We start from the raw sequence: 56,638 nt of genomic DNA on the forward strand, positions 1-56,638 counted from the left end.
CAATCGATTGCAGAATAATCAAATTTTGAGTAATTGTCATATACTTACCTCTATCCCCTTAAAGCATAAAAAGTTGGAATTATTTTGATTATTATTATTTTATTCTGTTTACTATTGTTTTATTAAATAATTATATGTAAAAATTTTGCAAAATTGATTAAATGGACTTTTGATTTTCTCACTAGCCTTGCTGGTTGAATCGTTTTTACATTAATTTATAATCAATATACATAGTAGGGGAAGCACAAGATTGGGTTTGGTCAACAATAATCTTAAATTGCTACAGACAATCAATTACAGCCATCAACCGATGGCAAGTATTATTTTTCAACAAAAAATGTAGCATCATGACCAAAAAACTAAAATGGGGGGTATTGGGCGTAGCCAAAATAGCCAGGGAAAAAGTAATTCCCGCCATGAAAAACAGTGATTTACACGAAGTATACGGACTGGCTTCCAGAGATTTGGAAAAAGCCAGATCCGCCGCAGACGAATTGGGTATTCCAAAAGCTTATGGATCGTATGAGGAATTGATTGCCGATCCGGAGATCGATGTGGTTTACAATCCCCTGCCCAATGACCTTCATGTTCCCTATACCCTGGAATGCATCAATGCCGGCAAACACGTGCTTTGCGAAAAACCACTCGCTTTAAATGCAGAAGAAATAGACGAACTGATCAAGGCCAGAGACAAGCACCGGGTAAAGGTTGGAGAGGCATTTATGGTGGCCTCTAACCCCCAATGGATCAAAGCCAGGGAATTGGTTCGGAAAAACTACCTGGGGAAGGTGAAGGCAGTACATGGTTTTTTCAGCTATTTCAATGTCAATGAACAAAATATCCGGAATATTCCCGAAATGGGCGGTGGTGGTATCTGGGACATTGGCTGCTATCCGGTCTTTACTTCCCGCTTTGTGCTGGAAAAAGAACCCGGAAGGGTAGTATCCATGCTGGAATTTGATCCCAGATTTAGAACCGACAAACTAGGATCTGTATTGATCGATTTTCATGAGATCCAGATGACTTTTACGGTGAGCACCCAGCTGACCCCCTATCAGCGCATGTTGTTTTATGGAGAGGAAAAAATAATGGAAATCAGGATTCCTTTTAACGCTCCTTCAGATCAAAACAATGAAATCCTGATCCATGATGGCAATTTTCTCCAACCAGACCCGGAAAAAATTGTATTGCCTTTAAGCAACCAATACACGGAACAGGCCATTGATTTCTCCAAGGCAATTCTGGAAGATAAAGAGGTACCTGTTTCGCTTGAAAATGCCAAAGCAAATGCGACAGTCCTTCAGGCAATTTTCGAATCCGACAGGAATGAAAGGTGGGTAAACATTGAATAAATTTTATCAGGCAGCACCGTGGACAATTTTACCCTTAACCATGGTAAAGCTTACCTGAATATCCCTGTCAAATAGTACCAGATCGGCGTCCATTCCTTTAAGGATGGCGCCTTTTTTATTTTGAAAACCCATGATCCTGGCAGGTGTACGGCTCATCATGTTAACTGCCTCCAACAGCGGTACATCTGCCATTTTCACCATATTGCGCACCAGGCGGTCGGCAGTAGCCACGCTCCCGGCAAAGGAGCTGCGGTCGGGAAGTTTGGCCACATCATCCTCTATGATTACCTTCAAGCCATCGTCCTTATGGCCAAGAATGCTTTCTCCCTCAGGCATGCCGGCTCCCCTCATCGCATCTGTGATCAGGGCTATTTTTTCCGGACCTTTTATCTTGTAAATCAATTTCAAAAGTGGAGCGGGCAAATGCACTCCATCAGCGATGATTTCCACATCAATTTCGTCCAGCAGCAAGCTGCTTTCTATGACACCTGCAAAACGAAAAGCATTTTTTCTGCTTACCCCGGACATGCCCGAATATAGGTGGGTAGACAAAGTATAGCCGGCTTCAACTGCGGCTAGCACCTCTTCGTACACGGCATCGGTATGGGCCATGGCAGCCAGGACGCCTTTATCCCGCAGCCTTCTTCCAAAATCCAAAGCCCCTTTTCTTTCTGGAGCGGCACTCCATCTGGCAATAAGGTGTGCATATTCCAAAATTTCCCCATATTCCACAGGGTCCGGATCCCGGATGTACCTGGGATCCTGGGCACCACGCTGGTTCATGGCGAAATAAGGCCCTTCCAGATGTAAGCCCAAAAAGGCTGCTCCATCTGAATTGGACTGAACAGCAGCTTCATATACCTTCAATAGGCCAATCAATTGGTCCTTTTCGCTGGTAAGAGAGGTGGGCACCATGGCCGTAGTGCCGTGCCGGGCATGAAGCCGGGAGATTTCATGAAACCCTTCCAGCTCTGCATCCATAAAATCATGTCCTGCTCCACCATGCACATGGATATCAATAAAACCCGGAGACAGAAATTGCCCCCGGGCATCTATGATCTTTGCCTGTTCAATGGTTTTGTTATCCCTGCATATTTCTTCAATGCGTCCATCCTTGATCAGGACGGCTGCATTGAATACTATTTCATGAGGTGTAATGACATTTCCATTGACAATTTGGGTCAGGCCCGTATTCATGTTTTCTTTAGGTCTAATGTATTATTCTTTTGTTTTTGGTCGGATGAGCTGGCGTTTGGTACCTGTAAGATGACTGATTACAGCTGCTATCCCTAAAGTGATGAACAAGATCAGATCCAACCTTATATCAAAATACATGTCAGGAATCCAGCCTCCCAGAGAAAGTAGAAATATGATCAGTCCAGTCAGGGAGAGGTAGATAATCGCAGGAGAAACCTTTCTGTTACTCAATATACCCAAAATAATCATGGGACCCATTATGCCTGTACCGGCAAAACTCACCCTGGCCAATAAAACCAGTTGGTCTATCACAATAATGGAAAAGAAAAAGGCTATCACCGAAAAAACAAAAATACCGATTTTGGTTTTGGTCATGATGCTGTTTTCATTTCCTCTCAGCAATCCCCTCAACTCAGAACCCAGCGCAAAAATCTGGGCATTGGTAGTAGACAAACCAGCAGCAATCAAGCCAATGATGGCGAGCGCCGCCACGGCATCTGGCTGATCATAGAGAAATGCATTGGCAAAAAACTCATCCCTTCCATACTCACTGTATAGATCTGCCCCATACATCCCAATAAAAATGGTAGGTAAAATCACCAGAATCGCGAAGGCTCCTAGCGATACCGCCATCAATTGCATGGTCTTCATGCTCTTCATCACCACTATCCGGGTGGTAAACTGTGGTTGGGTCACCGGAATCATCAATATGGCGATCAGGGAAGCAAACAAAAACTGAGGCGTGAGAAGCCCTTGGGGACCTGGGCTTGAAAGCAAATCTTCCTGTACCGTTCCGATTTTATCAAACATGGGTCCGATCCCACCAAAATGACTTAAACATGCCCAACCGATGATCCAGATAACACCCAACAAGAGCAAACCCTGAATGGCATCGCTAAAAATAATGGCTTTTAACCCACCGATTTCGCTGTAGATCAGCATGATCAGCACAATACCTGCGGACCATCCCCAGGCCGGAAAGGAACCAGGGAAGGCGGCATCCATAAATATGGCAATTCCCTGTATTTGTATTCCCACGTAAGGAATCAAAAACAAAAAGGAACTCAAGAAAAAAACATACCCTGCCAATCTGTTTTCATAGCATCTGGAGATCAATCCGGCCACTCCTCTGAATTCCATTCCTTTTACCTTCATCCGGATATGGTAACCAAACCACAGCAGCAAAAACACCATTGCTCCATCTGATACGGCCAAAAATATCCAGGCCGCTACCCCATTTATCCGGAAAAAATCCGGCATCCCCAGAAAGGTAAAGGTACTGAACAGGGCTGCGGCAAAAGTCAATACCCCCAGGGTAAGACCAATGTTTGATCCAGCCATCATAAACTCTTCCGAAGACCTGTTTTTCTTATAGGACCTCAGGGAAGCAAAAACCAAAAGACCTGCATAGATCAGGCCAAAAACCCATACCCAGAAAATCATAAGTCCTCCTCCTCATTTTGCATACCCGGATGCACCCTTGTACCAATATAGGTAAGGATGACCAAAAGTACGGTGATTACAAAACTCGTCCATAAGCTGTAGGGAACACCTCCCAATTCAGGCTTGGAAACACCCTGAGGGATGACCAAAGGGGTGAATGTAATGATGCTGAGGATGATGGCCGCTACACAGCAAATCCTCCAGTAAAGTCTCTTTTTTTCCATTAGTATTGGGTTTAAACGCTTTGAATTGACAATATACAATTGTTGTTGGAATATAAACAAAGATAGATGCATAAGCTCAAATGGCCGGGAAAAGTACCGGCCATTTGAATGTATGCCAAAATTAAAGTCTGGGAATGGTCAATCCCCCATCCACCATGATTACCTGGCCAGTAGAATAGGGGAAATCACCTTTGGCCAATGCCGCCACTGCCAGTCCAACGTCCTCGGGTAATCCCCATCTTCGCTGCACACAAAGCCCGGAACCGATCAGCTTATCATATTTATCCTTTACTCCTGAGGTCATATCAGTGGCAATAACACCTGGCCTTACCTCAAAAACAGGAATATCGTACTCTCCCAAGCGGACAGCAAAAAGCTGGGTAGCCATACTCATTCCGGCTTTTGCCACACAATATTCCCCTCTGTTGACTGAGGCTACAGTGGCAGAAATAGAAGATACATTGATAATGGATCCTTTGAATTCAGCCGCATCGTTTTTTTGTGCAATCATCCAATTGGCTGCCAGTTGAGAAAGGAAATATGCCGAATTCAGATTGGTTTTCAACACATATTCAAAGCTCTCTTCCGTAGCTTCAAGAATGTCTTTCCTTTCTTTTGGGGCTACCCCGGCGTTATTAACCAATACGTGCAGACGGTTGAAATGGGATTTTATCCGGTCCATGATGCCCTGCCGGTCCTTCGCACTGCCTACATCCCCCCGGCAATACAAAACATCAGCCCCTAAAGCCTTCAACTCCTCCAGACTCTCAGCAGTATCCGCTTCCTCGCGCATGCCATTGATGGCCAGGTCAAATCCCTCTTTGGCCAGGCACTTGGCAATTCCAAGACCTATTCCCCTCGATCCACCGGTAACTAAAGCTACATTTTTCATCATCAATTGAAATTAAAGGTCAGGAATGTCCACCCATGCTCTTTTCTCCCAGCTTTCCAGGCCTTTTTCGGCAAGCTGAACTCCTTTCGCGCCTGCTTTCATGTCCCAGGGAAAAGGTTCATCTGCAACCACGTGTTTCAAGAACAACTCCCACTGCACTTTAAAGGCATTATCCATTGGCTCTTGTTCCGGAACCCTGGCCCAACCTTCATAGAAGTCGATAGGCTGTACGATATCCGGATTCCAAACCGGTTTGGGCGTATTCCCATAATGTTGGATGTGACATTCTCTCAGGCCGGCCACGGCAGAACCCTTTGTTCCATCTACCTGAACCGTGAGCAGATCATCCCTGCGCACCCTAACCGTCCAGGAAGAGTTGAAATGAGCAATGATATCCCCTTCCAGTTCAAAGGTGGCATATGCTGCATCATCAGCGGTGCATTTATACGGCTTGCCCTGCTCGTTTACACGTTCTTTGATATGCGTGGCACCTGTACAGGAAACTGCCTTAACTTTGCCAAAAATATTATCCAGTACATACCTCCAATGGCAAAGCATATCCACGATAATACCGCCATCATCCTCTTTTCTGTAATTCCATGAGGGTCGTTGTGCCGGAACCGTATGTCCTTCAAATACCCAATACCCAAACTCTCCCCTTACGGAAAGAATTTCTCCGAAAAAACCATTTTCAATCAAACGTTTTAACTTTCTCAATCCGGGAAGCCAAAGTTTGTCCTGTACTACTCCGTTTTTCACGCCTGCCTTTTGACATATCTCGTGCAATTCCAATGCGGTGGCAGTGTCCACCGCTACCGGTTTTTCGCAATAAACATGTTTGCCTGCTTTGACAGCCTGCTTGACAGCATCTGCCCTCCGACCAGTGGTCTGGGCATCAAAATAAATGCTATATTGATCATCATTCATGACCGTATCCAGATCGGTGGTATATTTCGGCACACCAGAACGCTCACTGAGGGCTTTCAATTTGGCCTCATTTCTACCCACCAAAACCGGATCAGGCATGATGGTATCTCCATTTGAAAGTTGTACACCACCTTGCTTGATGATTTCAACAATACTTCTCATCAGGTGTTGGTTGGTGCCCATTCTGCCGGTGACACCATTCATGATTATTCCTATTTTATGTTCCATAAGTTAATTGGTTTTACTAGCAATGGTAATAACTCTCTACAATTTTATCCAAAAATTCCTTTTGGTCTCCCGCCCAATGGCGGTCTGAAAAAATCTCAACTTCGTTATAGCCCGAAAAACCGGCCTCTTCAGCCCATCCCCTTATCTTAGGAATGTCTATGCATCCTTCCCCCATCAATCCCCGGTCATTCAAAAAATCCACCGTAGGACTGAGCCAGTCACAGATGTGGAAAGCAAAAAGATTTCCTTTTTGCCCACACCTCAACAATTCAGTTTTGAGGTCAGGATCCCACCAAAGGTGATAGACATCGGCTGCAATGCCCACATGATCAGAATCAATGCTTTCAGCCATTTCATTGGCTTGTCTCAGGGTACTGACAGCTGATCGTGTATCGGCATACATGGGGTGCAGGGGTTCTATGGCCAATTTTACCCCATTTGCCATGGCATGAGGCAAGACTTTTTCAATGCCTTCCTGGATTTGCTCTCTGGATGTTTCCAGTGACTGATCCGGGTCAGCCCCACATACCAATACGATCATGGGAGCGCCAAGAGCCGCTGCCTCATCTACCGCTTTGAGATTATCCTGAATGGCCAAATCCCTGTTTTTAGCTGAAATCGAAGGAAAAAAGCCCCCTCTCACCAGGGAAACTATATCCAGACCATGGCTTCGTAGCCGATCACCTGCGGCAGAAATATCCCTGCCTCCCAGGTATTGCCGCCATACCGAAACCCCTTTGACTCCCGCCTTTTCATAATTTTCAGCGGCTTCTTCCAGGCTCCAGGGTTTAGTGGTAATGGTATGGACACAAAGTTTACTCAGGTCTTTTATGGGTGGTGCATTCATGACAAACAATTATAGAAGGTGTAATAAGGATCTTTATCGATAATGCGCTGAACGTACAGGGCCAGTTCACGGGCATGGTAATCTCCCCACATACTGGACTCGTTACAGGCAATTTTTTGGCCCTTCGGCACATTATCCCAACCATTTGGCTGGTGATAGATGGAATGGAGCAATATTCCCTGATGGGTTTTGTCTGTGCTCAGATAAGGCTCCTCAAGCAGGGTTTTGAGTACGGTCAGGCCAGCCTGCCAGTATTTGTTGCCTTTTTCGGTTTGTCCCTTTCTTTGCAGGTAATGCCCCAGACGCAACAATCCCTGAGCCCCAATGGCTGCAGCCGTACTATCCACCGGCTCATGCTCATTGAAAGGATCTGCAGGACGAGATAGGTAATCACCTAATTTATGTAATGCAGGAGCTCCTGTATCCCAGTAAGGCACCCCATCAGTAGGGGTATGCGCCAAATAAAAATCACAGCTGGCAGTAGCAGCCTTTAACATAAATGCTTCTATTTCCACGGGGGAACCATAGGCCTTCAAGGCATCGTCAGAGAGATTATCCAGGTATTCCAATTCTTCAGCAAAGCCACACATGGCCCAGGCCAGTCCCCGTGTCCAGGTAGAAAAACCGGTATAGCCCTGTTGAGAATTTGGGCAGCGGTAATTGCCGTCATTGGTATTGAAGACACTTTCATGGGCAGTCCTTCCCCAGGTATCGAAGCGATCCCTGCCCTCCCCGTAATAGACGGAGTAATCTGCAGTGGCTTTGGCATGTTGCAGCCCCCTGACCAACAAATTTACTTTTTTGTCATTCTCTTCCTGTAACACATGACCCAAACTGTGGCTGAGCATCAAAATCCTTACGGTCCTGATGGTGTCGACAAATAAAGAATGAGGACCGTTAAAAGAATACATGAAGCCCCCGTCCTTGATGTTTGTCCACCTGCTTGCCTGGACAGCCCCTGAAATCTTCAGGGCCAATTCATAAAAGTTTTTCTCCCACTCCACGTATGGAATCTTTTCCTCTACCATCAGGCGTAACAAATTGCCATAGGTGCTGACATTGTTAAAGCCATGGTCGTGAACACCTGAGTGGCTGATGTGTGGGGCCATCAATTGCAGGGTTTTCATTTTTCCTTTGTCAAGGAAACCCTTTTCACCGGTAGCGTCAAACTGAAGAATAGAAGATCCAAACTGAAATCCCTGGGTCCATTCGGTCCATCCTCTGGTGGTATACTTTCCATTTACCGTAAAGACCGGTGAGCCCTGGTTTTGGGGATACTCCTTATCTATAGATGTGATTTTTTCAGCCGAAAGCTGCCAAAATCTTTCCAGTCCCTTTTTCAGGTCTATGGGTTTAATTTCAGAATCTATTGCTATCATTTTTTTAAAGGGTTTACATTTGTTTGGAATAATCAACTTCAGAAAATAATTTCAGAATTTTAGTCTGAACACATGCCATTAAATCATGTACTTTTTATTTATGAGGTTAAAGGTATCTTTAAACAGAGTCATTAAAAAAGTGTTTTTCGATTTAATGCTGGTACTTTTCGTTTTCTATTCTTCTAAAATCAGAAGGTGAAAAACCGGTTTTCCTCTTAAAAATCCTACTGAAATAAGAAGGGTCCTGATAATTCAATTGATAGGCAATTTGCTTATTCGACAAGTCGGTATAAATCAAGTATCTTTTTGCCTGAAGCATCAAGCGGTCAAGAATGATCTCGCCTGCCGTAAAACCGGTAATGTTCCTCACATATTTATTCAAGTTGGCCGGTGACAGACCCATCAGGTTTGCGTAATCCTGAACCTGATGAACTTGTTTGTATCGCTGTTCTAGCAGTGCATTAAACTGTTGAACCAATGAAAAATGAGGATCCATGGTTTTATTTTGCTCCGCGAAATAGCTCATATAATACTGCTTACATTTGATCAGGAATATCTGCAGGTAATTGCGCAATATATCCGAGGTGAAACCATTCCATTGCAGGTATTCTTTGCGTATTTGAAGGATCAAAACCAAAAGCTCATTAAAATCTGCGGGATCCAGATTTAAAATCGGAATCAAAGTAGGATTGTTGAAAAAGGGCATTTGAAACAAGGGGTCCTCATGGTAGGCTTCCAGAGCAAAAAAATCTCTGGAAAAAACCATCAGATAACCATGATAATCATTTTCCCTGCTGATGAGGTGAACCTGTCCGGGTGAAAGAAAATGCACACTATTGGAATGGATGACATGAGATTCAAAATCTATATCATGCCTGCCGGCCCCGTTAACAAAAACACACACTTCATAGTATCTGTGTCGATGAGGGCGGGTTGTTTCATGGGGGTAGGTTTTGCTTTGAATGGTCTTCCCCTGAACTTCATAAATCTGAAATGCCCGCTGATTGGTAATCTCGGGCATCTCATAGGTTTTAATTGGCTCTCCCATCAGGCATTGTTACTTTTTACGGCAAGTTAAGGAAAAATTGAAAAGCAACCTTTTTTAAATTCCTTAAAGGAGCGTGAATTTAAATATACAAAATTTCCTTTTTTAAATTTTTATACCGCTTTAATTAAAAATATGGTATTTTTTTTAATTATTCTTTAATATATTTTCAAATTTAATCCAATTGTATTACCTTTGAAATATCAAATAAAGACAAAAGGTCTTCAATTTTGTTGAACAAAGGAAACCGGCATCACCGCCATCCGCCCTAATTCTTGCAAAATTGTTTCATACTGTAGGATGATGAAATTGGCAGACATGCCCTCCTGTCTCGGGGGTGGGGAAACCAGGAAAAAGCAAGTAGCGAGCTCGTATTTTGCCTAACTGCTCCGTGGAGGTTCGACTCCTTCTCCTACAGCAGGTTATTTTGGGTTTATTGTTAATTGACTAAAGCTATGAGACAATGTTTCATAGCTTTTTGTGTTTTCAGGCAGGGTCAGTATCAAGGAATTCAAAAAAAGAAATATACTAAGTGCGGAAAAAAGCTCCCTTAAAACCCCTTATTTGATAATAAGTGCAATCGAATCCGCTTTGGTTCTTACCCTGAGCCAATCTTTCAAACGTTTTTCCTCTCTTTCATCGGGCAAACTTTTGAATGTTGCAATGGCAATCATTATGGTATCCTGCCTGTTCTCTGATAAATTTGCCACTACTGATCTGTTTATGGAGAAAGCGGTCAAACCCGCATGATTTACCCTGGCCTCCCGGGCCAAATCATTGACCATTCCTGTTGAAGCAACATATTGGGCTACTTCCCTCTCCAAAAAGGCAATTTTTTGATCCTTGTCCTGAATCATGGCCTCATTTCTTTCATACAAATCCTTCAGCACATCAGAACGCAACATGTTCATATCCATACCCGTATCACCACTTTGTTTTACTACCAGATAAGTGCGGGTTAATTTAAAAGCTGCAGTCTTTTTCTGAATGATGGAAATTTCTTCATCGTCTATGCGCTGCCCTACCAATGCCACTTCGATCACACTGCTGTCCGGTTCATAAAAATAGTTACTGTTGATGATTTGGGTACTTGGAAAATCAAATTCTGTCTGCACAAATTCTTTGGCAGATTTTTCCCAAATGGTTCTTCTCACAATATTATATGCCAGATAGATACTTGGGACTACGGTAAGCAGAATAAAAATGCTGATGTAATTTCTAACCCTTTTTTCCCTCCGCTCATCTACAAACTCCTTTTTGGGAAATCCCATAAAGCGGACAATCAGGTAAGTTGACAGACTTATAAATACGGAATTGATAAAAAACAGGTAAAAAGCTCCTAAAAAATAATACAGGTTCCAGGTGGCCAGGCCATACCCGGCAGTGCAAAGAGGGGGCATCAGTGCGGTGGCAATGGCCACTCCGGGAATGGCGTTGCTTTTTTCCTTTCTCGAACCTGCAATAATCCCCGCCAGTCCGCCAAAAAGTGCGATCAAAACGTCCCATATGGTAGGTTCGGTCCTGGCAAGTAGCTCTGATTGTGCTTCATTCAACGGTGTAAAAGAAAAATAAAGCGTGGAAGTCATGATACTAATCAATACTGCAATTCCCAGGTTTTTCAGGGATTTCTTTATCAATTCAAAATCATTGATCCCGGCTCCCAAACCAATACCCATTATAGGACCCATCAAAGGCGATATCAACATGGCTCCAATGATGACGGCAGTAGAATTTACATTAAGCCCAACAGAGGCCACCAGGATGGCAAATATCAGGATCCAAAGGTTGGCACCTCGGAATTCCACATTCTTCTTGATGTATACGATGGTCTCAATTTCATCTTCCTTACCTTCATGAAGGTCAAATCTGTCTCTGATAAAGGTCAGTAAACCTGCGATTTTGTTGGATAAGACAGATAGTTTTTGTTTTTCGGGATTCATCAAAATACTTTCAAACATTAATGTAGGAACGAAAATAACCAGAAAAACAATTATCCGAGGTAAATTCCTGAAATCCTTAAAAAGAAAACCTTTCCTTTCGGTATTATTTATTTGTTTTTAACGAGCCGTTGTTTGGTTCTACATTGCCCCAAAAGGATGGTGGATGCTAATTTAAATGCAAAAAAGCAGGAGAACTTCTCCTGCTTTTTATTTTGAAAACTAAACCAACTATTATTTAACTACCATAATACAAACAAAATTAACAAAAGCTGTTGAATTACCAAATTTACCAGCCAAAAAGTAAACAAAAGTCTATTTTTTGTTACCTACCTTGTAGAGAATACCTAATGCCAGTGCCTGGCTGTATTGGATTCCAGGATCCTGGTCCTTATCATAAAGGCCGATTCCGGTGAAGGTTACGTTGATAATATTGGTGATTTTGGCTGTCAAAGTCACATCCAGCCGATGATCTATGTTTTCAAAAGACAATGTTTGGTAGTTGGCATACATGGCGTACCTGGATTTAAGGTTGAGGTTTTCGCTCAGGTCTTTATCCAGACCGGCAAAAACCTGCATGGCCAGCCATTCAACCCTCACCATGTCTCCGGCTGGAACCCCATAATTGGATGGCACATTGTTGATGATCTCGGTATCATTTACAAAAGTAAACCGGGGAGAAAAAGGCCCAATTCGTAGAAAAAAAGTATTATTAGGCTTGTACTCAAAGCCCAATGAGGAAGTCAGAAAACCAGGGGCCATGAATTTAGAAATCAATGTTCTGCTTCCGTCATCATTAAAGTTATACCCGGCTGCAAATTGGGTCAGGTAATTTACTGAGAAGTAACTGGACCATTTTTCGGTCAACTGGTACCCTAATTTGGAATCCAGAAATATCCTGTCATTGGATTTTCTGGTTTGCTCCCCCTCATTTCTTACAATTCCAAATAACAGTTCAAGCTCATTGTCCCAGGAAACTTTATCTTTCCTGTATAATGCCTTCCCCGCTATGATGCTTCCAAAAGCCACAGAATTGACTCCCCCTGCCTTCCAGTTATTACTGAAACCTGCCTGATTAAAGTTCAATCCAGCACTAAATTCAGATTGCCAATAGCTGGTATCCTTGGGAGTCTGATCCGGTGCTGTGTTTTGCCCCTGAGCCTTTGAAAAGCCAAAAGAGAGAAAAGTTGCCGTGAGGACCAATAATATTTTTTTCATACCCTGATTTTATTAATTTTAAATTAATGTGATAAAACCCACTTTTGTTTGAAAATTTAAGCTTTAATTTTGAAGTAAAGCGTTAATAAATTAAAGTTTTTGGGTTTAAATAAAATTCAAAATCTCTAACTAAAACAAATTTATGGAAAATCAAACAGAAGATTTACTGATTGTAAGAGATTTTTTGGCCAGGCAAAGGACCAAGTTAGCCAATGACAGGACACTTTTATCCTACATCCGTACCAGCCTTTACTTTATCGTCAGTGGAACGGCATTGATAAAAGTAGAAGATCTGGAAAACGTCAAGGAACTCGGTTACTTCTCTTTTATGATTAGCATAGCATTATTGGTACTTGGATTTATAAATTTCTTTAGGCTGAAAAGGAAGTTAAAAAAAGGGAAATACGAAAAAATGTAAATTTTTATTTTGATTTATCAACCAATCATAACAATTGGTAAGCTATTTGTACTGACTTGGTTCTAATCAACCTTTCAAGTTACTATGAAAATTTTAGGAATTATTCTTATTGTCGCCGGTATCGTTATGTTTTTGATAACCGGTATATCTTATACCACAGAGGAAACGGTAATTGATGCAGGACCTTTGGAAGTAAATGCCGAAAGTGAAGAAAGCATTAACTGGCCGCCATATGCCGGTGGAATTGCAGTCATTGCCGGCTTTGTTTTGTTGGCTGTTGGAAAGAAAAAATAGAGGACCGGAGATCAATAATTTGTAAATGGATTTTCCATAAATTAGGGGAGTTGTTTTTTCCTTTCTCAGAATGGAAAAAACAACTCCCTTTTCGCCATAATTATACGTTTATTTTTAAGGAAAATTATATTGAAACTTGCAGCTGTAGACATAGGGTCAAATGCCATCCGGCTACAAATCACCAAAGTCAATTTCTTTCAAGAAAAATATAATTTTAAGAGGCTGGAATACCTGAGGTTTCCTCTTCGATTGGGAAACGACACTTTCAAAAAGAGAGAGATTGGTCCGGAAAATATCCACCGACTAAAGGAGTTGATGCGAGCGTTTCAAATTCTGATTCAACTCTACGAGGTGGATGCTTACCTCGCTTTTGCTACTTCTGCCATGAGGGAGGCAAAAAATGGAAAAATTCTGGCTGAGGAAATCAGAAGAGAAATCGGTTTGAAAATACAATTAATTGATGGCAACAAGGAAGCTGAGCTTATCAATAAATCTTTATGGAATCATATTGATAAAAAAACTTATCTGCACATTGATGTCGGAGGGGGAAGCACAGAGTTGAATGTTTTTAAAAATGGAAAAAAAACAGCTGCAATATCATTCAAAATTGGTTCTGTGAGAACCCTTGAAAACCAGACCTCCCAGCCTTTGTTTTCGCAGATGGAACAGTTTATCAATGAACATTTGTCCCGGGAAAAAAGTGTTATAGGCATAGGCACCGGAGGAAATATCAATAAGGTCTTTGAGCTGGCGGCTGTCAAAGGAAAGGGATTGTTTTTGCATGTATCCAAAATCAAAGAGGTATTGAGCAAGCTGGAAAATTTTTCTACTGAAGAAAGGATCAACCTGCTTAACTTGAATGAAGACCGCGCTGATGTAATCATTCCTGCTACCAAAATTTATTTGGCGGCCTTGGAAACGGCTCATGTCCAAAAAGTCATGGTCCCTGCCCTTGGCCTGAAGGATGGCATGATCCAACAACTTTTTGATAAAAAAAGGCAGGAATTTTTTCCTGCCTAATAAATATTATTCTATTAGTTTTACCCCTTCTATCATGTCCGGGCTTAACTGAAAAAACTGTTGGTGGATATTAAAGGGTTCCTCGCCTTCGTCTGGATTTTTACTGATATACTGCCCATCCTCCTGCATTACATAGGCATTTTCATTGTCTTTCAGGTTAAAACGAATGATATTCATCAGCTGTTTTTGTAAAAACTCATTTTCGACCCTAAATAAGGATTCAAGTCTTTTGTCGAAGCTCCTGACCATGGCATCGGCGCTTCCTACATAAGTCCTGAAATCCCCATTATTGTGAAAATGGTATATCCGGGAATGTTCCAGGAAATCGCCTACGATAGAGATCACTTCAATATTTTCACTTAATCCTTTTCTTCCCGGCCGCAAACAACAAATACCCCGAACAATTAACTTAATCTGCACGCCTGCTTGTGAAGCTTTGTAAAGGGCGAAAATAAATGCTGAATCCTCCAGAGAATTGATTTTAATGAAAATTCCCGATGGCAAACCCTTGCTTGCATTTTCGGCCTCAATATCTATAAATTCAATCAACTTGTTCCGCATATCTCTGGGAGACGTGATCAAATTTTGATAGTTGGTAGGAGCAGAATGTCCTGTGATTACATTGAAAAACTCTGAAACATCATTTGCCAGGGTTTCATTGGTTGTCAGTAAGCCAATGTCTGTATAAATGCGACTGGTCTCTTCGTTATAGTTACCTGAACCCACATGCACGTAACGGGTAACCCTATTTTCCTCTTTTTTGACAATAAGCATTAGCTTGGTGTGGGTCTTGAAATTACTGACCCCATAGATCACAAAGCAACCGGCCTTTTGCATCTTTTTGGCTTCCCGTATATTGTTTTCTTCGTCAAAACGGGCTTTAACCTCAAATAAAACAGAAACATGTTTGCCATTTTCCACAGCTTTTAATAAGGCACCTACGATCCTGGAATTTTTTGCCAGCCTGTAAATAGTCATTTTTATGGCCATTACATGGGGGTCATCAGCTGCCTTGTCCAACAAATCAAAAATGGGCTCCATATCATTATAAGGGTGATGCAACAATACATCCTTATTTTTTAAAACCTGAAAAATATCTTCTGAAGCAGCTTCAGGATAGGAAAGCGGGGGTATTGGATTTGGAACAGGCGGTATCCTGTCTTTGAAACGTTTGTTGCCTATTATCTGCCAAAGCCCTGTAAAATCCATCAGGCTTCTTCGCTCTATTTTAAAGATACTATCGTCGTGAAGGGTCCACCTTTGCTTCAGTAAATTGACCATCCATTTGCTGTATCCTTCTTCAATCTCTATCCTAACTACCCTTCCTGTCTTCCTTTCGTTGAGTTTTCTTTTCACTTCCTCCAAAAAATTAGAATCCATGTCTTCACTCTCCTCCAGCGTAAAATCACCATTCCTGGTAATTCGGAAAAGGTTTATGGATTCTATGGTTACATTCCTGAAAAGGGAAACTATATGTTCCCTGATCATTTCTTCTATAGGAACGTAAATCGTTATCTCTTCCCGTTCCAATTCAAAAAACCGGGGTATATTGGAAGGGATCTGAACAAAGGAGAGCTTTTTGTTGTCCTTCTTTTCACCTGGTCCTATGGTTACGACCCCAAAGATCAGGAGTTTGTTCATCAGGATGGGGAAGGTATGGTAGCCATCAAAAACCATTGGGGTCAGCATGGGATAAACGGCCTTGAAAAAATACTCTTTGATCGTTTTTTGTTCTTTTTCTTTTAAATTACCCACGTTACTCATGATGAATCCCGCTTCTTCGGTCATGGGCAGTAATTCTTTCACAAATTGTCGTTGTAACCTCTTGTGAAAATTTTGGGACTCAATCATTAACTTTCTTTTGAAATCATCCTCCCTTAATCCTGAATAATCAATCCTCACCTTATCGTAATCCAGGTAGTTGTAAAGCGACCCCACCCGAATCATAAAAAACTCGTCCAAATTAGAAGCAGTAATGGCCAGAAATTTGAATTTTTCAAAAATATTTCTCCTGTCCTTTTTAATCTGGTCAAAAACCCTCTCGTTAAACTTGAGCCAGCTCAGGTCCCTGCTAATGAGTTCACTGTTGTGGATGGTTTCTTCTATCTTATCGGGTTGGATGAGTTTCATAGTTGTTTTCTTTTTCAAGTAAAAAATCGACCAATGATACTAAATAAATCATGAAATAAAAAAAGGGCAAACCGCCCCTTTTTTTATTTCAGAACGCAAAACAATAGCAATTAAGTATCTATTTTGGCATATTTTGCATTTTTTTCAATAAAGTCTCTTCTTGGAGCCACTTCATCACCCATCAACATACTGAAAAGGTGGTCGGCTTCAGCAGCCGATTCTATGGTTACCTGTTTCAGGGTTCTTGTTTCTGGATCCATGGTGGTAGTCCAGAGTTGTTCCGGATTCATCTCACCAAGACCCTTATACCGTTGAATACCCACACTTTCCACTTTTCCTTCCGGGGCAAGCTCCTGAGTGACCCGTTTTCTTTCCTCCTCAGACCAGCAATACCTTTCCTCTTTTCCTCTTTTAAGCAAATATAAAGGAGGCAGAGCTATATAGACGTAGCCGCTCTCTATGAGGTTTCTCATGTACCTGAAAAACAAGGTCAGGATCAGTGTACGGATATGTGATCCGTCAATATCAGCATCGGTCATGATGATTATTTTATGGTAGCGGAGATGGGAAAGATCCAGTTCCTTTTCGTCATTTACCGTACCAAATTTCACACCCAATGCAGTCAGGATGTTCTTTATCTCATCATTATCATAGATTTTATGCTCGTGGGCTTTTTCTACGTTCAATATTTTACCTTTAAGGGGCAAAATGGCTTGAAAATCCCTGTCTCTGCCTTGTTTTGCTGATCCGCCGGCAGAGTCTCCTTCGACCAAATACAATTCGCAAACAGTGGGGTCCGAATTGGCACAATCAGCAAGCTTGCCGGGAAGGCCTCCTCCACCCAAAACATTTTTTCGCTGTACCATTTCCCTTGCCTTTTTAGCGGCAAGCCTGGCCTGTGCTGCCAATACTACTTTGCCTACGATAATTTTGGCTTCCTTGGGATGCTCCTCCAGCCAAAACTGCAGGGCCTCTGATACCGCATTATCCACAGCACCGGTAACATCTGAATTTCCTAGTTTGGTCTTGGTCTGTCCTTCAAATTGGGGCTCGGCTACTTTTACGGAAATGACTGCTGTCAACCCCTCCCGAAAATCATCTCCGGAAATGTCTATTTTTACTTTTTCAAGCATACCGGATTTATCGGCATAGCTTTTCAGGGTACGCGTAAGCGCCCTTCTAAACCCTGACACATGGGTTCCACCTTCATAGGTATTGATGGTATTCACATAGGATACCACGTTTTCAGTGTAGGAGTTATTGTAACTCATGGCTACCTGTACCGGTACTCCATTTTTTTCAGTATCTATGTAGACAGGGGTGTCAATGATTTTTTGTTTTGTTTCATCAAGGTATTCCACAAATTCCACCAAACCACCCTCTGAATAAAACTCATCGGTACGGTATAACCCGTCTACATCCTTTTCCCTTAAATCTTTAAGTAAAATCTTTATCCCAGCATTCAGGAAAGACATCTCACGCAGTCTGGTGGCGATCGTTTCATACTTGAAATCCAGGACCTGAAAAATTTCATGATCAGGTTTGAAGTGAATATGGGTTCCCCTGTCTTCAGTCTTTCCGATCTCCCTGACCTGGTACTGTGGAACGCCCCTGACATATTCCTGCTCATATACCTTACCCTGCCGATGAACGGTTGCTTTCAAAGAAGAAGACAGCGCATTGACACAAGACACCCCTACGCCATGAAGTCCTCCTGAAACCTTGTAAGTATCCTTATCAAATTTACCTCCGGCATGAAGGACAGTCATGACAACTTCCAATGCGGATTTGTTTTCCTTGGTATGAAAATCAATTGGGATACCCCGGCCGTTGTCCTCTACGGTAACGGAATTGTCCTCATTGATACTTACGGAAATGAAATCACAATGACCGGCAAGTGCCTCATCAATGGAGTTATCTACCACCTCCCAAATTAAATGATGCAGGCCTTTTACTCCAATATCGCCAATGTACATGGCAGGCCTTTTTCTTACTGCTTCCAAACCCTCCAGAACCTGAATATTCTGGGCTGAATAATCGTTTCTGTTTGACGACTTTTTTTCTTTACTCATAGATCAATTTCATGGCAAAAGATAAACCTTAACCATTTCAAAATTTAAAAACCAAATTAAAGACAAAAATAGGTAAAAAAACCGGATTTTTTTAGCAAAAATCCGCTATTGTTCGCTAAAAGTTGCTTACTGAATCAGACAACTTGAAACCAAATTCACGCAATTTATACACTTTTTTTATATTCTTTAAAATTAAATTAAAACAAATTTTATTCTATTTAATTATATAATCAATAAAATTTTATTCTAAACTTTATTGATTTCCATTTAACTAAAAAATTATGCATTTCGTGTTATTAGCAGAAATTATCGGCTTAGACCGGATCATCAACAGTGATCCGGTGGCCATTACCTTTTTTATTGGGTACATGGCCATGTTTGCTTCCGCTGTCTTTTTCTTTGCAGAAAGGGCATCGGTAGATGGGAAATGGAAAACTTCCCTGTTGGTGTCGGGACTAATCACTGGAATCGCTGCGATTCATTACTATTACATGAGAGATTTCTATCTCCAAACCGGTTCTAGCCCAACAGCATTCAGGTATGTGGATTGGACCCTTACTGTACCCCTGATGTGTGTGGAGTTTTACCTGTTAACCAAACCCTTTGGAGCCAAAGGAGCGACATTGACCAAATTAATCATTGCCTCGCTGGTGATGTTGGTAACAGGTTATATAGGAGAAACCTCCGGCTTAGACAATAATATTTTCTGGGGTATTGTTTCTACTTTGGGCTACCTCTATATTGTGTATGAAGTTTTTGCCGGGGATGTTGCTAAATTGTCTCAATCTTCTAATAGCCCTGCCCTGAAAAAAGCCATGTTTCTGCTTAAAATCTTCATTACCCTGGGTTGGTCGATATATCCGATTGGCTACATGGTACTGCCAGGTAATTTATTGTCAGGTCTGTTTGAAGTAAGTAGTATTGACCTCTTTTACAATCTCGCAGATGCAATCAATAAGATTGGTTTTGGTTTGGTAATCTATTCTGTTGCCATCAAAGAATCCAAAAAAGCTACGGCTCAAGTAGCTTAACCATTGTAAACTTACAGGTACTGATAGTTTTTCAGTACCTGTTTTTTTTAAATCAAAATGACCTACAAAATTATCATTACCGGCCTTGGGGCAGCGGGTTTGAGTATGCTCTACCATTGCATCAAAAGTCCTTTACATACTGCTGATATTCTGGTCATAGACAAAGGTATGGACCAAAAAACAGAGAAATCCTGGTGTTATTGGTCGGATAAGCCTCTCGATATTCATCCGGCACAAAAAGAAGCACCCACTTCCTGGAAAAGAATAAAAATTATTTCCGAACAGGGGACTTTAGAAAAACATCTTGGCCAGCTTAACTATTACATGGTTTCATCAACAGAATTTTACCGGGAAATATGGGCTAAGGTCAAAGCCTACCCCAACATTACCTATATCCAGGATGAAATCACAGATATTACTTCCCATAACAACTTATCGACAGTTGAAACGGGCCATAATGGTTCATTTAAAGGGGAATTGATCTTTAATTCTTCCATTTTTTCTGGTTTAACATCCTCCCAGGCGCTACTGCACCAATCCTTCCTGGGTTGGGTAATTGAATCCAGGGAAGTAGCTTTTGACCCGGAGAGTGTAACCTTAATGGATTTCAGGATTCCAACAAAAAACAATTCTGACTTTGTATACATTCTCCCCTTCGGAAAACGAAAAGCGCTGGTAGAATACACACAATTTACCAGGGAAAAGCAATTGAATAATGCTTTCCTCCGGGAGCATCTTCACAAATACATAAGGGATACTTTGGGCATTGAACAGTACAATATTTTAAGAAAAGAGCAGGGGTTTATACCCATGACCACAAAAGGAATTTTGAGTAAAACCAGTCCTTCCATCATACATTCAGGCACCATTGGAGGTTGTACCAAACCTGCCACTGGTTACACTTTCCATAATATTCAATTGCATTGTAAAAACATTGTTGATGCAATTGTCAAAAACTCAGCGGGAAACTTGAAATCTCATTTTCCCAGAAAAAAAAGATTTAGCTTCTACGACAATATCCTTTTGAATATCGCTTATAAATGGCCTGAAAAATTACCTGAAACTTTTTTTAATCTGTTCCAGGTAAATAAAGGTGAGGAGATATTGCGGTTTCTACATGAAAGTACCAATATCTGGCAAGAAATTGCCTTACTCAAAAGGGTGAAATTTGGTGTCTATTTAAAATCGCTGGGTAATTATGAAAAGTATTGAAAATTATTCAAAAATCCTGGCCCTTATTTTGGCTGCCTTACTGTCCTTTATCCCTGGAGATTTTGATTTTTTTCACTATTTGTGGTTTGCCATTGTGATGGGATTGGTAGGAATACCCCATGGGGCAGTTGACCACATTCTTTTTCAAAAAACTTCTGGCACAAAACCTCAACTATCTTTTATTTTAAAGTATTTGACTATTGCCCTGATATACTTGTTGACATGGATTTTCCTACCCCAGTTCTCCTTATTCGTATTCCTTTTGATTTCAATGTACCATTTTGGCCAGGGACATTGGATTGGAAAGCCAAAAATCAACCTGGCAACTCCGTTCTATATAATTGTTGGCGGGTTTTACTTAAGTATCATTCTTTCAGGAGACATTGAAGCAACAAAGGTAATCCTGGCACCAATTCTGACCCTAAATGAAAATACGGATTTCCCCTTATGGTTCATGCCAGTTTTGTTATGGGTGACAGCCTGGATCTTGGATAAGACAAGTAATAACTCAAACGGCCCTTTACTCTTCGAAATGTTATGGCTTGGAATGTTTCTATACCAACTTCCACTGATCGTTTCCTTTACCACCTATTTTGGATTTTGGCATTCCCTTCCCAATCTTTTGAACATTTATAAGAATATCCGAAAAGAAAATCCAAAGGCTGATTATTCGGTATTTATACCTTTTTCTTTCTTAAGCCTATTTGGAATTGGCATCATTTTATTGGTTTCCCATATCTGGTTTACAACAGCGCAATTAACTTTGCTCTTTTTTGTATTGGTGAGCCTGATATCAGCACCTCACATATGGATTATGGAGAAATTTTTCCAAAGGCAAAAAATGCAGCGCACCATTAAGTCTCCTCAGATTTAAAACTGACTTGTCTGCAACATTACCAGATTGCAGGCCGCCAAAACCTCTACTCCTTTTGCTTTGGCCATGTCCATGAATTCTGCATTTTCAGTTCCCGGGTTAAAAATCATCCTTCTTGGTGACAGAGAAAGGATGTAGGAATACCATTCTGGTTGGTTTTTGGGCCCAATATAAAGTGTAATGGTATGCACATCGGGAATGAAGGGTTTCTCCCTGAGGTTCATGATTTCCTTCCCAAAAACTTCTCCGGTTTTGATCCCAACAGGAACAAAGGGCACCCCCTTATCCCTAAGCATTCTGGCAGCAGTATACGCATACCTTGAGGTATTGGGGCTGGCACCGATAATCACTGTCTTTTTATCTTTTTTCATATTTGTAAATTCAGCATGCATGATACAACAACCTTCAAGCCAATTTCCCTTTGTACCTGCCAATCAATTTTTCTACGCATCTTTCTCCATCCATGGCCGCAGAAACGATTCCACCGGCATAACCAGCCCCTTCTCCACAGGGGTACAACCTGCTGATCTGAGGATGTTCAAAAGTTTCCTTATCACGGGGTATGCGCACAGGAGAAGAAGTCCTGCTTTCCACACCTATCAATTGCGCCTCGTTGGTATAATAACCTTTCATTTTTTGCCCCATCAAGGGGAAAGCCATGGCCAGCCTTTTCCCAATAAATTCAGGGAGAATTTCATGCATGTCTACACTTTTAATCCCCGGTTGATAAGAAGTTTTTAAAAGTTGACTGCTTGAGTTATGGCGGACAAAATCAACCATACGCTGTGCCGGGGCTGTTTGGGTTTCTCCTCCTGCCCGGCAGGCAGCCTGCTCTATTTCTTGTTGAAAATACATGGCGGCCAATGGACCATATTGTCTATAAGCCTTAAGGTCTTCCAATTCCACCGCTACCACAATCCCGGAATTTGCAAATTTGCCGTCTCTCCTGCTAGGGCTCATTCCATTCACCACAATCTCCCCCGGTGAAGTGGCTGACGGAACAATAAACCCACCCGGGCACATACAAAATGAAAAAACACCACGCTTTTTTCCGTCCAAAACTGTTTGCTGAACCAGGCTGTATGCCGCAGGTGGCAAATATTCTCCCCTTTCCACCGGACAATGGTACTGTATGCGGTCAATGAGGTTTTGGTCGTGTTCAATGCGCACACCCAGTGCAAAGGGTTTGGCGGCTATGAGCACTTGCCTGCGATCCAGAAGACGGTAAATGTCTCTGGCGGAATGCCCTGTGGCCAATATCACCCCCATCCCCATCAACTGCTCGCCTTCCTGAGTAGTGACACCCCTGATGCTCCCATTTTCCAAAATAAAGTCTGTCACTTTGGTATTGAAATGGATTTCTCCTCCATTCTCAAGAATGCGCTTGCGCAGGTTTTCTACCAGCAGGGGTAATTTATTGGTACCTATATGGGGATGGGCATCTACTAAAATCTCTTCTTTTGCACCATGGGCTACCAATATCTCCATGATTCTGCGGATATCCCCTCTTTTTTTTGAACGGGTATATAGTTTACCATCAGAATAGGTGCCGGCACCACCTTCTCCAAAGCAATAATTGGAATCCGGATCCACGACATGCTGTTTGTTTAAAGCTGCCAAATCCCTTCTTCTGGACCTTACATCCTTACCCCTTTCAAGGATAATGGGTTTAACCCCCAATTCTATCGCCCTAAGTGCTGCAAACATACCTGCCGGACCTGCGCCCACTATAAGCAGCTGATCCTTATCTCTGACATTGGGATAGTCCCTTTCTGATGAAATCAGAGGTGGCGGATTAGCAGCAGCGTACACCTCTACAGTCACATTTACCCTGACTTTCCTTCCCCGCGCATCTATGGACCTGCGAATGGGTCTGATAATCAACCCCCCACTATCTGATAAACCCGACTGTTTCGTGACTACCTGGTTAAATAATGTTTCGTTATATGCCTCCTCCGGAGAAATAACCAGATCCAGTACTTTTTTCATTGCTTATTTCACTCCCCCCAGCAGTTCTTTTTCCACCCAGTTTTTACCCCAATTATTGACTTCTTCTTCCGACCAGAGATCCGGATAAAAAATAACTTTTTGAAACCGGGGAGGAAGAAATTTTTGCCAATTGGTTCCGCCGGTGGCTGCGATATCCATAGGGTCTTTCTGAAGGTATTTCACAGCAGATTTGTAATGCGCCAGGGGCCAGTAGACATTTGCCTTTTCATCCAATTCCCTCATCAAATCCGTCAGTTCCTCATCTTTATCGGGCAGATACAAATATTTTTTCCACAGGTTGTTCTTCCTGAACTTGGCAATGAGTTCTTTCAGGGAGCCGCCATATTTTTGCTCAAAGGATTTAAGCGTCAGGGTTTTTTCTCCTGTCGCCAGCTCTTTGGCCCCATACTGCCAGTAAAGGATATCAAAAAGACTGTCGATACTCGTCAGATTGATATCTTTGTAATCTTCTCGCTCTGCGAGGTAAACCAGATTTTGAATATCCGTACACATGATTTCAATCATCCGGTATTGGGCACTTTGAAATCCACTCGCCGGAAGCAGAGACATGCGGAACTTCATAAACTGCTCACGTTCCATTCCTTTCCACATGACAGCAAAAGAAGATATCAGCAGATCAAAATACATGATCACCCGCTTGAGTCTGTTTTTAAAAAAATCTATCTCAATATCCTTTACCTCCGCTATTTGTTCCAGTTCCCAAAGTATCAGATTGAAATACAACTCTGTGATCTGATGGTAAATGATAAATATTTTTTCATCCTTAAAGGAGGTTTTGGGCTGCTGCAAAGTCAATAAAGTATCCAAATTGATATAATCCCAATAATTTAGATAATCAGCATGAAGCAATCCTTCCAAATAGGATGAAAGGTCCTGTCCGGAAGACCTGAACTTTTCTTCCAACTGCCTGATTTTATCAACGATTTCTTTCTTGGGATGATCCATGCAACTCTACTATAATATTCTCTTTTTTTGGCTGAAAAGACAGAGCCTGTTTTCTAAAGTAAACCAAAATTCCGTTTTAAATGCCAAAATAACAAGCTTGTCTGATATATTAAGGACTTATCTGCCATTATATTAGAAAGGCTGCATTGACCAATCCGGAATTTTCAAAAACCCGTTTAATCTATTCTGCTTTTGATGATCACCGTTTGGGTTGGGTTAATGGGGTCGTTGCTGAAGAAAGTTAAGGTTTTATGGTCAATTCCCCTTCTCCCTTTCGGGTCAAAAGTAAAAACAATGTCTACACTTTGGCCGGAATTGAGGTCATGTGTGGGGAGTTCAAAAGACAGACAGGAGCAATTGGATACCACTTTTCTCAGGTTTAAGGGTTGAGGTCCGGTATTTTCCAGGGTCAGGGTTCCGGAGACTGGTTTATTGGAACTGATTCTTCCCAAATCGACTTCCTGTTCACTGATTTCGAGTTTTGGAACACTGTCAAGTTGATTTATTGGAGTTGGGTCAAAGAATTCATGAATAACAGCGATTAAATTTAAGGACAATTCCATTTTTTCAGAAGAAATAAAGGATAATTCCAGCTCCTCTTCCACGAAACCAAAATCATTCTTTATAGCTGGATCGTAGGTAATTTCCAAAACCCCCCGGCTTTCCGGCTGTACCACAGACGGGACCATTTGAACTTGTATGTAATCTGGAATATTGGTTTGTACCTGATTCAACTGAATAGGGGTATCTTTGAAATTGTAAAAATCAAGCGGTTTGATTTTAGCTTGATTGGTAAAAAGCGTACCCAGATTATTGGTTTCAAATACAAAACCCAATCCATTCTTTTTTACTTGATAATGCGATTGCGGATTTTTGGGATAAGGCACATTTACACCTTCCAGGAAAAGTGAATCCCCATCCGGGTCAAGGTTTGTTTTGACCAGAATCATTTTGGAAAAAGTACCACCCCTGGATTGATGGTCATAGGTTACCTTTACCTGCCCAACTTTTCCGATACCGATAGTGTCCCTTGAAAAATCAGCCACGGTACAGCCACAATCTGTTTGAACATCTTCAATCAGAACATTTGTGTCTGTATTATTGACAAAATAAAAATCAGCCGTTGCTGTTCCCTTCTCTTCCAGAACGGCACCGATATTTAATTGTTTTTTTTCCCAGACCAGGCCAGAACCTTCAACATCCTGACTCTTAACGTCCGGCGAACAGGAAAACAATAAACTTCCAAGCCCAAATAAAAATACTATCCTCTTCATACCAGCAAATAACGTTAAAATTGCCGCAAATTATTCTTTAATTGGTTAATTTGCAACAAAATCATAGCAATGGCAAGAGTACTTACAGGAATTCAAAGTTCAGGAAAACCTCATTTGGGGAATATTTTAGGGGCCATACAACCGGCCATTGACCTTACTTTGAGGGATAACAATGAATCATTTATTTTTATTGCAGATTTACATTCGCTGACCACCATCAAGGATGCGCAGCAAAGGGTGGAAAACGTCAATGCTGTCGCTGCGGCCTGGTTGGCATTTGGTCTGGACATCGAAAAGACCGTTTTTTACAGGCAATCCAGAATTCCAGAGGTGACCGAACTCACCTGGTACCTGAGTTGCTTTACGCCTTTTCCCATGTTGGCCAATGCCCATAGCTTTAAAGATAAATCCGACCGGCTCTCCGATGTCAATGCAGGTCTTTTCACTTATCCGGTATTGATGGCTGCCGATATATTGCTATATGAAGCAGACCTGGTACCGGTAGGCAAAGATCAGTTGCAACATCTGGAAATCTCCAGAGATATAGCCAGTGGCTTTAACCACCGTCTCGGTGTAGAGTTACTGACCATACCTGAAGCCAGAATCAGTGAAAATGTCATGATCATCCCTGGCACGGACGGCCAAAAGATGAGTAAATCCTATAATAACTATATAGATATCTTTTTGCCTGAGAAACAATTGAAAAAAAATATCAATACCATCATTACTGACAGTACACCTTTGGAGGAACCTAAGGATCCTGATAGTTGTACTGTGTTTAAATTGTTTCAACTGATGGCTGAGCCCTCCCAAACGGAAGTGCTTAGAAATAAATACCGGGGCGGAAACTTCGGTTATGGCCATGCAAAAAAAGAACTTCTGGGCTTGATCCTGGATAAATTCCAAAAAGAAAGGGAGGCTTATGATCATTTCATGAAGCACCAGGAGGAATTGGACGCAAAGTTAGAGGCGGGAGAAAAAAAGGCCCGTGCTACTGCCATTGATTTATTGGATAAAATCAGGAAACATCTTGGATTCAAATGATCACTTGCTGGCATTTTATGGCCAATAAGTTTGGTTACGAAACTTATACCTTTAATCTGTTTTAAAAAGCGCTCTGATTACTTCCAGATAATCAAAGCCATGACCCTCAGTCGGTTCTATATGATTGCCCTCCAGGTATTCATTCCAGCAACAAACCATCAAAGTATTGCCATTTGATTGCTTATTTTCGACCAACACCTCTTTGGCGGCGGTAAGTTTTGCTTTAAATGATGATTTGTCGGACACGACCCTGTCTTTTAAAGGCTCACTAGGAAATCCGCTCTTCTGGGGCCAGGTACCTCCTGCCGGTCTCCTATCCCATCCCATTGCCACAGGTATCTGATAATCAAAATCAGCGTCTTTTTTAAAAAATGCCGACCATTTATCCCAATGACCCTGATAGGTTTTCCGCATATCAGAATAGCTCTTATTGTTTTGCTCATAAAAATCATGGTAGATGTAAGCTGTCATGCCCTCAAAGCCTAAACCTTTTAACCGGGGGACATAATCCTGAAAAAGCATGCGATTGGTATATTTTCCTCCCTGCCAGGGTTGCTTTGCATCAAGTGGCTTCCAGGTGGTGGGTAGTGCATAGGGTTTTAACGAAGCCGTCATTGCTCCTGAGGTCACTGCAATAAATTTTATCCCCGGGAGCCCCGCCTCTCTGGCCAAATCCTGAGATCTTTCCAATAAGTCGTCCAATCCTATTCCGTAATAACTTGCCCTTGCTTCGGTATCGTGGGGAAAATACATATAGACCACTGGCCTACCGGAATCATCTTTTAAATAGTCCTTCCTTTGGAAATATTTATCTATCCACAACCGGGTGATTTTATCATGAACTTTTAAGTACAATTGTTTGTCCGGAGTCTCTTCCGGATAATTGGTGCGGGCATTTATATTTTGCGGGGAAGCCATACGGAGCCATTGTATCCAACGGTCATCACTGTCATCGCACCAGTTCAAGGCAAATTTGAGCTGTTTGCTTACAGGCCTTTTGGCGTTTTCCTGTAATAATACCTCTAATTGATCATTCCATTCCTCCAAACCCGGAACCTGTACCCGACCGTCTCTTTTGGTATCAATTGGCCAATTTTCAGGGTAATACAATTGTGCTTGAGGAGCAAAATTTTTATGGTAATAATAATGTCTGCCAAAAAACCAATTGTAGGCAATAAAATCAATCCCATACTCATGCATGTAGTCCAATTGTTTTCGGGCTACCTCCGGATCATCCCTTTTATAAAAGCCTTTCAACTCTTTTACCGGTTTCTTTTCCAAAAAAGGTCCTTCGTAGGGATAACTGGCATTATAAATCCTTCCATTGGGTCCCCAGGATCTTTTATCTGTTAAAAAACTACAATTCTCCCTGCCCTGCAAACATGGCCAAAAACTATCAATGTCTTGTTTATCATTTCCGGAAACATTCCAGGATGGCATAAAAAACACACCTACCTCTATATCTGGTACATTTTCCCTACCGGAATTCCCATTGACTGCTACATTTTTTGAATTAGATTTATTTTGAGGTTCAACCGTTGAATTCTTTGTATCCTGTTTGTTGACGAAAGCCGAACATCCGGATATCATCCCATTTATGACCAGCAAAGAAATAAAACCAATACTATTTGTTGTCATTCAAACTTCAAATGAGACTTTGCTTATAAAAACTCAGGATTTCTGCTACTGCCTCCTATTTCCACTGGTATCTTATCTCGAGCGCCACAGATCTTTAAGTGGCCTTCCATTGATGACCATCACAAATCTGACTGGATTAGGCACCAGGGCGATACGCACATCCTGACCATCAAACTGTTCTGACTCGACAGGCACACCTTCCATCCCCTGAACATCATATGTTACCACTCCTCTGGCATCAGGCTGCATGGGAATGTACTTGTTGGCCAGATAGGCTGAAGGCAATAAAACCTCATTATCTGAAGACAAGGTGGCATAAATTTCCTCCAACTTCCCCTCAAGTTCATGGCCATACTTTTCATTTAGTGTGTCTTCCAGATCGTGAAGTTGTTCCTCAATTTCATCATAATCAGGATCCGCATAGGTAATCTCACTCAATCTTATGCGCAACTCTACGATTTGGGAAAGTTCCTCATCTAATTTATCGAAATCCATAAAAACTGTCTGCTATTTTCAATTAAAATATGAAGGTAGATAATCTCAAAACATATTCCAACCCCCATTTTAAAAATTGAAGTCCGGGACAGATAAAACAAGGAACGGTCAAAAATCTGACATGCCGTAAAGGGTAAATCCATATAATTGCTTATATTTTGGCTCTAAACCTAAAAACAAAAAAACTTTTTTTACACATGACAGATGCATCCATAATAAACAAAGCGCAATCCTGGCTCAACAGCAACATCGATACCAAAACCAAAGCGGAAATAAATGCCTTGTTAAATGCTGAAGATCCTGCAGAATTGATTGATTCTTTTTACAGGGATCTGGAATTCGGTACCGGAGGCTTAAGGGGTATAATGGGGGTAGGATCAAACCGTATCAACGTATACACCATAGGCATGGCGACCCAGGGCCTGGCCAATTACCTGAAGGCAAGTTTTCCCAACCAGGAAATCAGTGTAGCGGTGACCAACGATAGCCGGCTCAACAACACCCTTTTTGCAGACACTACGGCAAACGTGATGACGGCAAACGGGATAAAGGTCAAGTATTTTAAAGAAATGCGGCCAACGCCCATGCTTTCATTCGCCATCAGGCATTTCGGTTGTGAAAGTGGTGTAATGGTAACCGCCTCCCATAATCCGAAAGAATACAATGGATATAAGGTTTACTGGAATGATGGTGGACAGGTGGTGGCCCCTCATGACAAGAACATCATTACTGAGGTTTTGAAAATAAAATCGATTGATGATGTCAATTGGAACAAAAATGACGCATTGAAAGAATTCATTGAGGAGGACTTTGATTTGATATACCTTAATGAAGTAAAAAAACTGAGTTTATCTCCTCAGTTCAATATTCTGGCAAAGGACATGCCCATTGTCTTTTCCCCTATACATGGGGCTTCGGGAAAAATGGTTCCGGCAGCACTTAAGGTATTTGGATTCGAAAATATCCATATAGTGGAAGAGCAAAAGGAACCTGATGGCAATTTCCCTACCGTTATATATCCCAACCCTGAGGAAGCTGAGGCACTGGACCTCTCCATTAAATTGGGGAAAAAAGTTAAAGCAGAGCTGGTTTTGGCCTGTGATCCGGATGGTGACCGTACAGCAGCCGTGGTACCCAATGAAAACGGGGATTTTGAATTGTTAAATGGTAACCAAACCGGGGCCCTGATCATTTATTACCTATTGAATCTTTACAGGGAACAAGGTCGATTGACAGGAAACCAATTCACTGTGAGCACAATAGTGACCACTGATTTGCTGGGAGTTATCAGTAAAGATTTTAAAGTGGAATATTTTAATGTACTTACCGGCTTTAAAAATATCGCCAAGGTGATTCTCGCCAATGAAGGAAAAAAGGAATTTATAGCCGGTGGAGAAGAAAGTTATGGATTCCTGGTTGGAGATTTTGCCAGGGATAAAGATGGCGTCTCTGCCTGCGCCATAGTAGCTGAAATAGCTGCCTATTACAGACAAAAAGGCATGGGCCTGATAGATGTACTGGCCGAGATATATCAGAAGTATGGCTTTTACAAAGAATCCCTGATTTCTATTACCAAAAAAGGAAAAGATGGTGCAGAACAGATTCAGGAATTGATGAAAGGTTTTAGAACCAATAAACCCTCCTCCATAAATGGAATAAAAGTGGAAAAAGTCATCGATGTACAGGAAAGCAGGATATATGATATGAAAGGTAACAAGGAATATCATTTAGACCTTGAAAAATCAAATGTAATACAATTTTACCTGGAGGATGGCAGTAAGATATCAGCCAGACCATCGGGAACAGAACCCAAAATTAAATACTATATTTCTGTTAACGAGCCCTTACCCAACAGGGCAGCCTACCGTAAAGTTGAAGCCTCCCTGGAAAGAAAAATAAATGCACTTAAGGATTTCTTTGGCTAATCCCACTGGAATAACATTAAAAAGGCCGACCGGTTATTCCGGCCGGCCTTTTTATTTATCTTTAGTTGTTACATTTAGGCTGATTACAGGTTTATCCAGGTAAGTCACCAAATTTTCTGTTACTGATGGAGAAAAAAGCTGTTGCAAATCGGTCTTTCCATGTGTGATTAAAGCCACAGCATCTGCATTTTCTGCTTTAGCATATTGTATGATTCCTCTTTCGACATTATAGGCACCATAAATATGGATACCATGGGTGTAGAAAGCGAATTTTTCCAAAAATTGAGCTCCCATTTCTCTGATTTTCTGATCCTCCATAAAATTTGCGGGAGTGTTCACATATAGCAGCTCAACCTCTCCCCCCAGTAAGCGAATGGTATCTCCCAATACTTGGAAGGCCTTGCCGGAACTTTCCTTGAAATCCGTAGCCAATACCACCTTTTTAAAGCTGAAGACCTCTTCGCCAGGTTTGACAATAAAAACAGGCACTTCAGATTTTCTCAGAACCGTATAAGTATTAGAACCTAGTACATGGGATTTGAAACCGTATTTTCCATGGGAACCCATGACGACCATATCTATTTTTTCAAGGGATAGAAATTGGATGACTCTTTCCTTCCCATCGCTAAAATGCAACAGCTCGCTGACATTAAGTCCTAAAGCACTGAGCCTGGATTTTCTGGCGCTCAATTCAATTTTTGCCTTTTTGATCACTTCCAAAGTATCCGGATAGAGTTTCTCTTGCTCCCTGGTCAATTTGGCCCAGTTGACAGGGGTCAGAATCACATGCATGATCAATATTTCAGCATCCACCTTTTGCGCCAGATGGACGGCAAAATCCAGGGCAGCATCTGCATAAGTAGAGAAATCAGTGGGAACCAATAGCTTTTTCATGGCGGTTTGGATTAAAATAAGTATGGATTACTGATTCAAATATACCTATCAGCTGTCAGATCTCATCTCACATCCGTCAGGGAAAAATATGACAAACATCATAATTTTTTATTTTTTCGGCGTTTTATTGCCTCCTAGTAGCAAGTGCTTCAGTCAAACTTTTGGTTTTGCTTTTTGGCATAAATACCGAACAGGTAAGAAGCTATGAGCAGTCCACCACAAATAGCAGGTATATACGGATGAGATACCAAATTGAAAAAATGAAACATATAAACCAGGGCTGCCAATAGCCCTATAATAGAAACCGTTATTTGCAGGGTTTTGCTGATTCTCATAATAGGGTGAAGCTTATGGTTAATCCATCTGTGGGTAATTGAATGGCAGCACTTTGAAAGGTAGGCGGAGAAAAAGGATTCCTGACATCATTGGAAAATCCATAGGGGTCCTTGGGTATACCAAAAATATTCTTCCTCATCTTTCCGTCGCCATCCTGGTCATGAAAGGCGGAAATTGCATATTCTCCCTTTTTTAAATCTTTAAAATGAAAAAAAGCTTTTCCATTTTCGATTTTTACCGCTTCCCTTCTGATGGCCTTTTGGGGTTGATCTGGGAATCCCTCAGGGGAATCAAATACCAATAACTGTATCAAGCCTTTTTGCTGAGCAGTGACATATACCGTAATGCTAAGGGAGGAGTCTGGTACTTCGGGTTTTAAAAAAGCAGCCAGGAAAATAAAAACCATTAATTTTTCCATGTTGCTAAAGTACGCAATTGATCTATTTTTCCTGAAGAAGTTAATTTAATTTCGGTCACAAAAACAATGTCTTTTGGATTTTTATACCTGGGAAGAATTGCTTTTGCCCGGTTTAGGAAGGCCTGCCTCACTTTCTCATCATCAACCCCTTCCACCACTGCAATTAAGGACTGTCCCAATTGTTGATCCGGTCTGCCCGTAAAAAAATACTTTTTACCTGGAAAAAATTCCTGCATAAGTCCACTGAGTTTTGCGGTTATTTCCTCAGGGTGTATTTTTATCCCACCCGAATTGATTACAAAATCCGCCCTGCCTTTCCAAATAAAGGAATTTGAACTTTTCATTTGTACTATGTCACTGGTCAGCAGCCATAGATCTCCTGTCATGGGGGCTTTGACCTGCAGCCGCTGTTCATCATCAATTTTCAATTCCACTCCTGGCAAAGTCTGGTAAACCAAAGCACCAGCTTTTTTCACATTGGCCAGGGCAATGTGGGAAACAGTTTCTGTCATCCCATAACTTTGATACACACTGCCCTTTAGCTTACTTAAAGCCTCCTTTAAAGAAATGGATATGGAGGCACCACCAACAATTAAATGCTTTACTTTATTCAATGCTTCCGCTGTTCGGGAATTGTTTAAACAAGCCTCTACCTGAAGTGGCACCATGGCCGCAAAGTCAAAATCTACTTCCGTCAAATTTTCCAATGGATTGGCGGCCGGGAGTTGTACCAATAAATGCGCTTCCCATTCCAAAGCCCGCAGCAACATCATTTTACCGGCTATTTTATCCAAATCCAGGCAACAGAGTAATTTCCAACCCTTTTTAACCCTGAAAAATTGCCTGGTTGCGTTGACACTGGATAAAAGCTGTTTTCGATATACTTCGATGATCTTCGGTGCGCCGGTGGATCCTGAGGTTTGTAAACTAAAGCGATCCTGCCCATTTAACCATTGCCGGCAAAATTGAAAGCCCTGCTCAAACTCAGAAGGCAAAGGTCCTTTATCACCTGCTTTGATTTGATCTATGGTGTAAGAAGTATTGCCAAAAATTATCATGCTTGTTTTAAAAAACAAAATAAGCAAAAAGAGGCCAATCAGCGGATTACTTTGCCAATAATTTCTAAAAATTAATTTCCCCTATTATCTTGCCCTCTTAAATTATCCCATCAATGATCAACTGGACAAAAGTAAAGGAATACAAGGATATTACTTATAATAAATGTGGTGGCGTAGCAAGAATCGCTTTTAACCGGCCAGAGGTGAGAAATGCTTTCCGGCCCCAGACCACTTCTGAATTGTATGATGCTTTTCTGGATGCCCGTGAGGACACTAGTATTGGCGTTGTATTATTGTCTGCAGAGGGGCCATCCCCCAAAGATGGCGTTTTTTCCTTTTGTAGTGGTGGAGACCAAAAAGCCAGGGGTCATCAGGGCTATGTGGGAGAAGACGGCATGCACCGGTTAAACATACTGGAAGTTCAGCGGCTGATCCGGTTTATGCCAAAGGTTGTCATTGCTGTAGTTCCGGGATGGGCTGTTGGGGGTGGTCACAGCCTTCATGTGGTATGCGACTTAAGCCTCGCAAGTAAAGAACATGCCATTTTCAAACAAACGGATGCCGATGTTACCAGTTTTGATGGAGGCTACGGTTCTGCTTATCTTGCCAAAATGGTAGGACAAAAAAAGGCCCGGGAAATATTTTTTTTAGGTAGAAATTACTCGGCCCAGGAAGCATATGACATGGGAATGGTGAATGCGGTGATTCCGCATGAAGCTTTGGAAAACACGGCTTATGAATGGGCTCAGGAAATATTGGCCAAATCCCCAACATCAATTAGAATGCTGAAATTTGCCTTTAACCTGACTGATGATGGAATGGTGGGACAGCAGGTATTTGCCGGAGAGGCTACCCGTCTGGCATACATGACAGATGAAGCCAAGGAGGGTCGGGATGCATTTCTTCAAAAACGCAAACCAAATTTCAAGCATATCAAATGGATTCCATAGACCCTATTTTATTTTTAGCCCAAAACTTCCTTTTCTTCAAGGTTTTTGGGAATGGTAAAATATACATCCGTCCCTTTGCCGACTACCGAATTAACCCAAATGTTGCCATTTAGGTTTTCTACGTGCTTTTTAACAATTGCCAGCCCCATTCCAGTCCCCGCATATTGATCGGATTTATGCAGTCTTTGAAACAGGACAAATATTTTGTCAAAATACTGCTTTTCTATGCCTATTCCATTATCCTCTACCAAGAACTGCCAGGCATCGGGCAGTTCAATTGCTTTAATGTTGATTTTTAGTTCAATGTGCTTTCTATTATACTTCAACGCATTTTCTATGAGGTTTTGAAAAATCTGAACCATTGGGGAACGAAAAGCCTTGATGACCGGCATGGGATCTATAGCAAAAGAAGCGTTTTTTTCTTCAATTGATTTTCTTTGCAGGTGCAATACATCTTCCAGCAGTTTGCCTACATCCAGCTCCACAAGTCTTCCATCCATGCGTCCCACCCTGGAAAACTCCAATAAATCGAGAATTATTTGTCGCATTCTTCTAGCTCCATCTACGGCAAAATGGATGTATTGATGTGCTTTTTCATCCAGGGCCTTGTCGTATTTTTTCTCTAGTTGGGTAAGGAAGCTTGTCACCATTCGTAATGGCTCCTGAAGGTCATGGGAGGCGATATAAGCAAATTGTTCCAGTTCTGCATTGGACCTGCTCAGATCCCTGGCATATTTTTTCAAATCGGTATTCAATTGCTTGAGTGAATTTTCGTAGACCTTTCTCTGGGTGATGTCATTTAAGGCACCAACCATCCTAAGTGCTTCACCGGATTTCTTGTCCCTAAGGATATAGCCCCTTTCCAGAATTTCAGCCATACTTCCATCCTTCTTATTTAAAACATATTCTCTTTCCCAAATGCTGGAATCTTTTTGTTTTAATGATTTACTGAGATCATTTTTAAAGCCTTCCCTTTGCTCGGGGGCAATGATTGCTATAAACTGATCCAATTGGGTGAAATTCTCCGCTTTGTAGCCAAGGATCCTCTCAAAACCGTCGCCCCAAAGCGTAATTCCCGTGGAAATATTCCAATCATAAATCGCATCATTGGTGGCCTTATTGACCAATTTAAACCTTTCATTAGAAGTTTTAACAGCTTCAAATGCCAGTTTTTTCTCTGTAACATCCTTGAAATAAACAGACAAACCCTCAGCAGAAGGATAAATGCTGATTTCCACCCATATATTCAGCCCACGGTAATAGCGTTCTATATTAACCACCTCCTGTTTCTCCATGGCTCGGCTATATTCCGGAAAAAATTCCCTGGCAGCTTTATCCTGATAAATTTCCCAAAGATTGGCACCCAAGACCTCCTCTTTAGGTTTACCCAGGATTTGTTCCGCCTTCCTGTTCCAATAAGTAATGATCCAATCCTTATCCACAGCAAAAAAACCATCCCCAATACTTTCAAGGGTATTATTCCTTTCTTGCAAAAGTTTTCTTTGTTTCTCCTCCGCCAATTTCCTCAGGTGAATATCCTGTATGCTTCCGTAAATTTTCTGGCATTTTCCACGAAACCATTCGGATTGGCCAATACTTCTGATCCATTTTTTATTTCCCCTGGCAGTCTCTATCATCAGTTCCAGGTCGTATTCCTCCCCTGTTTGAATTAATTTTTCAATGGCTTCCCTGATTTTTCTGTTGCTGTCTCCTTTAAAGAATGTCAGGTTTTTAGCCAAAGTCGGAGAATAGGCCTCATTGACTTCATATATTTCCCTGGTTGAAGGGGACCAATACATTGTTTTTCCTGCACCTTCCCTGGTCTCCATTTCCCAACTACCAATTCGGGCCAGTTTGCTGGCTCGGGCCAGTAAATCTTCGAGCTTTTTCTTCTCGGAAATATCAATGATCAGGGAATCCCATACGATACTATTGTCCGGCTGTTTTTGTGGCGTCCCGAAACCTTCATGCCAAAGAATTTTTCCATCTGGCCTTTTTGACCTGTATTGACAGTGCCACCTTTCCATTTGCTTAGCGGATTTCATAATACTGGCCCTTACCGCTTCAAAATCACCGCCGGCTTTTGTCTGATCCCAAATAAGATTAATATTTTCCACACATTCCCTTGGGGAATAACCATACAGGTCATAGGCTCCTTTGGTGAGCTGGGTGATTTTATCAGATCCATCCGGATAAAGGTGGTATTTAAAAATAACCCCGGGAATGTTGTCGGCAGTAACCTGAAGCCGCATCTCTGCCAACTTCTTGGCATGTATATCCTGAAAACTACCGTATATTCTTACACACCTCCCATCCCTGTACTCCATATTTCCAATCACCCTGACCCACTTTTCATTCCCCTTTGCCGTAACCAGGGGTATTTCAAAATCAAAGGCTTTCCCTTCCTGAATGGCTTTACGGATGATTGATTTCACCTCTTCCCGTGCATCTTCTCTGTAAAAATTGATCCCTGTTTCCAAATCAGGTAAAAAATCTGCCGGAACTTCGTGAATCTCCTTAGTCATTGAGGACCAAAAAAACGATTTGTTCATCAGATCTATCTCCCAACCACCAATTTTGGCCAGTTTGGTAGCATTGTCCAACAGCAATTCCAGTTCCTTTTGTTCTGTGATGTCCTTGGCCACGCTGTAAGTGATTTTTTCCTCCTGAAAAATATTAGTGGACCAGGAAAGCCACAGCGTTTTACCTGATTTGGTCAGGAACCGGTTTTCAAATTTTAGGTGTCCGATCCCACCGTTCAGCGCTGCAAATTCATTTTGGGTTTTTTCCCTGTCTTCAGGGTGGGTAAAATCAATGATGGGTGTTTTGAGAATCTCTTCCTCGGAATACCCCAGAAGAGAACACATGGAAGGGTTAACCTTCTTAAAGAATCCGTCAAATCCAGCCACACAAACAATCTCGGGAGCCGCATCGTAAATCCTTATCAATTGCTCCTCTAACTCTTTTCTTTGAATCTCGCTTCCAAGAAAATCCTCCAGCTCTTTGAAAAGGGGTTTATGGATTAAAAGTTTATCGACTGTTGTCACTGAGCCTAACAACAACACACCGGTAAATTCCCCATAGTGACTAAGGGGGATTCCAAAAGCACAAAGTAAACCTGATGCTAGTGCAGCTTCTCTACGAATAAAGCTCTCTTTCTTATAAATATCATCCCAAATGACCATTTGTTTTGATTGCCAAACCATTCCAGGCAAGCCTTCTCCTTCTGATAGCTGGACCTCTTTTTCCATTCTACCGTAAAATGATTCCTTCCGCTTTTGGTCTGCATGATGGGCGAATAAATCCAATCGCTCACTGGTGGTGTTCAACAACCAAATCTCCCCTATTTGAAATTTCCCGAAATTCATTAAATGTGAGAGCAGTGAAACCAGGCTTGAATGTAAGGTTTTTTCTCTTTTAAATATTTGACTGATCTCAGATAAAAATTGCTTTTGAATACTTTCTCTCCTGCTTTTGGTGATGTCATGCATGGCCCCAATCACCCTTATAGCCCTGCCGTTGGACCCTCTGATAACCAAAGCTTTATTGCTTACATAGGCATAGGACCCGTCTGACTTTAGGTATCGGTGTTCATATGCCCAATGGTTTTCTTTACTTTTCACCACCCGGGCTGATGATTCTATGACATTGGCTATTTCTTCCGGATGAAGTCTTTTGACTACTTTTTCTACATCCGGCAGGTGATTATAGGAAGGAATTTCACCAAAGATTTCCTGATAATTGTCTCCCCAATAAACCCGTTTTGCCTGGAGATCCCAATCCCATATCACATCTGAAGTGGCCTGAGTAACATATTTGAATCGTTGATTGCTGGATTTAATTTCCTCTTCCGCCTTTTTCCTCTCTGTAACGTTTTGAACCGTTCCAAAAAGCCGGACAATAGTTCCATCCTCGTCGATTTCACTGTAGCCTTGTTCTTCTATTATCCGTTCTTCCCCATCGGCTGTAAGTATTTGATAACTGATGGAAAATGGCTCGCCCGTTTCCTTAAACCGTCTATAAGTATGGGCTACCATGCTCTGGTATCCCTCAACAACCAAATCCAAAAAAGAACGATAATTGACCGAAAAGGTCTCCTTTTTAAGCCCAAATACATCATAGGATGCATCTGACCATATCAACTGCTGTTGCTTGAAATCAAAATTCCAGCTCCCCATATTGGCCACTCTCTGGGCCTCAGAAAGCAAGGCCTCATTGGTCTTCAATTTGGATGCTGCCTCCTTTTGGCTGGTAGCATCTCTGCCTAAACAATAGGCAATTTTTTCATCAGGATACCAGCGTGCTGACCAATTGATGGGGATAATCGAACCGTCACTTCTAATGTGACTATTTTCAAAACTAATATCGGATTTTCCTTTCATCAGTTCCAGAGCAGCCCGTAGACTTTTGAACCTATTTTCCCGAGATACCAATTCCAAAAATGATTTTCCTTTTAATTCTTCTGCACGGTATCCTAAAAGGTTTATGGCAGCTTCACTCAACCAAAGAAACTTTCCTGTCTCATCAAGGGTACAAAATACGTCCATTGACTGTTCCAGGATTCTATTCAAATTTTTTTCGGTCCGTTCCTGCGCCAATTTGGCGTTTTTCAATTCCTTTTTCAGGTAGCTGAGCGTATTTTCATCAGAATTCGGTGAAACCAGATCATTCTTTCCATTTGTAAAGCCCTCTACATCCAACTTTTCAAAAATAATCAGGAAGTAGGTTTGAGTTGATTTGCCTGAAACAAGTGGCTTGACAATGATCCGAATTGGAAATAATCCACCGGAAAAAGAAAGTCTGTTTATTTTCCCACTTTCACTGCTGTTTTTTTCAATCGCCCTGGCTAACAATTCATTGATTTCCAGCCTTAATTCAGGTTTTATGGCTTCCAGTAAATTGACATTCTCCTTCTTTTTTGAAAATAAAAGGAATGAACGCGTATCTCCATTTGTCTTTAGGATTTGCTGGCTTTTATCAATGATCACATAGGGATGCTTATAAGAACTGGATAAGGCATCCTTGACCATTTCTTGAAATGAAGCAGAGCTTTCCATTTTTTTTATTCGGGGCTGGGGTTTATAATTAACAAGTCAGGCTTTATCCACTGGAATTCTTTGATTTCACTAAAGCCCATAAAAATGTGTGCTGTTAACAGTCAGATGTTTAACACTTCATGGATTAGCTACTCGAAATAATTAAATTATTCATGAATGTGTTTTTTTAAACGTACAAAATTCAAATTACAACTGACTGGTTTTCCTCTTAATTCCAATTCTTTAAAAATACCAAAACATATGGACTTTGATAAGTTTTGTGATTTTTATTACATACTAATTTGTTTTTATTTCATTTTTTTAAGCTTATAAAACCAAAAAACCAAATGAAAAAGTATAAAATTCTAATTATCGGAGGAGGAACAGCGGGGATCATGGTTGCTGCCAGATTGAAAAGAGCTGACAAAAATTTACAAATAGGACTAATTGAACCCTCTGATAAACATTATTACCAACCTGCCTGGACTTTGGTTGGGGCTGGTACATTCGATATGCAGAAAACCATCAGGGAAGAGAAAAACTATATTCCTAAAGGAGTAGATTGGATCAAAGATGCGGCAACGGCTATTGACCCTGAGACAAAAACAGTTAAAACAGCGGCTTCAGGTCAAATTGGATACGAATACCTTGTTGTCGCACCGGGATTGGTAATGAATCTTGATGGAATAGAAGGATTGAGAGACAGTCTTGGCAAGGAAGGGGTATGCTCCAATTATGTAGATCCGGAATATACCTGGGAAGTTTTACGCAATTTTAAGGGTGGCAATGCAGTATTTACCCAACCTGCCACCCCCATCAAATGTGGTGGGGCCCCACAAAAAATTATGTATCTGGCGGAGGATTATCTCCGCAAAAATGGTTTGAGAAACAAGTCAAACGTAATTTTTGCCACCCCTGGTACTGTTATTTTCGGGGTTAAAGATTTTGCAAAGACCCTGAACAAGATTATACAGGAAAGAGACATCTATTTCAAACCATTTTATACGCCCATTAAGATTGACTCAAAAAACAAAAAAATCCATTTTAAATATTCACAATCCGGTGTTAACAGTTGCGTAGGAACTGAAGACAATCGGATCAACGAGGAAGTTGTCAGGGACACCGAGATCGTAATGCCTTACGACATGCTTCACCTGGCACCTCCACAGGAAGCGCCAAAATTCATTCAACAATCAAAAATAGCATACCAGGAGGGCCCCTCCAAAGGGTGGGTTAAGGTGGATATCAATACTTTACAACATCTTGACTACCCGGAGATCTTTGCTTTAGGAGATGTAGCGGCCCTTCCCACAGCCAAAACAGGTGCTGCAATTCGGAAACAAGCACCAGTTGTGGTGAGCAATTTGCTCCATCTGGTCAAAAACAATAAATTGGGTGAAAAAATCTATGAAGGATATTCCAGCTGCCCTCTCGTAACCGGATATGGTAAAATGGTTCTGGCTGAATTTAAGTATGATAATGTAAGGGATAGTGATCCCATTTTAAGCAAAATTTTTGATACCTCTAAGGAATTGTACCCCATGTGGTTGCTGAAAAAATACGGCTTGCCTTATCTTTACTGGAACCAAATGCTAAGGGGTAAAATGTAGATTCATTGGATTACAAAAAATTGTGAAAGCCTGATACATATCATCCTTTCACATTTTTTTTTGATAATTTTAAGATAAGGTTGTATTTTCAAATCCCAAATAATAAAAACCAATATTATTTATGGAGTTTAATTTACAGGCTTACGGCATTGAAGTTACTAATATCTTGAGAAATAGTGAAAAGGCCATCTTATATGAATCGGCTTTGAAACTTGAAAAGGGTTCTGCTATTTCAAGTAAGGGAGCCCTAATGGTCTATTCAGGCAAGAAAACAGGCCGAAGCCCAAGAGACAAAAGGGTGGTGAGGCACCCTGCTTCTGAAAAAAATATTGACTGGGGACCTGTTAATTATGGTATGGATGAACATACCTTTATGGTCAACAGAGAAAGGGCCATTGATTACCTCAATACAAGAGAACACTTGTATGTGGTGGATGCATTCGCAGGCTGGGACCCCAATTATCGGTTGAAAATCAGGATAATATGTACCAGAGCTTATCATGCCCTTTTTATGCAAAACATGCTGATCATGCCTGAAAAAGAAGCATTAAATTCTTTTGGCGAACCCGATTACGTCATTTTTAATGCGGGCGGTTTTCCTGCAAATCATTTTACCACAACCATGACATCGAAAACCAGTATCGGATTAAGTCTGGAAAGAAAAGAAGTTGTCATATTGGGAACAGAATATGCCGGAGAAATGAAAAAAGGTATATTCTCGATTATGAATTACCTGATGCCTTTGCAAGAGGTTTTACCCATGCACTGTTCGGCGAATGTAGGCAATGAAGGGGATGTATCCTTGTTATTCGGCTTATCCGGAACCGGCAAAACAACCCTCAGTGCAGACCCCGGACGAAAACTCATCGGGGATGATGAACATTGCTGGCACCGGGATGGGGTTTTTAATATTGAGGGGGGATGTTATGCCAAGGCCATTGATTTGAGCGAAGAAAAGGAACCGGATATTTTCAATGCCATTCGGTATGGCACCATACTGGAAAATGTAGTATTTGATCCTGAAACCAGGGAAGTAGATTATTCCGACACCTCTATTACCCAAAATACCCGGGCCTCCTACCCCATTGATTTTATCAATAACACACAAATCCCCTGTATCGCAGGACCACCTAAAAACATCATTTTTCTTACCTGTGATGCATTTGGGGTGCTGCCTCCCGTGAGCAAACTCAATCCCGAACAAGCCAGTTATCACTTTATTTCGGGATATACCGCCAAAGTTGCGGGTACAGAAATGGGTATCAAAGAGCCTCAGGCCACTTTCAGTGCTTGTTTTGGAGCGGCTTTTATGATGTGGCATCCCAACCGGTATGCCACACTACTGGCCAAAAAAATGAAGGAATACAATGTTTCAGCCTGGTTGGTCAACACCGGATGGAGTGGTGGAGCGTATGGCGTTGGTTCCAGGATAAAACTTAAATATACCCGTGCCATTTTAGATGCCATTCACAATGGTGATTTTGATGCCGTGAAAACCCAGCGGGAGGAAGAATTCGGATTGGAGATTCCCTTGAGTTGTCCCAATGTTCCTTCAGAAATATTGGTTCCGGAGAATACCTGGAAAGACCAGAAACAATTTTCAAAAATTAAAACTAAGTTGGTAAATCTGTTTCGTGAGAATTTTGAGAAATTTAAAGACCATGTTGATGAAAGAATTGCCAAAGCAGGACCCAATTAATAAATTCAGGAATATTAATGGTCCCCTTACGATCATTTTTTTTCTGGCATGGCTTTTAATCCAATGCCAACCTAAGGAAAAAAACATAGTCTCTACCTCCTCCATTTTATTGGATGAGACTTCGCTTTTCAATTTTGAAGACTGTGTATCTGATGTTGAATTTATTCCTTTACTTGCCCCGAAGGACAGTTTGATAAACCTTTCCTGCAGGGTTCACGAATTGGTCGTCAATGACAAGTTTTACTATGCCAGTAGATGCCACAATGACTTATCCATCCACTGTTTTGATTTGGCAGGAAATCACCTCAGGAGTTGGAACAGGAAAGGAGATGGCCCGGAAGAATATCCATCCTTGCATGGATTGATGGTGGAAAATAATGATTTGTATATCAATACAGGGAGAGGAACAATTGTTAAGTACGGCCTTCCGGCATTTGAGTTTAAGGAGCAAATACAATTAGGAGACTTTGACTTTGTACCTACAGTTTCATTTATTTCCCCTAATAGATTCTTGATATCGTCAGAGCCTTCAGGGAATGAAAGAAATAAGATATTCCACGAAATTCAACTGGATTCAAAAAACTCCAAAACCCTCCCTGTTTCCAGCCTGCCATATAGTGGAGAATTGAATCCTGGACTACTCGCCCAAATGGAAGATCGTCATTTATTAAGTTTCGGGCTTTCCGACACCATTTACCATTATCATGAAGATTCTACAACAATTTATACTACCCTTGATTTTGGTGACAAAAGCATAGATCAAGTTGATTTTGAACTGGAGGGCGGGGCATTTATGGAAAAAGTTTTGCTTTCACAAAATTACGCCTTTAATACAGGCCATATCTCTATTAGCGATGGGACCCTGAAATTATTGGCCTACGGAATACAGAAAAACCCTGATTTTAACCGGGATGACCTTTCCACATTTCCTTTTTATGATGTTTTTATCCATCCTGATACAGGTATGAAAAAGATTGCCAAAGCTTTAATGGATGTACGGAATAAAAGTTATTCCAGAGATGGATATTTTTATCAGGTGATGCAACAAGAGGATTGGCAAAGAGCATTGGATAAGTCTTATTTTGGGAAACATGAAAATAAACTCCTGCAAAGCATTCAAAGATTAACTGATGAAGAAGATCCAATAATTCTGAAATATAAAATTGCATTTTAACTTATTTTTTCGCAATTTCTAAAATGAAGAAATTAGCCTTGGTTTTAAGTGGGGGTGGCTTCAATGGGGCTTTCCAGATTGGTGCTTTGAATTATCTCAGGGACCATTGGAAAACCCTGGGTTGTGACCGGGATCCCCTGAATTTTGATATTGTAGCAGGGGTTTCGGTAGGCTCACTGAATGGCGCATTAATAGCCAGCAATCAATTTGATGAGTTGAGTGAGATCTGGTCTAAGGTCAGGACCAATGGCGTGGAAGAAATTTACACTTCAGATTTCATTGATACCCAATCCAGCTCCGAAGAAGTAGTTTTCAAAATTAATCCTGCAATTTTATTTCAAAAGTTCATCCCGGATTTTAAGCCCGATCTATCTTTTTGGAAAATATTGCCCTTGATTTTTTCCAATAAAAAGCAGCGGGATTTTTTGCGGAAAACCTTGGATCAGGCAGCTGAAAGCTTTACCCTTAACTTTAGTGAATTTAAGGCTTTGGCAGACAATGCCCCTCTTGGAAAAAAACTTGAAGGCCTGCTAAAAAGGGCCAATGTAAAGGATAGGCTTTTCCGATGCGGGTTTGTCTCTTTGAATGATGGGAAATACCATGCTGTTGAAAGCCAGGAATTTTCCTCAGATGAGGATTTTCAAAAAGGGGTCCTGGCATCCTCGGCCATCCCCATTGTTTGGGAGCCTGTTCCCACCATACACACCAGCAAGGGAAGGCTTGAACAACTGATAGACGGGGGCATCAAAAATGTATCTCCCCTGGGAGATGTTTTGGAAGATATAAACCGGGATCCGGAACATGATTATACCCTAATGATTATTAATTGCAACGCACACGAGCCTATCCCGGGCAATTATCAGCAAGCCAATATTGCTCAAATAGCGCTGAGGGCTTTGACCGATATCAGTCTCAATGAAATATTCAACAACGACATCAGGGAATACCTGAGAATCAATGATATCCTGAATCAGGTTGGAGAGGATCAGTCTCTGTATAATTTTAATTACAAACTCCGGAGAAGGACGGATCAAAAACTAAAAGCCTTCAAAACCATCATTATCCAGCCTGATTCCGGTTATCTTGGAGACAGCCTGGTTTCTACCAAAAAGTTGTTTGACAGAAGAGTAGCGCACGGTATCGAAAAAGCCGCAGAGGCAATGCACCTCATCAAACATCAGGGATTGAAGTTTCAAACCATTATCACATGAATAGTAAAAATATCTCATTTCAAGCCATAGGCTTCTTATTCCTTTTCTTACTTACTGTTTCATTTTCTTTTGCCCAGGATACCATCAAAGAAGTGTACAAAATCGCCTCAAAAGACAGCTTGGGTCTGGAGATTTATATTCCGGACGACACAAACTCTTTAAGGCCGGCAATGATATTCTTTTTTGGAGGCGGTTGGAACGGTGGTTCTACAGAGCAGTTCAGACCACATGCGGAATATTTTGCCCAAAAGGGAATGGTTACCGTTTTGGCAGATTACAGGGTCCGTTCTAGGCATCAAACCAGCCCTTTCGAGGCATTGGAGGATGCCAGGGCAGCAATGAGATACCTCAAAATAAATGCTGAAAAGTGGGGTATTGATAGCTCCAGAATCGTCGCCTCAGGAGGATCGGCAGGAGGTCATTTGGCTGCAGCGACTGCCCTAACCAAAAGCTTAGATACTTCTCAGGAAAACTACCCTGATCCAAAACCTGCTGCCCTGGTGCTTTTCAATCCGGTCATTGACAATGGTCCTGGGGGGTATGGTTATGAGCGGATTGGAGCACAATACAAGGAATTCTCTCCCATCCACAACATTACCGAAGGAGCCCCTCCCACCCTTTTCTTTTTAGGAACAGAAGACCGGTTGATACCTGTAATCACAGCTCAATACTACAAAATGGTGATGGAAAAAGTGGGAAGTTATTGTGAATTGATTCTTTATGAGGGAGAAGGACATGGTTTTTTCAATTATAAAAACCATGATATTTACCAACAAACCATAAAAGAAACCACTGATTTCCTAATCAGACAGGGTTTCATCGCAGAATAACTACTAATTCGGGGAAAAGTGCTTCTACATTAACCATCACTTACTAATTACCCAACTATTTAGCAGCCATTTTCCCCCTTTTAATAGGAGAAGACCCTACCGGAATATTTTCTTTTTTTAATAGAAAAATCAAAGCATATAATGTATGCTACAATATTTTTTCAAAGGCTCATTGGTGAAAAATTACGGCAGGGAAAATTTAAATTAATTGTATTTTAAACACTTATAAGCAATACTCTGGAACATTTTTACAAAATATAATTTTATAATATTACCTATTATAGAATTTTATATTTTTTTACATTTTTTCTAAAATATAAGTTTATTGGGGCCTTGTCCTTCCATTTCTTTTTGTTAAGTTTAAAAATAATTTACAATTAAATACTTACTCAGTAGGGCAATTTGCCAAAAAAATAGCTGCAGTCAGTTAATATAAACCCATAACGGAGTCTCTGAAGGTCATTGGCTCCTTTTTTTATTGCAGCAAAAAAGCTTCAAGAAGGTCTCCGACATAATATGCTACCAGAGCTGCGATAAACCCTAATGAAAGTGTTTCTATTACACTTTTTAAAAGCCCTGTTTGATTGGCCCAGCTTTTCAAGAACCCAACCACCAAAAAAGCCAATCCAGTGAGCAGGCAAGTCCAGAAAAAGACATCAAACCTGGTGGTATAAAAATAGTCCCACACATAAACTGTAAGTGGAATGAAGCCCACGGCAATAAAGGAAATCAAAGTTGCCAGTCCAATTTTCAGGGGGCTTTTATTTTCTTCCATCATATTCAGTTCGTCCTTCATCATTTCATTTACCCACCTGTCTTTGTCCGAAATGATCACATCGACCACTTGTTGAAGTAATTCGCCTTCAAATCCTTTCTCTTTATAGATTACTTCTATTTCTTCTCTTTCTTTTTCGGGCAAGTGTTCCACCTCCCAATATTCAATACTTTTATGTTTCTGGAAATTTTCCTTGTCTGATTTTGAGGAAAGGTATGCGCCAATAGACATAGACAGCCCATCGGCAAAGAGATTGGCAAAGCCCAAAATAATAATGACCAGGGGGTCGAGCCCTGCTCCTACTGCCCCGGCAACCACCGCAAAGGTCGTCACCGCCCCATCTATTCCACCATATACAAACTCCCTGAGATATTCCTGGAGACTTTTAAAAAATGGGATTTCCTGATGTAATTCTGATTCTTTCACTACCTGACAATTTATTTTGAGAAAAATATAAGATGCTTTAAGATAGAAATTTTTTTTAGAATGGAGACGAAAATGGGGTTAAAAATAGGTAATAAGAAGATTTTTAAAACAACATGTGGGCTTGGATAAATTCTTACTTTTCAAGGATAATCAGGTTTGGATCCAAAACTATTATACCAAAGGACCTTAAATCTAAAATCAATCTCATTGAAAATGAAAGTAATAAAAACCTTCGGGATATTTTTTTCATCGTCTCCTTGTGAGAAAAAAAACAAAAACCTACCTTTGCATCACTTCAAAAGAGAAGTAGAAAAGAGACAAAATATTAAGTAAAAATTCAACCTTATAAACACCGAAAATAATAGCTGGTACTTTTACCTTTTCAGGCAAGTCCGGACGGTCAAAGGTTTGAACTTTTGAAATATAAAATATTGGAGTGGTAGTTCAGCTGGTTAGAATGTCCCGACTCGTCGGGAAGGACGCTGGTTCGAACTTTTGAAATATAAAATATTGGAGTGGTAGTTCAGCTGGTTAGAATGTCCCGACTCGTCGGGAAGGACGCTGGTTCGAACTTTTGAAATATAAAATATTGGAGTGGTAGTTCAGCTGGTTAGAATGTCCCGACTCATCGGGAAGGACGCTGGTTCGAACTTTGAAATATAAAATATTGGAGTGGTAGTTCAGCTGGTTAGAATGCCTGCCTGTCACGCAGGAGGTCGCGGGTTCGAGTCCCGTCCATTCCGCAGGAAGAAACCCTAATGGCTTAATTTATAAGCTGTTAGGGTTCTTCTTTTTAAATGTGGGGCTAATTCTGGGGCTATTTGTAATTTTTTTTTTCTTCGGATATGTCAAAGGGTTGAAATTCCAAGCTATTCTGTTTTACTTGGATTTTATTATCTTTTAGCTGGAGAAGCTCATTGGGGATATTAAGTCGAAATAATTTTATGTTCGAGTTTTCAAATAAACTTCAACCACTCCCCTGCCCTGTTGAAATAGCAATCCTTCCCTTTTAAATTTAAATCACAAACTAAACACCAACTAGCACTTTTTTGGCGACACAACTTAATCAATTGGTAATAAGTTAATTAATATAAATATTTTCAACTAAAATACTTTTATTTCAGCCAAAATTTGGTTAAATTAAGGTATAGTCTTTAACTGTTGAAGCCATGAAATTTATCATCAAACTTATCCTTGTGTCCTTTATTGGCATGGTAGCCATGTTCGGTGCCCTGGGCAGCGAGAACGAATGGCCAGGTCTGATAGTGGCAATTTCGGTGTGGGTTTGGTTTATCTATTCCCTATCTAAACCGAAGGAATACAATTCCGACAGAAAGACCAGGGAACTGGAGCGAAGAAATGAAGAGCTTCTAAGGAAACTGGAACAAAGAGGTCACTAATAATCGGGTCCAGTAAAATTTTTCTTTCAATAACCCAAAAGCAGAAATACCATCAAAGGTCCAGTTTCAATCCTTCTATTTCCAATTCATTGATGTGCATACCGGCCAGGATCAAGTCGTCTCCTTCGATGGCTCGCAGGATTTTTTGAATCAGCTCATTTAGCTTTTTTCCTTTTTCCAATCTTTCAATTGATCCAGGTTCTGGTCTCTCAGCTGGTTGATCTTCCGTTCAATCTGGGCTTGCCTGTTTTTCAACTGCGTTACGATCAGGGAGATGGCTTTCATTGTTTATTAAATTAACTTTTTTGCGTTAATAATTTAAACATTAAAATTCAGTTTTTTCTCACCAGCAACCTTCTTCTCTGTTTAACAATCTCTTCCAAAAATGAGTATTTCAAAAGTAATCTCCGCTTCTGGTATATCACTATTTCTGAAAATATGCATATCCATTGATCCAGGCTCCTAAACCAAAAAAAGCCCCTAAGGGCTTCCTTTCAGGTTTTTGATTTCCTGGCCTTCCCCCCTTTCGGAGCAGTTACCTTTTTGCTGATATAGGCCGTATGGGTTTTTCCATATTGATCCGGCTCTTTCAGCGAGGCGACTTCAAATACCAGGTATTCCCTGCCATCGTAGTCGACCATGTGGCCTTTTAAGATTTCCTCCAGTGTTTCTTTGGAGATGGATACACGGATGATGTTCAGATCCTTTACCTGGGTTCCTTTGCCGATGTAGGTTTTTTCAAATTGTGACATGACTTTAACTGTTTAAGGTTTGAAATTTGATTATGCCCAAGAGAACGGGGGCTGCCAGGGACTCCCAAGCCAAGGGACGGGCAAAAAAATGGTGGAAGGCTTCCTTTGGAAAACCCCATTTTTTTGATCGGGCGAAGCGTATCCTTTGCGGGTGTACCGCTGCCCCCATCTTTGCATGGATCATAATTCACAACCGGGAACAGTATAGGTCATGGCATTGGAAAAGCCTACAATAAAAGGAATCGAGGAATGGTCCTTTACAGTAAAAGGGTTTATCCAGCTATAGAAAATAGGGGAATTTGAAGGCCATGGACGAACGGCTGTTAAAGATCCTGTAATTTGAATTCCCTGGTAAAAGATAAAAGAAGAATACCCCATCCAACTTATACAGAAAAACTGAATGATAGTGCATAGAGGCCTAATTAATCTATTCCGGAACCGGATCAAGAATTCCAGGGTGATTGTTGCCAGGTTTGTTAACTTCACTGGATATTTCGTAGGCCTCCATGGAATCGGCCGGATAAGCGTTCAACAATTTTAGCAAATCCTTGGGGTTTTGATCGGGATCCAACCATAATTTTTCTTCTTCCCTGGTCAAAATCACTGGCATTCTGTCATGAATTTTTTCCATTAGTGCATTTGGAGCGGTGGTGATAATTGAGTATGAATTATACAATTCCCCATTAGGATTTTTCCAACTCGACCAGAGCCCGGCGAAAAAAAAGAACTCCCGTTCGGAAAGGTAAATCCGGAATGGCTGCTTTCCTTTTTCCTTCTTTTTCCATTCAAAAAAACTGTCCGCCAGTACCAGGCATCTTTTGTTGTTTACTAAAAGGGGTTTATAAGAGGGTTTGTCAAGCAGGGTTTCTGAGCGGGCATTGATCATTTTGTAACCTACTTTTTTATCTTTTGCCCAATGGGGTACCAAACCGAAATGAAAGATATCTATTTCATCAGGCTTCTCCGAAGTGACCACCGGAGCCATTTGCGAAGGAGCAATGTTGAAGGAAGGCTTCCAGTTTTTTGCCTTTTCGGACAACCTCAACTTCAATTGGTCCTCAATAATCTTAAGGTCTTGTTTTTCGGAGTATCTGCCACACATGGTTTCCTCTTAATGGTAAGTATTAAATTTACAAATAAAATGGCTACGTTTTACCTTGCCCTCTGCTATTTGGCTTAGGGATAGCAATGGAAATCCTTTTTTGGAAGGGAAGCGCAGGGGAAAAAAGATTGGAATGGAAGCATCGCGGTAGCCCGACCCATAGGGTAAGCCCCAAAATATCCTGACTTAGCTATGAAAACAATTACCGGACCATCATTGCGCTCAAATTCTCATAACATTCCACCGCCAACTCCCGCAGCTCTTCCCCGGAACGAGTTATCGGAAATTCCAGACAACGTTGCATATAACGCATATAGGTAGTCGAAAAATCATCTATGAATTCCTCGGGAATCCCCATCAACTTTTGAGTCAGATCCAAAATACCTAAATAATGACTGTAACCGGCATCCAGATTCAACCTGTCCAGGCCCAAAATCAACTGATTGTGTTTCAGGTCCTGGAGTATCAACTCAATAATCAACTCGTCTAAGGTCATATTCATCTTAACATCCAGGCTTTCGGTTAAATGGAGGCCACTCTCTATTTGCGGTCAACTTTGATGCAGTCTTACAAAATTCAAAAATCCCTGACCCCTACCCTATTCTGATAAAGCATAACTTATTTTCTGAATATGAAAGGGTGGTGGGGAAAAAAGATGAAAATCCCAACCAATTCCAGATGGTCACCAGCATAAATTATCCCTTCTACGGATATTTTATTAAAAAATCCCTTATTACCTTAGAGCCATATCTAAGGAAATGGTTAATTTTGATCAATGACAGATAGTAACAACATGCCAGGAAAAATCCATCAAGGCCGTAATATCAAGCGGTTCCGTGAAATGCTGGGGATCAAGCAGGAAGCCCTGGCCCATGAACTGGGTGCCGACTGGTCCCAAAAGAAAATTTCACTCCTTGAGCAAAAGGAAACGGTGGAAGATGCCATCTTGGCCCAGGTTTCCGAAATCTTAAAAATCCCCGTGGAAGCCATTCAGAATTTTGACGAGGAGCAGGCGGTGAATATTATTGCTAATACCGTAACTACTGTTAATGACAATGCAACAGGGCAATTATTCCAGATCAACCCAACCATCAATACCTCAGAAAAATGGTTAGAGGCATTGAATGAAATCAAAAAACTGAACGAAGAAAAAATTGCTCTGTACGAGCGGATGTTAAAAGAGAAGGATGAGATGATGGTTAGGTTGGAGAAACTCTTGGAAGGAAAGTAAACGCATATTCCATCGATACTGGAACAAAAACGAGCTCTTCATCACCTCCAACAGTGACTCTTTAAAAGTGAGACATAGGTACAGTGGATTTTCAATAAGTCCCATCCTTATTATGCACTGGTTAATAAGGAATACTTATAACCATTTCTAGACTAAAGTAAATTTTCTAACTCCACTTCCGCACCCTAACTTCAATTTCTTTCCTAGTCTTTGTGCTCGCATACATTGTGTTAATAGTCAAAAGCTTTTGTATTTTAGATACTGCTTTAGCCTTGGAACAAATGCAATTTGTGACTAGAAGATCGAAAATCCAAAAAAGTCCGTGATATTCTAAGGAATGTCTTTCTGCACATTTTCTCACAAGCTTATCGCTACTAAGAACGATACCGTTTTCAAGACCGAATGCCACGTAAATTACCGATCGATCTTCGGGGGAAAGGCCTTTTGGAAAAGCCATTTTATCCATTTTTGAAAAGTCCTCTTCGTTTAGGATGTGGACAATTAACTTTTCTACCTTTTGGTATGCTACCAACACCTGCTTTTGTTCTTGGAACAATTCATTCATTACATCAACTGTCGTGTGAAGCTGAAGTTCCAATTGAAAAAAATCGGAAATAAGATCCAGTTCAATCAAATCAATAAAGATACATGCGTCGGTAACAGCAATTCTCATCAGATAACCAGGTTTTCCTTCCTAAACTCCGCCAACTTCTGATTATTCAATGCAGCTGCTTTGCTGATACTAATAAATTCTTCTGCCAGTGCCCTGAACAAAAGTTGGGAAAACCGATTCGAGTGCTCTACGCCTTCATAGGCCACCGGCTCACTGGATCGATATCCTAACTGGGTAAAGACAATGTAAAACTGTTTGAGGTAATTCTCGGATATTAATCCAAGGTCCTTGGCTCTGTAAACCAAAGCCTGCATGGATATACCATACTGTTGTTTTATCGCAGAAAGTTCTTGAAAAGAAAGTTTGAACCTTTTACCACCCAGTTCAATTTTCATGGTCTTCTCAGGAATTAACATGGCTGCGGCAAAGGCATGGCAGTATTTTTCTTTCTGTTTTTCTTCAAGCCCGTTCACATCCAATAGGAGGTGCGCTAATTCATGAAGGGCGGTAAAGCGTTTTCTATCCAGTTTATTTTCAAATTTGGATTTATTTAAAACAATCAACGGAATATCTTTTCCATTGACCCAAGTGGAAAATCCATCAAATGATTCAGTAGATTCAATTTCCAAAACCTTCACATGATGGTCTTCCAACAGCTCAACTACATTCGATATTGCGTCTCTACCCAAACCCCAAGTTTCCCTTAACTTTTCGGCGGCTTTTTCGATAGCTTCATGTGAGTCAATAACCATACTTTCCAAAGGATTTACAAATTTGGTTTCTATACCCAATATTTCCTCTAGCTCAATGTAGCGACTGAGCTCATTTTTAGCAATTTCCACAATCCGGCTTTTCTCCTTACTTGGATAATTTTTCAATTTGCGAAATTCTATTACACCAAACTCAACTTCAGTATTGGTATGGAAATAATCCGGCCTGACATGGAGGGCATCTGCTAGTATGCCAATCATTTCAGCATCGGGCACTACTTGTCCTTGCTCATATTTGCTCAAAGCCTGTTTGGTGACAAAGTTATGAATGCGGTCTGCCAAACCTTGAAGGGATAAGCCATTCATCAAACGGGCAGATTTGAGACGTTCGGCTAAATATTTCATTGTATTTGAAATGTTAAATTTATTTAATAGATATAACGCAAATGTAGAGTTTGAGTTTACGAATATATAAATTATTCATATATTCGTCAATTATTTATGACAAACGGTCACTGACACCACAGGAGTTTTTCACTGACAAAATGACTTAAAATCAGTGAAATATCTTAATTTTTCAATTTTGGAGCTTGATTGACAAATATGGTTTTATATTTGTTATTTGTCAACCAACAAAAATAACACATAAAATGGCAAAAGGTAAAAATCAACACGTAGTCACCCATTCAGACGGCTGGGCTGTCAGAGGTGAAGGAAACGGAAAGGTAACAATGGTTACCGCGACGCAACGGGAGGCTATTCAGATAGCTCGGCAAATAGCACAGAAACAGCAATCCGAATTATTGATCCATGGAAAAAATGGACAAATCCGGGAACGGGATTCATTCGGAAACGATCCATTTCCACCAAAGGGGTAAAGCCCCTTCTCTTATTCTCTTTAACTAACCACTAAATGAAAATAACATGGCCAAAAAATTCAATGCTTCACAACTTCGAAGTAAATTAACTCAGATTCAAAATAAACAACGATCTGCTGTAAATCGCTACAATCAGAAAGTTAGAGAATACAATAGGAAAGTTACCCATGCAGTGAACAATTACAATCAAGCAGTTAGGCAACATAATGCCAGAGTAAAAGCGAATCGACAACGGTTAAATTCAGCCATAGCTAGACTGAATTCACAGACTTCTATCCGTTATTCCGCTACTACCACATCCTCTTACAGACTCTATCAAAGTTACCAAGAACTTGATAATCGCTTTGAGTCTGGTTATTTGAATGATAGGTATGGGGATTGGGTAGATTTAGCCGAAAGAGAAGCTGCTAATAGTGCTGAACTTTCAAAATCATTGCAGGTACCGGCTGAATCAAGTCAATTCTTAGGACCAGCCATAACATCCTCCATATCCAATGAACTAAAAGGAATATCTGAAGATCTAGACAATAGATGGAAGGGAGCCATATTCTCGTTGAACCCACAAAATCCGGATGCTGCACGACATTTTTGCACCAGTTCCAGAGAGGTGATTGTTCAGCTGATCGAATTGAAAGCATCGGATGAAGAAGTCAAAGAAAATTATCCAAGAATAAAATTAACTGAAAATGGAAAACCTTCAAGAAGGTCTAAAATTGAATACCTACTTCACCGAAATCAGCGGGATGCCTTGGCCGATTTCACTGAAGCTGACATCGAGGATATCATGCTTCTCTTTCGAGATTTTAATAATGGGACCCATGGTTCCGCTGGAAAATATTCCTATGATCAGCTTCTGAAATTAAAGAATAGGGTGGAGGACTCAATAAAGTACTTGTACCAGGTCGCTTACCATTAAATTTTCAAGCAAATGCTAAACTGGCGAGAAATAACATCCGACCTCCCTGATATCGAGCAAATTGTAATCCTATCAGATGAAAGGATCACTGATTTCAGAAAATGGACTTTAGGCCAGTTTTTAGAGAATGACGATAAAACAGCCTATGGAATATTAATTCACTCAAATAAAATAGTTAAGCCTGAAAGTTTTGCTTTTTGGACCCCATTTCTGATAACAGACCTTGGAGTACCAGGAGACTATAAAGGAGAGGATTTAGCTCAATACCTTTTTGCGTTCAAAGAAATTTTAAAAAGCTATGAACATAGATTTTTATTGATGGCTCGTACAAGTCAATTATCCGGTGGACAAGTTTTCCATTTTGATTTTTATTTGAATGGCACCTATTCCAGAGCCCTTTCTTTGATTGAAGGTTTTATGATCCTGTTAGATTCTAAAAATTATTTGGCTGCGTCTCATCTTGTTAGACCCTATCTGGACAATTTCCTTCGACTATTTGCGGCTCATTTGGTCAAAAATCCACATGAATTTGCCAATGAAGTAATGAAAGGAAAAAAGGTTGAGAAATTCTTCGATAAAGAAAATCAAAAACAAGCTCTTAAGGATTGGTATTTAAGAGAGAAAGCCTCCGAATCATATCCTTGGATCAACGATGTTTACAAACATACCTCAGATTATATTCACTTCAGCTCAAAGCATATTTATAATCCAATTGTGAAAGTTGATTCAGAAAACTCCACTATTGGAACATACCTTACCAAATATGACTCAGATACTATTACCGACTTTAACAGAATAGAAGCAGTATTGGTCATGATTGAGATTTCAAACTGTATTTTGAAATACGCCTATGGTTGGGCTAGAACTAAAATATAATAAAAGTAGGCTACTTTTTTGATAAATTAAAAAAATAGTAATTTATTTTATCTCTACTTCTATAGTTATCCAAATTAATGAAATAAATTCTTGTTTAACCTATATACTTATTTATACCAGTTTAAATTATATTGGTCTATTACTTCGATAGTTTTTTTAAGAAAGAAAAAGAAATTAATTTCATTTGCCCCCATGAGAACCCCATTCTTTAAAATTTTATATTCTGGATTAAAGTATATACTTCGGCCAGAAGGATCACTATTTAATTTAGTAAGTTTCCATTCAATTATTAAATCGTCAAACTGGAGTGTTCCGTTTTCCTCTTTTGATATTTCCCATTTATGTTTCTCATATGTGAGGAATGGTAGTAGAAGATTAAAAAATAAGTCCTTATTTTCAATATAAATATTATTATTTTTAGTTTCTTTTATTTTATACAAAGAATTTAAAAATTCTGTTCTATCATTAAAAAGTTCATCTAATATTCTAAGGATTATCAATAGTCTAATATTATAAAGTTCAAGATATTTTCCGTTAACTTTAGTATATGTGTTACCTTTAAACTTAATGTCCTTGTCTCGTATTTTTAATATATTTCTAATTATCACAATATTAGATTTATTTACTGAAAAAATAATGTATTGATTGCACATAATAAAATACATATATTAT

At 40.7% G+C, this 56,638-nt stretch carries 52 protein-coding genes and 1 tRNA gene; 21 read left to right on the forward strand and 32 right to left on the reverse strand.

All coding sequences use genetic code 11. From position 1 onward, the window contains the following. Positions 1 to 347 precede the first annotated feature (347 nt). Positions 348 to 1,352, forward strand: a complete 1,005-nt coding sequence (locus HUJ21_RS21865; protein WP_291372839.1) for a Gfo/Idh/MocA family oxidoreductase — start codon at positions 348 to 350, stop codon at positions 1,350 to 1,352. A 6-nt stretch (positions 1,353 to 1,358) separates the two neighbouring features. Here HUJ21_RS21865 and nagA read toward each other — a convergent pair whose 3' ends face one another. The 10 genes from nagA to HUJ21_RS21915 form a co-directional block, all read right to left on the reverse strand. After that, positions 1,359 to 2,549, reverse strand: coding sequence for an N-acetylglucosamine-6-phosphate deacetylase (gene nagA / locus HUJ21_RS21870; RefSeq protein ID WP_291372841.1), 1,191 nt, complete (start codon positions 2,547 to 2,549; stop codon positions 1,359 to 1,361). Positions 2,550 to 2,570: 21 nt separating this feature from the next. Then, complete coding sequence (locus tag HUJ21_RS21875; protein ID WP_291372843.1) at positions 2,571 to 3,992, reverse strand: sodium:solute symporter family protein; 1,422 nt, start codon at positions 3,990 to 3,992, stop codon at positions 2,571 to 2,573. Next, positions 3,989 to 4,216 carry a hypothetical protein gene (locus HUJ21_RS21880; RefSeq protein WP_166144084.1) on the reverse strand — a complete coding sequence of 76 codons (228 nt, stop codon included), beginning with the start codon at positions 4,214 to 4,216 and terminating at the stop codon, positions 3,989 to 3,991. Before HUJ21_RS21880 ends, HUJ21_RS21875 begins: the two co-directional genes overlap by 4 nt. A gap of 121 nt (positions 4,217 to 4,337) precedes the next feature. Then, the gene (locus tag HUJ21_RS21885; RefSeq protein ID WP_291372907.1) at positions 4,338 to 5,108 is read right to left on the reverse strand and encodes a 3-ketoacyl-ACP reductase; all 771 of its coding nucleotides are present in this window, start codon (positions 5,106 to 5,108) and stop codon (positions 4,338 to 4,340) included. Positions 5,109 to 5,120: 12 nt separating this feature from the next. Beyond that, complete coding sequence (locus HUJ21_RS21890) at positions 5,121 to 6,263, reverse strand: Gfo/Idh/MocA family oxidoreductase (protein WP_291372845.1); 1,143 nt, start codon at positions 6,261 to 6,263, stop codon at positions 5,121 to 5,123. Positions 6,264 to 6,279: 16 nt separating this feature from the next. Beyond that, complete coding sequence (locus HUJ21_RS21895; protein WP_291372846.1) at positions 6,280 to 7,110, reverse strand: sugar phosphate isomerase/epimerase family protein; 831 nt, start codon at positions 7,108 to 7,110, stop codon at positions 6,280 to 6,282. Next, positions 7,107 to 8,489 (reverse strand): glycosyl hydrolase, encoded by a 1,383-nt coding sequence (locus HUJ21_RS21900; protein ID WP_291372848.1) that lies wholly within the window; start codon positions 8,487 to 8,489, stop codon positions 7,107 to 7,109. The genes HUJ21_RS21895 and HUJ21_RS21900 overlap by 4 nt, the downstream gene beginning before the upstream one ends. Positions 8,490 to 8,640: 151 nt before the next feature. After that, the gene (locus HUJ21_RS21905) at positions 8,641 to 9,537 is read right to left on the reverse strand and encodes an AraC family transcriptional regulator (RefSeq protein WP_291372849.1); all 897 of its coding nucleotides are present in this window, start codon (positions 9,535 to 9,537) and stop codon (positions 8,641 to 8,643) included. Positions 9,538 to 10,094: 557 nt separating this feature from the next. After that, entirely contained in the window at positions 10,095 to 11,474 is a 1,380-nt protein-coding gene (locus HUJ21_RS21910) for a TIGR00341 family protein (protein ID WP_291372850.1), read from the reverse strand. 312 nt (positions 11,475 to 11,786) lie between these two features. Further along, on the reverse strand, positions 11,787 to 12,689 hold the full coding sequence (locus HUJ21_RS21915) for a DUF3078 domain-containing protein (RefSeq protein ID WP_291372852.1): 903 nt from the start codon (positions 12,687 to 12,689) through the stop codon (positions 11,787 to 11,789). A gap of 142 nt (positions 12,690 to 12,831) precedes the next feature. Between HUJ21_RS21915 and HUJ21_RS21920 the strand changes: the two genes are divergently transcribed. From HUJ21_RS21920 to HUJ21_RS21930, 3 genes are all read left to right on the forward strand, one after another. Further along, positions 12,832 to 13,107, forward strand: coding sequence for a DUF202 domain-containing protein (locus HUJ21_RS21920; protein ID WP_291372854.1), 276 nt, complete (start codon positions 12,832 to 12,834; stop codon positions 13,105 to 13,107). A gap of 84 nt (positions 13,108 to 13,191) precedes the next feature. Further along, a complete protein-coding gene (locus tag HUJ21_RS21925) occupies positions 13,192 to 13,401 on the forward strand; it encodes a hypothetical protein (RefSeq protein ID WP_166144139.1) in 210 nt (69 codons plus the stop codon). A 129-nt stretch (positions 13,402 to 13,530) separates the two neighbouring features. After that, a complete protein-coding gene (locus tag HUJ21_RS21930; protein WP_291372857.1) occupies positions 13,531 to 14,421 on the forward strand; it encodes a phosphatase in 891 nt (296 codons plus the stop codon). Positions 14,422 to 14,427: 6 nt separating this feature from the next. On the opposite strand, the gene ppk1 is transcribed toward HUJ21_RS21930, so the two are convergent. After that, positions 14,428 to 16,551, reverse strand: coding sequence for a polyphosphate kinase 1 (gene ppk1, locus HUJ21_RS21935; RefSeq protein WP_291372858.1), 2,124 nt, complete (start codon positions 16,549 to 16,551; stop codon positions 14,428 to 14,430). Between the two features lie 110 nt (positions 16,552 to 16,661). Beyond that, the gene (gyrB, locus tag HUJ21_RS21940) at positions 16,662 to 18,623 is read right to left on the reverse strand and encodes a DNA topoisomerase (ATP-hydrolyzing) subunit B (protein ID WP_291372860.1); all 1,962 of its coding nucleotides are present in this window, start codon (positions 18,621 to 18,623) and stop codon (positions 16,662 to 16,664) included. A 281-nt stretch (positions 18,624 to 18,904) separates the two neighbouring features. Here gyrB and HUJ21_RS21945 point away from each other — a divergent pair, with 281 nt between their 5' ends. Genes HUJ21_RS21945 through HUJ21_RS21955 form a run of 3 tightly spaced genes read left to right on the forward strand, consistent with a single transcriptional unit; the run spans position 18,905 to position 21,740 of the window. After that, on the forward strand, positions 18,905 to 19,654 hold the full coding sequence (locus HUJ21_RS21945) for a bacteriorhodopsin (protein WP_291372862.1): 750 nt from the start codon (positions 18,905 to 18,907) through the stop codon (positions 19,652 to 19,654). A gap of 57 nt (positions 19,655 to 19,711) precedes the next feature. After that, positions 19,712 to 20,866 carry a lycopene cyclase family protein gene (locus HUJ21_RS21950; protein ID WP_291372864.1) on the forward strand — a complete coding sequence of 385 codons (1,155 nt, stop codon included), beginning with the start codon at positions 19,712 to 19,714 and terminating at the stop codon, positions 20,864 to 20,866. Beyond that, positions 20,853 to 21,740: a Brp/Blh family beta-carotene 15,15'-dioxygenase gene (locus HUJ21_RS21955; protein WP_291372865.1), complete on the forward strand. Its 888-nt coding sequence runs from the start codon at positions 20,853 to 20,855 to the stop codon at positions 21,738 to 21,740. Before HUJ21_RS21950 ends, HUJ21_RS21955 begins: the two co-directional genes overlap by 14 nt. Here the strand turns inward: HUJ21_RS21955 and HUJ21_RS21960 are convergent. The 4 genes from HUJ21_RS21960 to HUJ21_RS21975 form a co-directional block, all read right to left on the reverse strand. Beyond that, entirely contained in the window at positions 21,737 to 22,111 is a 375-nt protein-coding gene (locus HUJ21_RS21960) for a CoA-binding protein (protein WP_291372866.1), read from the reverse strand. The two genes, HUJ21_RS21955 and HUJ21_RS21960, sit on opposite strands and share 4 nt — an antisense overlap. 34 nt (positions 22,112 to 22,145) lie before the next feature. Then, a complete protein-coding gene (locus tag HUJ21_RS21965) occupies positions 22,146 to 23,729 on the reverse strand; it encodes an FAD-dependent oxidoreductase (RefSeq protein ID WP_291372867.1) in 1,584 nt (527 codons plus the stop codon). Between the two features lie 3 nt (positions 23,730 to 23,732). Further along, positions 23,733 to 24,695, reverse strand: a complete 963-nt coding sequence (locus HUJ21_RS21970; RefSeq protein ID WP_291372868.1) for a tryptophan 2,3-dioxygenase family protein — start codon at positions 24,693 to 24,695, stop codon at positions 23,733 to 23,735. A 176-nt stretch (positions 24,696 to 24,871) separates the two neighbouring features. Further along, positions 24,872 to 25,969 carry a DUF1573 domain-containing protein gene (locus HUJ21_RS21975; RefSeq protein WP_291372869.1) on the reverse strand — a complete coding sequence of 366 codons (1,098 nt, stop codon included), beginning with the start codon at positions 25,967 to 25,969 and terminating at the stop codon, positions 24,872 to 24,874. Between the two features lie 69 nt (positions 25,970 to 26,038). Between HUJ21_RS21975 and trpS the strand changes: the two genes are divergently transcribed. Beyond that, a complete protein-coding gene (trpS, locus tag HUJ21_RS21980; protein WP_291372871.1) occupies positions 26,039 to 27,013 on the forward strand; it encodes a tryptophan--tRNA ligase in 975 nt (324 codons plus the stop codon). Positions 27,014 to 27,064: 51 nt separating this feature from the next. Here trpS and HUJ21_RS21985 read toward each other — a convergent pair whose 3' ends face one another. Next, positions 27,065 to 28,651 carry a glycoside hydrolase family 99-like domain-containing protein gene (locus HUJ21_RS21985; protein ID WP_291372872.1) on the reverse strand — a complete coding sequence of 529 codons (1,587 nt, stop codon included), beginning with the start codon at positions 28,649 to 28,651 and terminating at the stop codon, positions 27,065 to 27,067. Between the two features lie 72 nt (positions 28,652 to 28,723). Continuing rightward, the gene (locus HUJ21_RS21990) at positions 28,724 to 29,146 is read right to left on the reverse strand and encodes a hypothetical protein (protein ID WP_291372874.1); all 423 of its coding nucleotides are present in this window, start codon (positions 29,144 to 29,146) and stop codon (positions 28,724 to 28,726) included. A 197-nt stretch (positions 29,147 to 29,343) separates the two neighbouring features. Here HUJ21_RS21990 and HUJ21_RS21995 point away from each other — a divergent pair, with 197 nt between their 5' ends. Further along, positions 29,344 to 31,071 (forward strand): phospho-sugar mutase, encoded by a 1,728-nt coding sequence (locus HUJ21_RS21995; protein WP_291372876.1) that lies wholly within the window; start codon positions 29,344 to 29,346, stop codon positions 31,069 to 31,071. Between the two features lie 51 nt (positions 31,072 to 31,122). Here HUJ21_RS21995 and HUJ21_RS22000 read toward each other — a convergent pair whose 3' ends face one another. The 4 genes from HUJ21_RS22000 to HUJ21_RS22015 all read right to left on the reverse strand — a co-directional run bounded on the left by HUJ21_RS22000 (position 31,123) and on the right by HUJ21_RS22015 (position 33,777). Next, complete coding sequence (locus tag HUJ21_RS22000) at positions 31,123 to 31,965, reverse strand: universal stress protein (protein ID WP_291372878.1); 843 nt, start codon at positions 31,963 to 31,965, stop codon at positions 31,123 to 31,125. 149 nt (positions 31,966 to 32,114) lie between these two features. Next, positions 32,115 to 32,300 carry a hypothetical protein gene (locus HUJ21_RS22005; protein WP_291372880.1) on the reverse strand — a complete coding sequence of 62 codons (186 nt, stop codon included), beginning with the start codon at positions 32,298 to 32,300 and terminating at the stop codon, positions 32,115 to 32,117. After that, entirely contained in the window at positions 32,297 to 32,719 is a 423-nt protein-coding gene (locus HUJ21_RS22010; protein WP_291372881.1) for a DUF2141 domain-containing protein, read from the reverse strand. Before HUJ21_RS22010 ends, HUJ21_RS22005 begins: the two co-directional genes overlap by 4 nt. After that, positions 32,707 to 33,777, reverse strand: a complete 1,071-nt coding sequence (locus HUJ21_RS22015) for an AMP-binding protein (RefSeq protein ID WP_291372882.1) — start codon at positions 33,775 to 33,777, stop codon at positions 32,707 to 32,709. Before HUJ21_RS22015 ends, HUJ21_RS22010 begins: the two co-directional genes overlap by 13 nt. A 113-nt stretch (positions 33,778 to 33,890) precedes the next feature. Here HUJ21_RS22015 and HUJ21_RS22020 point away from each other — a divergent pair, with 113 nt between their 5' ends. Then, positions 33,891 to 34,727, forward strand: coding sequence for a 1,4-dihydroxy-2-naphthoyl-CoA synthase (locus tag HUJ21_RS22020; RefSeq protein ID WP_291372883.1), 837 nt, complete (start codon positions 33,891 to 33,893; stop codon positions 34,725 to 34,727). A 14-nt stretch (positions 34,728 to 34,741) separates the two neighbouring features. Here HUJ21_RS22020 and HUJ21_RS22025 read toward each other — a convergent pair whose 3' ends face one another. After that, positions 34,742 to 39,784, reverse strand: a complete 5,043-nt coding sequence (locus HUJ21_RS22025) for a PAS domain S-box protein (protein ID WP_291372885.1) — start codon at positions 39,782 to 39,784, stop codon at positions 34,742 to 34,744. 326 nt (positions 39,785 to 40,110) lie between these two features. Between HUJ21_RS22025 and HUJ21_RS22030 the strand changes: the two genes are divergently transcribed. From HUJ21_RS22030 to HUJ21_RS22050, 5 genes are all read left to right on the forward strand, one after another. Continuing rightward, positions 40,111 to 41,373: an FAD/NAD(P)-binding oxidoreductase gene (locus HUJ21_RS22030; protein ID WP_291372886.1), complete on the forward strand. Its 1,263-nt coding sequence runs from the start codon at positions 40,111 to 40,113 to the stop codon at positions 41,371 to 41,373. A gap of 121 nt (positions 41,374 to 41,494) precedes the next feature. Further along, on the forward strand, positions 41,495 to 43,072 hold the full coding sequence (pckA, locus tag HUJ21_RS22035) for a phosphoenolpyruvate carboxykinase (ATP) (RefSeq protein ID WP_291372887.1): 1,578 nt from the start codon (positions 41,495 to 41,497) through the stop codon (positions 43,070 to 43,072). Continuing rightward, positions 43,041 to 44,246, forward strand: a complete 1,206-nt coding sequence (locus tag HUJ21_RS22040) for a 6-bladed beta-propeller (RefSeq protein WP_291372888.1) — start codon at positions 43,041 to 43,043, stop codon at positions 44,244 to 44,246. The genes pckA and HUJ21_RS22040 overlap by 32 nt, the downstream gene beginning before the upstream one ends. Positions 44,247 to 44,269: 23 nt before the next feature. Continuing rightward, the gene (locus HUJ21_RS22045; RefSeq protein WP_291372889.1) at positions 44,270 to 45,457 is read left to right on the forward strand and encodes a patatin-like phospholipase family protein; all 1,188 of its coding nucleotides are present in this window, start codon (positions 44,270 to 44,272) and stop codon (positions 45,455 to 45,457) included. Continuing rightward, positions 45,454 to 46,287: an alpha/beta hydrolase gene (locus HUJ21_RS22050; RefSeq protein WP_291372890.1), complete on the forward strand. Its 834-nt coding sequence runs from the start codon at positions 45,454 to 45,456 to the stop codon at positions 46,285 to 46,287. The genes HUJ21_RS22045 and HUJ21_RS22050 overlap by 4 nt, the downstream gene beginning before the upstream one ends. A 475-nt stretch (positions 46,288 to 46,762) precedes the next feature. Here the strand turns inward: HUJ21_RS22050 and HUJ21_RS22055 are convergent, their stop codons facing one another. Next, positions 46,763 to 47,488 carry a VIT1/CCC1 transporter family protein gene (locus HUJ21_RS22055; protein WP_291372891.1) on the reverse strand — a complete coding sequence of 242 codons (726 nt, stop codon included), beginning with the start codon at positions 47,486 to 47,488 and terminating at the stop codon, positions 46,763 to 46,765. A 669-nt stretch (positions 47,489 to 48,157) separates the two neighbouring features. Between HUJ21_RS22055 and HUJ21_RS22060 the strand changes: the two genes are divergently transcribed. Both HUJ21_RS22060 and HUJ21_RS22065 read left to right on the forward strand, forming a co-directional pair. Continuing rightward, positions 48,158 to 48,231, forward strand: a tRNA-Asp gene (locus tag HUJ21_RS22060). Positions 48,232 to 48,657: 426 nt separating this feature from the next. Next, a complete protein-coding gene (locus HUJ21_RS22065; protein ID WP_291372892.1) occupies positions 48,658 to 48,888 on the forward strand; it encodes a hypothetical protein in 231 nt (76 codons plus the stop codon). Between the two features lie 52 nt (positions 48,889 to 48,940). Here the strand turns inward: HUJ21_RS22065 and HUJ21_RS22070 are convergent, their stop codons facing one another. The 5 genes from HUJ21_RS22070 to HUJ21_RS22090 all read right to left on the reverse strand — a co-directional run bounded on the left by HUJ21_RS22070 (position 48,941) and on the right by HUJ21_RS22090 (position 51,244). Beyond that, positions 48,941 to 49,069 (reverse strand): hypothetical protein, encoded by a 129-nt coding sequence (locus HUJ21_RS22070; RefSeq protein WP_291372893.1) that lies wholly within the window; start codon positions 49,067 to 49,069, stop codon positions 48,941 to 48,943. Next, a complete protein-coding gene (locus HUJ21_RS22075) occupies positions 49,048 to 49,173 on the reverse strand; it encodes a hypothetical protein (RefSeq protein WP_291372894.1) in 126 nt (41 codons plus the stop codon). Before HUJ21_RS22075 ends, HUJ21_RS22070 begins: the two co-directional genes overlap by 22 nt. A 209-nt stretch (positions 49,174 to 49,382) precedes the next feature. Then, positions 49,383 to 49,640 (reverse strand): hypothetical protein, encoded by a 258-nt coding sequence (locus HUJ21_RS22080; protein ID WP_291372895.1) that lies wholly within the window; start codon positions 49,638 to 49,640, stop codon positions 49,383 to 49,385. A 427-nt stretch (positions 49,641 to 50,067) separates the two neighbouring features. Further along, entirely contained in the window at positions 50,068 to 50,742 is a 675-nt protein-coding gene (locus HUJ21_RS22085) for an SOS response-associated peptidase (protein WP_291372896.1), read from the reverse strand. Positions 50,743 to 50,944: 202 nt separating this feature from the next. After that, positions 50,945 to 51,244: a hypothetical protein gene (locus tag HUJ21_RS22090; RefSeq protein ID WP_291372897.1), complete on the reverse strand. Its 300-nt coding sequence runs from the start codon at positions 51,242 to 51,244 to the stop codon at positions 50,945 to 50,947. 273 nt (positions 51,245 to 51,517) lie between these two features. Between HUJ21_RS22090 and HUJ21_RS22095 the strand changes: the two genes are divergently transcribed. After that, positions 51,518 to 51,973, forward strand: coding sequence for a helix-turn-helix transcriptional regulator (locus HUJ21_RS22095; RefSeq protein WP_291372898.1), 456 nt, complete (start codon positions 51,518 to 51,520; stop codon positions 51,971 to 51,973). A gap of 166 nt (positions 51,974 to 52,139) precedes the next feature. Here the strand turns inward: HUJ21_RS22095 and HUJ21_RS22100 are convergent, their stop codons facing one another. After that, positions 52,140 to 52,646, reverse strand: coding sequence for a PIN domain-containing protein (locus HUJ21_RS22100; RefSeq protein ID WP_291372899.1), 507 nt, complete (start codon positions 52,644 to 52,646; stop codon positions 52,140 to 52,142). Beyond that, a complete protein-coding gene (locus HUJ21_RS22105) occupies positions 52,646 to 53,701 on the reverse strand; it encodes an XRE family transcriptional regulator (protein WP_291372900.1) in 1,056 nt (351 codons plus the stop codon). The genes HUJ21_RS22100 and HUJ21_RS22105 overlap by 1 nt, the downstream gene beginning before the upstream one ends. Positions 53,702 to 53,946: 245 nt before the next feature. Between HUJ21_RS22105 and HUJ21_RS22110 the strand changes: the two genes are divergently transcribed. From HUJ21_RS22110 to HUJ21_RS22120, 3 genes are read left to right on the forward strand one after another with little or no spacing between them, the layout of a single operon-like run. Beyond that, entirely contained in the window at positions 53,947 to 54,174 is a 228-nt protein-coding gene (locus HUJ21_RS22110) for a DUF2188 domain-containing protein (protein ID WP_291372902.1), read from the forward strand. A gap of 46 nt (positions 54,175 to 54,220) precedes the next feature. After that, entirely contained in the window at positions 54,221 to 55,090 is an 870-nt protein-coding gene (locus HUJ21_RS22115) for a hypothetical protein (RefSeq protein ID WP_291372903.1), read from the forward strand. Between the two features lie 12 nt (positions 55,091 to 55,102). Further along, complete coding sequence (locus tag HUJ21_RS22120) at positions 55,103 to 55,966, forward strand: hypothetical protein (RefSeq protein WP_291372905.1); 864 nt, start codon at positions 55,103 to 55,105, stop codon at positions 55,964 to 55,966. A gap of 107 nt (positions 55,967 to 56,073) precedes the next feature. On the opposite strand, the gene HUJ21_RS22125 is transcribed toward HUJ21_RS22120, so the two are convergent. Beyond that, a complete protein-coding gene (locus tag HUJ21_RS22125) occupies positions 56,074 to 56,574 on the reverse strand; it encodes a hypothetical protein (RefSeq protein WP_291372906.1) in 501 nt (166 codons plus the stop codon). Positions 56,575 to 56,638 lie beyond the last annotated feature (64 nt).

Source organism: Cyclobacterium sp. (assembly GCF_014762705.1).
In the GTDB taxonomy this organism is placed as follows: Bacteria; Bacteroidota; Bacteroidia; order Cytophagales; family Cyclobacteriaceae; genus Cyclobacterium.

Coding starts and splice junctions, on each gene's coding strand:
- HUJ21_RS22025 (WP_291372885.1), bottom strand. CDS start 39,784: ATGGAAAGCTCTGCTTCATTTCAAGAAATGGTCAAGGATGCCTTATCC.
- HUJ21_RS21960 (WP_291372866.1), bottom strand. CDS start 22,111: ATGAAAAAAGATAAAAAGACAGTGATTATCGGTGCCAGCCCCAATACC.
- HUJ21_RS21995 (WP_291372876.1), top strand. CDS start 29,344: ATGACAGATGCATCCATAATAAACAAAGCGCAATCCTGGCTCAACAGC.
- HUJ21_RS21985 (WP_291372872.1), bottom strand. CDS start 28,651: ATGACAACAAATAGTATTGGTTTTATTTCTTTGCTGGTCATAAATGGG.
- HUJ21_RS22090 (WP_291372897.1), bottom strand. CDS start 51,244: ATGAATATGACCTTAGACGAGTTGATTATTGAGTTGATACTCCAGGAC.
- HUJ21_RS21915 (WP_291372852.1), bottom strand. CDS start 12,689: ATGAAAAAAATATTATTGGTCCTCACGGCAACTTTTCTCTCTTTTGGC.
- trpS (WP_291372871.1), top strand. CDS start 26,039: ATGGCAAGAGTACTTACAGGAATTCAAAGTTCAGGAAAACCTCATTTG.
- HUJ21_RS21955 (WP_291372865.1), top strand. CDS start 20,853: ATGAAAAGTATTGAAAATTATTCAAAAATCCTGGCCCTTATTTTGGCT.
- HUJ21_RS21965 (WP_291372867.1), bottom strand. CDS start 23,729: ATGAAAAAAGTACTGGATCTGGTTATTTCTCCGGAGGAGGCATATAAC.
- ppk1 (WP_291372858.1), bottom strand. CDS start 16,551: ATGAAACTCATCCAACCCGATAAGATAGAAGAAACCATCCACAACAGT.
- HUJ21_RS21895 (WP_291372846.1), bottom strand. CDS start 7,110: ATGAATGCACCACCCATAAAAGACCTGAGTAAACTTTGTGTCCATACC.
- HUJ21_RS21910 (WP_291372850.1), bottom strand. CDS start 11,474: ATGAATCCCGAAAAACAAAAACTATCTGTCTTATCCAACAAAATCGCA.
- HUJ21_RS21925 (WP_166144139.1), top strand. CDS start 13,192: ATGAAAATTTTAGGAATTATTCTTATTGTCGCCGGTATCGTTATGTTT.
- pckA (WP_291372887.1), top strand. CDS start 41,495: ATGGAGTTTAATTTACAGGCTTACGGCATTGAAGTTACTAATATCTTG.
- HUJ21_RS22065 (WP_291372892.1), top strand. CDS start 48,658: ATGAAATTTATCATCAAACTTATCCTTGTGTCCTTTATTGGCATGGTA.
- HUJ21_RS21945 (WP_291372862.1), top strand. CDS start 18,905: ATGCATTTCGTGTTATTAGCAGAAATTATCGGCTTAGACCGGATCATC.
- HUJ21_RS22015 (WP_291372882.1), bottom strand. CDS start 33,777: ATGATAATTTTTGGCAATACTTCTTACACCATAGATCAAATCAAAGCA.
- gyrB (WP_291372860.1), bottom strand. CDS start 18,623: ATGAGTAAAGAAAAAAAGTCGTCAAACAGAAACGATTATTCAGCCCAG.
- HUJ21_RS21880 (WP_166144084.1), bottom strand. CDS start 4,216: ATGGAAAAAAAGAGACTTTACTGGAGGATTTGCTGTGTAGCGGCCATC.
- HUJ21_RS21905 (WP_291372849.1), bottom strand. CDS start 9,537: ATGGGAGAGCCAATTAAAACCTATGAGATGCCCGAGATTACCAATCAG.
- HUJ21_RS21970 (WP_291372868.1), bottom strand. CDS start 24,695: ATGGATCATCCCAAGAAAGAAATCGTTGATAAAATCAGGCAGTTGGAA.
- HUJ21_RS21950 (WP_291372864.1), top strand. CDS start 19,712: ATGACCTACAAAATTATCATTACCGGCCTTGGGGCAGCGGGTTTGAGT.
- HUJ21_RS21865 (WP_291372839.1), top strand. CDS start 348: ATGACCAAAAAACTAAAATGGGGGGTATTGGGCGTAGCCAAAATAGCC.
- HUJ21_RS22115 (WP_291372903.1), top strand. CDS start 54,221: ATGGCCAAAAAATTCAATGCTTCACAACTTCGAAGTAAATTAACTCAG.
- HUJ21_RS21900 (WP_291372848.1), bottom strand. CDS start 8,489: ATGATAGCAATAGATTCTGAAATTAAACCCATAGACCTGAAAAAGGGA.
- HUJ21_RS22030 (WP_291372886.1), top strand. CDS start 40,111: ATGAAAAAGTATAAAATTCTAATTATCGGAGGAGGAACAGCGGGGATC.
- HUJ21_RS22105 (WP_291372900.1), bottom strand. CDS start 53,701: ATGAAATATTTAGCCGAACGTCTCAAATCTGCCCGTTTGATGAATGGC.
- HUJ21_RS21885 (WP_291372907.1), bottom strand. CDS start 5,108: ATGAAAAATGTAGCTTTAGTTACCGGTGGATCGAGGGGAATAGGTCTT.
- HUJ21_RS21890 (WP_291372845.1), bottom strand. CDS start 6,263: ATGGAACATAAAATAGGAATAATCATGAATGGTGTCACCGGCAGAATG.
- HUJ21_RS22045 (WP_291372889.1), top strand. CDS start 44,270: ATGAAGAAATTAGCCTTGGTTTTAAGTGGGGGTGGCTTCAATGGGGCT.
- HUJ21_RS22095 (WP_291372898.1), top strand. CDS start 51,518: ATGACAGATAGTAACAACATGCCAGGAAAAATCCATCAAGGCCGTAAT.
- HUJ21_RS22020 (WP_291372883.1), top strand. CDS start 33,891: ATGATCAACTGGACAAAAGTAAAGGAATACAAGGATATTACTTATAAT.
- HUJ21_RS22075 (WP_291372894.1), bottom strand. CDS start 49,173: ATGAAAGCCATCTCCCTGATCGTAACGCAGTTGAAAAACAGGCAAGCC.
- nagA (WP_291372841.1), bottom strand. CDS start 2,549: ATGAATACGGGCCTGACCCAAATTGTCAATGGAAATGTCATTACACCT.
- HUJ21_RS22000 (WP_291372878.1), bottom strand. CDS start 31,965: ATGAAAAAGCTATTGGTTCCCACTGATTTCTCTACTTATGCAGATGCT.
- HUJ21_RS22110 (WP_291372902.1), top strand. CDS start 53,947: ATGGCAAAAGGTAAAAATCAACACGTAGTCACCCATTCAGACGGCTGG.
- HUJ21_RS21875 (WP_291372843.1), bottom strand. CDS start 3,992: ATGATTTTCTGGGTATGGGTTTTTGGCCTGATCTATGCAGGTCTTTTG.
- HUJ21_RS22120 (WP_291372905.1), top strand. CDS start 55,103: ATGCTAAACTGGCGAGAAATAACATCCGACCTCCCTGATATCGAGCAA.
- HUJ21_RS21990 (WP_291372874.1), bottom strand. CDS start 29,146: ATGGATTTCGATAAATTAGATGAGGAACTTTCCCAAATCGTAGAGTTG.
- HUJ21_RS21975 (WP_291372869.1), bottom strand. CDS start 25,969: ATGAAGAGGATAGTATTTTTATTTGGGCTTGGAAGTTTATTGTTTTCC.
- HUJ21_RS22100 (WP_291372899.1), bottom strand. CDS start 52,646: ATGAGAATTGCTGTTACCGACGCATGTATCTTTATTGATTTGATTGAA.
- HUJ21_RS21920 (WP_291372854.1), top strand. CDS start 12,832: ATGGAAAATCAAACAGAAGATTTACTGATTGTAAGAGATTTTTTGGCC.
- HUJ21_RS22080 (WP_291372895.1), bottom strand. CDS start 49,640: ATGTCACAATTTGAAAAAACCTACATCGGCAAAGGAACCCAGGTAAAG.
- HUJ21_RS22040 (WP_291372888.1), top strand. CDS start 43,041: ATGAAAGAATTGCCAAAGCAGGACCCAATTAATAAATTCAGGAATATT.
- HUJ21_RS22050 (WP_291372890.1), top strand. CDS start 45,454: ATGAATAGTAAAAATATCTCATTTCAAGCCATAGGCTTCTTATTCCTT.
- HUJ21_RS22010 (WP_291372881.1), bottom strand. CDS start 32,719: ATGGAAAAATTAATGGTTTTTATTTTCCTGGCTGCTTTTTTAAAACCC.
- HUJ21_RS22085 (WP_291372896.1), bottom strand. CDS start 50,742: ATGTGTGGCAGATACTCCGAAAAACAAGACCTTAAGATTATTGAGGAC.
- HUJ21_RS22005 (WP_291372880.1), bottom strand. CDS start 32,300: ATGAGAATCAGCAAAACCCTGCAAATAACGGTTTCTATTATAGGGCTA.